Source organism: Flavonifractor sp. An10, assembly GCF_002161215.1.
Lineage (GTDB): Bacteria > Bacillota > Clostridia > Oscillospirales > Oscillospiraceae > Flavonifractor > Flavonifractor avistercoris.
Map to the genome: position 1 here is coordinate 115,189 of NZ_NFMB01000009.1, position 56,981 is coordinate 172,169.

Genomic DNA, 56,981 nt, shown 5'->3' on the forward strand with positions numbered 1-56,981 from the left:
TGGTGGAGGCCCTGAAGAAGGACGGCCACGACTTCACCGTGGGCATCCCCATGGACACCCCCATCAACCAGGCAGAGCGCGTGGTCTCCGCCGGCAAGGGCATCGGCGACAAGAAGAACATGAAGCTCATCGAGAATCTGGCCAAGGCCGCCGGCGCCGCCGTGGGCTCCTCCCGCCCGGTGGCTGAGACCCTGAAGTACGTCCCCCTGAGCCGCTATGTGGGCATGTCCGGCCAGAAGTTCACCGGCAACCTGTACATCGCCTGCGGCATCTCCGGCGCCACCCAGCACCTGAAGGGCATCAAGGACGCCTCCACCATCGTGGCCATCAACAAGAACGGCAACGCCCCCATCTTCAAGAACTGTGACTACGGCATCGTGGGCGACGTCAACGAGATCCTGCCCCTGCTGGCCGCCGCCCTGGACACCGGCGACAAGCTGCCCGCGCCTCCCATGGTCAAGATGAAGCGGCCCCCCGCCCCCAAGCCCGAGCCCATCGGCAAGCGGTACGTCTGCGGCGGCTGCGGCTACGAGTACATCCCCGAGGTAGGCGACGAAGATGCGGAGATCGCCCCCGGCACCCTGTTTGAGAAGCTGCCCGAGGACTGGGTCTGCCCCGAGTGCGCCGAGGGCAAGGATCAGTTCATCGAGGCCTAAAAGAAGTGCGGATGGCGTGCGGAGCAGGCACACAGCGCACCGCGCAGACGAAAAAACAGGCGTACGCCCGAAGGGCGAAGCGGATTTTTCGCGGAGCGGCAGCAGTGTGCCGTCGCGGAGCCGCCGAAGCATGACAAGCAGAAGTGCAGATGGCGTGCGGAGCAGGCACACAGCGCGCCGCGCAGACGAAAAAACAGGCGAACGCCCGAAGGGCGAAGCGGATTTTTTGCGGAGCGGCAAGCAGTGTGCCGTCGCGGAGCCGCCGAAGCATGACAAGCAGAAGTGCGGATGGCGTGCGGAGCAGGCACACAGCGCACCGCGCAGACGAAAAAACAGGCGTACGCCCGAAGGGCGAAGCGGATTTTTCGCGGAGCGGCAGCAGTGTGCCGTCGCGGAGCCGCCGAAGCATGACAAGCAGAAGTGCAGATGGCGTGCGGAGCAGGCACACAGCGCGCCGCGCAGACGAAAAAACAGGCGAACGCCCGAAGGGCGAAGCGGATTTTTTGCGGAGCGGCAAGCAGTGTGCCGTCGCGGAGCCGCCGAAGCATGACAGATAAGGAGGAAGATTATGTATTGCGTGCGCAAGGTAACCGACGATCTGTACTGGGTGGGGGCCAACGACCACCGGCTCCACCTGTTTGAGAACATCCACCCCATCCCCAAGGGGGTCAGCTACAACGCCTACCTGCTGCTGGACGAGCAGTCCGTGCTCTTCGACACCGTGGACTGGTCTGCCTACCGGCAGCTCCAGGAGAACCTGGATCACCTGCTGGGCGACAAGCCCCTGGACTGGCTGGTGGTCAACCACATGGAGCCCGACCACGGCGCCAGCGTGGAGCAGATCCTCCGCCGCTACCCCAAAGTGAAGGTGATCTCCACCGAGAAGTCCTTCATGCTCATGCGGCAGTTCGGCTTCCATCCCGACGAGCACGAGTGCCGCATCGTGGCCGAGGGGGACACCCACTGCTTCGGCAGGCACACCGTGGCCTTCGTGGGCGCCCCCATGGTACACTGGCCCGAGGCCATGGTCACCTTTGACACCACCAACGGCGCCCTCTTCTCCGCCGACGCCTTCGGCTCCTTCATCGCGCTGGACGGCAAGCTCTTCGCCGACGAGGTCAACTTCGACCGGGACTGGATCGACGAGGCCCGCCGCTACCTCACCAACATCGTGGGCAAGTACGGCCCCCACATCCAGCTGCTGCTGGGCAAGGCCGCCGGCATCCTGGATCAGATCAAGTACATCTGTCCCCTCCACGGGCCCGTGTGGCGCAAGGATCTGGGCTACTTCATCGACAAGTACGACAAGTGGAGCCGCTATGAGCCGGAGGAGAAAGGCGTCATGATCGCCTACGCCTCCATGTACGGCAACACCGAGGCCGCCGCCCAGGCCCTGGCCGCCAGGCTGTGCGAGAAGGGCGTCACCAACGTGGCGGTGTACGACGTGTCCAACACCCACGTGTCCTACCTGATCGCCGAGGCGTGGAAGTACAGCCACATCGTGCTGGCCTCCGTCACCTACAACCTGGGCATCTATCCGGTGATGAAGAGCTTCCTGGAGGATATGAAGGCCCTCAACCTCCAGAACCGCACCTTCGCCCTCATCGAGAACGGCTCCTGGGCCTGCAAGTCCGGGGATCTGATGCAGAAGTTCATCGACGAGGAGATGAAGAACATGACGGTGCTCAACGAGCGCCTGAGCATGGCCTCCTCCCTGGGAGACGACAAGGCCGTGGAGCTGGACGCCCTGGCCGACGCCCTGGTGGAGTCCGTCAACGCCTGAGACAGGCCCAGCAAAGCACAAACGTGCCCGCCGCAGAACTGCGGCGGGCACGTTTTCTTGGGCGTTACCGGCGGTAGGTGCGGGTGATCCGGGCCAGGCGGCCGGATACGTCGGGGTTGAGGGCCTCCCGCCGCACCCGCCAGCTCCAGTTCAGGGCGCCGGAGGTGCCGGGGGCATTGACCCGGGCGTCGGCCCCCAGGCCCAGCAGATCCTGCAGAGGGGCGATAGCCAGGCGGCAGGGGGACATCCAGGCCCCGCACACCGCGCCCCAGCCGAAGCCCTCGTCCTCCCGCAGGCGCAGGTAGTCCGAGGCGAAGTCCCGCTCCGCGGGGGAGGCCAGGGAGAACAGCCACTGGACAAAGGTGGGGGTATCGTGGGTGCCGGTGTACATCACCGCGTCCCGGGGGCAGTTGTGGGGGAGATAGGCGCTCTCCCCGTTGGGATCAAAGGCGTAGACCAGTACCTTCATGCCGGGCAGGCCGCTCTCCGCGATGAAGCGGAGGGCGTTTTCGTCCAGATCCCCCAGATCCTCGGCGATCAGCGCCAGCCCGGGGACGGCGCGCAGCACCTCCACCAGCTCCATGCCGGGGCCCTTTTCCCAGTGCCCCTCCCGGGCGTCCTCCGCCCCGTCGGGGATACACCAGTAGGTGTGGAAGCCCCGGAAGTGGTCGATGCGCACCACGTCGTACAGCCGGGCCAGGTGAACCGCCCGGCTGCGCCACCAGGCAAAGCCGGTCTTCCGGTGGTAGTCCCAGTCGTAGAGGGGGTTGCCCCAGTGCTGGCCCTTGTCGGAGAAGGCGTCGGGGGGCACCCCGGCCACCCCGGCGGGGGTCATGTCCTCCTTGAGCTGGAACAGCTCCGGCCGGGCCCACACCTCGGCGCTGTCGGGGGAGACGTAGATGGGCAGATCCCCGATGATGGAGATGCCCTTCCCGTTGGCGTAGGCCTTCACCGCCGTCCACTGGCGGAAGAAGAGCAGCTGGAGGAAGGCGTGGAAATCGCACGCCTCTTTCAGCTCCGCCCGGGCCTTTTCCAGGGCGGACTGCTTCCGCAGCCGGAGCTCGTCGGGCCAGTCGGCCAGCGGCTTTCCGTCGAACCTGTCCCGCAGGGCCAGGAACAGGGCGTAGTCGGGCAGCCAGCTCCGCTCCGCCTCCAGGAACTCCGCCAGCTCCCGGGCATAGCGGGCCCTGCCCCGCGCCCAGGCCTTCCGCAGCAGGGGGATCCGGGTCTCCAGGAGCCAGGGATAGTCCACACGGTCGGGGTTGTCCCGCCGGGCGGAGTCCAGCTCCTCCGCGGTGAGCAGGCCCTCCTCCGCCAGCTCGTCCAGATCCAGGAAGAGGGGGTTGCCGGCGAAGGAGGAGGGGGACATGTAGGGGGAGTTGCCCCCGCCGGGGGGCACCAGGGGGAGAATCTGCCAGAACTTCTGGCCCCCCGCCGCCAGAAAGTCCACAAACTCCCGGGCGGGGGTGCCGAAGGTGCCGACGCCGTAGGGCCCCGGCAGGGAAAATACGGGGAGCAGGACGCCGCTTGCGCGCGCTTGCATACAAAGACCTCCAGTACAGGAAGAATCACGTTCCGCCCCATTATAATCCCTGCCGGCCCCGTCCGCAAGCCTTGAAATTGCGGGGGCCTGTGCTATACTGGAAAAATACAAGAGGAGGGGAGCGCTGTGTGGAGGAGCATGGAGGAGAAGATCCCCGTTGAGGGGGAAAATCTGCGGCTGGTGCGGAGCCTGGCGGAGGAGTATTTCCGCACCCACACCGGGCCGGAGTGCTGGGAGGCGGCCCGGGCCCTCTATGTCTCCCCGCACTTCCAGGTACAGGAGGCGGGGGTGTTCCTGTGCGGCTGGCTGGCCCCGGAGCGGCCGGAGGCCCTGGCCTTCCTGCGGGATACCGTCAGCGCCCACGAGAGCTGGAGGGTGCAGGAGGTGCTGGCCATGGCCTTCGACGCCTGCTGCAGGGGGACGGGGTATGAGGCGGCCCTGCCGGTGATCCGCGCCTGGCTGGCGGACGGACGGGCCAACGTGCGCCGGGCGGCGTCGGAGGGCCTGCGGGTGTGGAGCAGCCGCCCCTACTTCAAGGAGCACCCGGAGGAGGCGGTGCTCCTGCTGGCGGCCCGGCGGGCGGACGAGAGCGCCTATGTGCGGAAGTCCATCGGCAACGCCCTCAGGGACATCAGCAAGGCGCACCCGGAGCTGATCCGGGCGGAGCTGGCAGCCTGGGATACCGGCTCCAAAGAGGTGATGCAGGTCTACAGGTTGGCATCGAAAAAGCTGGAGCCGCGGTGAAAGGTGAATATATAAGGGCGGGTGCGCACACCCGCCCTTTCCTTATCCCGCCGCCAGGATGGCGTCCCGGATGGCGTCAAAGACCGCGTCCTGCTCCTGGCACATGACCAGCAGGACGGTGCCGTCCTCCAGGGTCTCCAGGCGGGCATTGGAGGCAATGTCGTACTGGTCGGCCAGGTACTGAGCAAAGCTCTGCTTCTGCCGGTCGATAAAGTCCTCCAGCCCCTCCCGCACGGCGGCCTCCCGGCCCTGGGCGGGGTAGACGGCGGCGATGCCGTAGGCCCGCACGTTCATGAGGGAGGCGGACAGGGCGAAGGCGTCCACGTCGTCGGGGGTTAGGCCCATGAGATCCAGATAGAGGGGGAGCTGCTCGTCGGCCTTGTCGGACAGGACGGGCAGGGCGTCGTTGGTCTCGGCGTCCCGGGCGTCCTCGATGGCGGTCTCATAGAGCTGGGTGCGCGCCTCGGCGGAGAGGGCGGGCTTGTCCCTGCCGGAGCACCCGGCCAGCAGGGCCAGGGAGAGCGCCAGGGGGAGTATACGGGTCAGATTCATGTGGGTTCCTCCTTTGTATTGAGAGCCTGGACGGCGGCAGGGGGGATCTCCAGGCGCAGGGCGCCCTCCGAGCCGTCCACCAGGACGGTGTCCCCGGCCTGGACGGCCCCGCTGAGCAGCTTTTCGGCGGCCACGTCCTCCAACTGGGCGCGGATGGTGCGCCGCAGGGGGCGGGCGCCGTAGTCCGGGTCGAAGCCCTGGTCGGCCAGCACCGCCAGGGCGGCGTCGGTGAAGCGGAGGGTGACACCCAGGGCGCGCATCCGCTCTCCCACCCGCTCCAGCATCCGCCGGGCGATGGCCTGGATTTCCGGCCGGCCCAGCTGGGTGAACACGATGGTCTCGTCCAGCCGGTTGAGGAACTCCGGCCGGAACACCTTCTTCAGATCCTCCAGGACGGCGGCCCTCAGCTCCTCCAGGGGGCGGGTCTCGCCGTCCTTCCGCTCGGCGGCGGAGAAGCCCAGCCTGGAGCCCCTGGCGGTGATGCGCGCCGCCCCCACGTTGGAGGTGAGCACCACCACGGCGTTTTTGAAATCGGCCTTGCGGCCCTGGGCGTCGGTGACCACCCCGTCCTCCATGATCTGGAGCAGGATGCCCCACACATCCGGGTGGGCCTTCTCAATCTCGTCGAAGAGCACCACGCAGTAGGGCCGCCGGCGCACCTTCTCGGTGAGCTGGCCCCCCTCCTCGTGGCCCACGTAGCCCGGCGGCGAGCCGATGAGCCGGGAGACGGTGTGCTTCTCCATATACTCGGACATGTCGAAGCGGAGCAGGGCCTCCTCACTGCCGAACAGGGCCTCGGCCAGGGCCTTGCACAGCTCCGTCTTGCCCACACCGGTGGGCCCCAGGAAGAGGAAGCAGCCCGTGGGCCGGTCTGGATCCTTCAGGCCCACCCGGCCCCGGCGGACGGCCCGGGCCACCGCCTTCACCGCCTCCTCCTGGCCCACCACCCGCCGGTGGAGGGCGTCCTCCAGGTGGAGCAGCCGCTGGCTCTCCGCCTGGGTGAGGGTGGTGACGGGCACCCCCGTCCAGCCGGACACCACGGCGGCCACGTCCTCGGCGGTGACCGCCCCGGTGTTCTGGCCGGAGCGCCAGGCGGCCTTCTCCCGCTCCAGCTCCCTGCGGAAGTCCTCCTCCGCGTCCCGGAGCATGGCGGCCTTCTCAAAGTCCTGGCCCCGGATGGCCTCCTCCTTCTCCCGGCGGGCCTCCGCCACCTTCTCCTCCAGGGTGCGCAGCTCCGGCGGGGTGCCCAGCCGCTCCATCCGCACCCGGGAGGCGGCCTCGTCGATGAGGTCGATGGCCTTGTCGGGCAGGCGGCGGTCCCCGATGTACCGGGTGGAGAGGGCCACGGCGGCGTCGATGGCCCCGTCGGTGATCTGGAGGCGGTGGTGGGCCTCGTACCGATCCCGCAGGCCCCGGAGGATGGCCCGGGCGGTGTCCTGGTCGGGCTCGGGCACCAGCACGGGCTGGAACCGCCGCTCCAGGGCCGCGTCCTTCTCGATATACTTCCGGTACTCGTCGGTGGTGGTGGCGCCGATGATCTGCAGCTCCCCCCGGCCCAGGGCGGGCTTGATGATGTTGGCCGCGTCGATGGCCCCCTCGGCGGAGCCCGCCCCCACGATGGTGTGGAGCTCGTCGATGAAGAGGATGATGTTGCCCACCCGGCGCACCTCGGCCAGGATGTTCTTCACCCGCTCCTCAAATTCCCCCCGGTACTTGGTGCCCGCCACCATGGCGGAGAGATCCAGGGCCATGAGGCGCTTGGAGCGCAGCTCGTCGGGCACGTCCCCGGCCACCATCCGGCGGGCCAGACCCTCGGCCACGGCGGTCTTGCCCACGCCGGGCTCGCCGATGAGGGCGGGGTTGTTCTTCTGCCGGCGGGAGAGGATCTGGATGACCCGCTTGATCTCCTTCTCCCGGCCCACCACCGGATCCAGCATGCCCCCGGCGGCCAGGCGGGTGAGATCCCGGGCGAACTGCTCCAGCAGCCTGGCGTCGCCGCCGTACTCCCGCTCCCGGGTCTTGCCGTTCCCCCGGAAGGGGGAGGGGGAGGCCTCGCCCCCCATGGCGGCCACCACGTCGGCGTGGAGCCGCCGGGGCTCCGTCCCCATGCCGGTGAGCACCCGCACCGCCACGCCGTCCCCCTCCCGGAGGATGCCCAGCAGCAGGTGCTCGGTGCCCACATAGTGGTGGCCCAGCCGGGCCGCCTCCGCCAGGGAGAGTTCGATGATCTTCTTGCACCGGGGGGTGAGCCCCTGGGACGGGGCGCCGCCCGGGGCGCCCACCCCCACCAAGCCGGCGATGGCGGCTTTCAGGCCTTCGGGCTCCACCCCGGCGGCCTGGAGCACCTTGGCGGCAACCCCCTTGCCCTCCCGGGCCAGGCCCAGCAGCAGGTGCTCGCTGCCCACGTAGCCGTGGCCCAGCTCCGCCGAGCCCTCCTGGGCCAGACGGAGGGCCGCCTGGGCCCGCTCGGTAAATCTGGTCTCGTTCATGTCCCCCTCACCTCGTCTGTTCCTGCTCCACGGAAAGCGTATCCGGTGCTTCTTGACGTGCTTCATCTGCTGTGCCACGCCCCTTCTCCTTTGTTCTGTGCCGGTGTGGGCTGCTCCGAGGCGCCCCGTCCAGCGCCGGGGTCAGGCTCCCGGCGGCCTCCATGTGAAATGGCGAGGATCTGTCCATGGAAAACTGCACCTCCTCCGGTTGATCGGATCCTATTTTTTCCCACCATGAAAAAATATACCCACAGTCGGGGCAATTTAGCATTGCAATTTTCAAAAGTTATGGTACAATGACTGTAGCTTGAGTGTTTGGAGGTGTATCCAATGGCCTATGTTATCAGCGACGCCTGCGTGAGCTGCGGTTCCTGCGAGGGCGCTTGCCCCGTGGGTGCCATCTCCCAGGGCGACAGCCAGTACGTCATCGATGCCGGTTCCTGCATTGACTGCGGTTCCTGCGCCGATACCTGCCCCACGGGCGCTATCTCCCAGGGCTAATCTGGTACGTACTACTTAGCGTAGAAAAGCAGCGGCATGCCTTTGGCTTGCCGCTGTTTTTAACGCGATAAAGAGGATGTGAAGCTGTGGAGGAGAAGAGACTGGGGGCGAGGGGCCTGTTGCTGGTGGGCCTGACCCTGTTCTCCCTGTTTTTCGGGGCGGGCAACCTGATTTTCCCGTCGGGCATCGGGGCCATGGCGGGGGTGCACACCTGGCCTGCCGTGGCGGGACTGGCCGTCAGCGCCGTGGGCCTGCCGGTGCTGGGGGTGGTGGCGGTGTCCCGGGCCGGCGGCATGGACGCCCTGGCCGGCCGGGTGCACCCCGCCTTTGCCCGGGCCTTTACCGTGGCGGTCTATCTGGCCATCGGCCCCTGCCTGGCCATCCCCCGGACGGCCACCACCTCCTTTGAGATGGCGGTGCCCCCCTTTGTAGGGGAGGGGGCCCCGGTGGCCCTGCTGCGCCTGGTTTACTCCCTGGTGTTCTTCGCCGCCGCCCTGGCGCTGGCCCTGCGGCCGGAGAAGCTCACCGACCGGCTGGGCAAGATCCTCTGCCCCGTGCTGGTGGGCCTCATCGTGGTGACCTTTGCCGCCAGCCTGCTCAACCCCCTGGAGGGATACGGCCCGGCCGGCGGCGAGTACCTGACCCACCCGGCCGTCCGGGGCTTCCTGGAGGGCTATCAGACCATGGACACCCTGGCCGCCCTGGCCTTCGGCATTGTCATCGCGGTGAACCTGCGGGCCCGCGGGGTGGAGAAGCCGGGGGCGGTGGTGCGCTCCACCGCCTGGGCCGGGGTGATCGCCGGGGTGCTGCTGCTGGCGGTGTACTGCATGCTGGCCCATGTGGGGGCCCTGTCCGGCGGGGCCATGCCCAACCCCGCCGACGGGGCGGAGGCCCTGACCAACGCGGCGGGCCTGCTGTTCGGCACCGGCGGCCGGGTGCTGCTGGCCGCCATTTTCCTGATCGCCTGCTTCAACGTGTGCGTGGGCCTCATCAGCTCCTGCGGGACTTACTTCCACGGCATCTGCCCCCGGCTGGGCTACCGCACCTGGGCGGTGCTCTTCGCCGTGGTGAGCATGGTGATCTCCAACGCGGGGCTGGCCCAGATCCTGGCGGTGTCGGCGCCGGTGCTGGGCGCCCTCTATCCGGTGGCCATCGTGCTCATCGCCCTGTCCTTCTTCCAGCGCCGGCTGGAGGGGCACCGGTGGGTCTATCCTGTGGCGGTGCTGTTCACGGGGGTGTTCAGCGTGCTGTTCGCCCTGCGGGATGCGGGGCTGCCCCTTGGCTTCCTGGATGGGCTGCCCCTGGCCGCGGTGGGGCTGGGATGGGTGCTCCCGGCCCTGGTCGGCACGGTGCTGGGCCTGCTGTGCTCCGGGCGGAGAAGATGAAGAGAAGATAAGAAAACAAGGCGCGGTTCCTGTGGGAACCGCGCCTTCAGCCTGTCGAAAAACCTCCCGCGAAGGAGAGCCTCGCAGAGTTCCGTCATCCGCAGATGACGGAATAAAATGAAAATCCGTCATTTCCGGCGACACAAGGTGAATTGCCCCGAAGGGGCAAGAGAGGGCCCCCTGGGGGGTGCGCCTCGGAAATGACCCTTCTCATAGCGGAAGGGCTGACTTTTTCGCAGGAAAATGAAGCCCTTCCGCTATGCGGCCTTCTCACAAAAGCGGCCAAGGCCGCTTTTGTGACGCGCCTACAGCGCCGCGCACTGGGCCTCAATATCCGCCTCGGTGGCCTTCATGGCCTGGAGGGTGCGCTCCAGCAGCTCACTGAGCTCCCAGCCCAGCAGCTCTGCCCCCTGCTGGATGGTCTCCCGGGAGCAGCCGGCGGCAAAGCGCTTGTCCTTGAACTTCTTTTTCAAACTGGACAGCTCCATGTCCTGGACGCTCTTGGAGGGCCGCATGAGGGCGGCGGCCCCGATAAGGCCGGTGAGCTCGTCCACGGCGAAGAGCACCTTCTCCATCTGGTGCTCCGGCTGGGCGTCGCCCTCCGTCATGCCCCAGCCGTGGCTCACCACCGCGTGGATGAGGGCGGGATCCAGCCCCCGGGCCTCCATGATCTCCCTCACCTTGACGCAGTGCTCCTCCGGGTACTGCTCAAAATCCAGATCGTGGAGCAGGCCGGCGGCGGCCCAGAAATCCGCCTCTCCGCCATAGCCCAGCTCCTGGGCGAACCAGCGCATTACTGCCTCCACCGTCAGGGCGTGGCGCAGATGAAAGGGCTCCTTGTTGTACTCCTTGAGCAGCTCCAGGGCCTGCTCCCTTGTCAGTTCCATGGTCTGACGCCTCCTTCGTGGGTTTGCTTTATCATAGCACAGCGGAAAAGGGTTTGTAAAGATTTCATACAGGGCTTGCTATCCTTCGGAAATCGTAATATACTGGTGGTATCTTGAAAAAGGGAGGCACCAGCATGAAATACGAGATTCTCGGCGAGCCCCTGCCGGTAGTCGTCTGCCACCTGGAGGGCGGCGAGTCCATGATTACGGAGCGCGGTTCCATGGTTTGGATGAGCCCCAACATGAAGATGGAGACCGGCGCCGGCGGCATCGGCAAGGCCTTCGGACGCATGTTCTCCGGCGACTCCATTTTCCAGAATACGTACACCGCCCAGGGCGGCCCGGGCATGATCGCCTTCGGCTCCAGCTTCCCTGGCTCCATCCGGGCCATTGAGGTGGATCCGGCCCACCCGGTGGTGGTGCAGAAGAGCGGCTTCCTGGCCTCGGAGCAGGGGGTGGAGCTGTCCATCTTCTTCCAGAAGAAGCTGGGCGCCGGTGTGTTCGGCGGCGAGGGCTTCATTATGCAGAAGCTGTCCGGCCACGGCACCGCCTTTGTGGAGCTGGACGGCTCCGCGGTGGAGTATGAGCTCCAGGCCGGGGAGAGCATGGTCATCGACAGCGGCAACCTGGCCATGATGGACGCCACCTGCTCCATGGACATTCAGATGGTGAAGGGCGTCAAGAACGTGCTGTTCGGCGGCGAGGGCCTGTTCAACACGGTGGTCACCGGCCCGGGCAAAATCGTGCTCCAGACCATGGCCATCAGCGGCGTGGCCGCCGCCCTGGCCCCCTTCCTCAACACGGGGAACAAGTAAATTCCATACAGCGGAACCGGGGCGGCACACCGATGTGTGCCGCCCCGGCGGTTTTATTACTTGCCCTCGCCCATGAGCAGGTAGAGCACCGCTTTCTGGGCGTGGAGGCGGTTCTCCGCCTCGTCGAAGATCTCGCCGGCGTGGGCCTCGAACACCTCGGCGGTGATCTCCTCCCCCCGATGGGCGGGCAGGCAGTGCTGCACCATGCAGCCGGGGTGGGCCAGCTTCAGCAGCTCGCCGTTGATCTGGTAGACCCCCTCAAAGACGGCCCGCCGCTGGGCGGCCTCCCCCTCCTGGCCCATGGAGGCCCACACGTCGGTGACCAGCACGTCGGCGTCCGCCGCCGCCTCTTTGGGGTCGCGGCACAGGGTGAAGGTGCTGCCGGTGACGGACCTGGCGAAGTCCAGCACCTGGGGGTCGGGGTCGAAGCCCTCGGGGCAGGCCGCAGACACGTCCATGCCCACCTTCAGGCCGCCCACGATCAGGGAGTTGGCCATGTTGTTGCCGTCGCCGATGTAGCACAGCTTGAGGCCCTCCAGCCGGGACTTGTGCTCCCGGATGGTCATGAGGTCGGCCAGCACCTGGCAGGGGTGGGCGAAGTCGGTCAGGCCGTTGATCACGGGGATGGAGGCGTACTGGGCCAGCTTCTCCACCTCCTCCTGGCCGAACGTGCGGATCATAATGCCGTCGCAGTAGCGGCTGAGCACCCGGGCGGTGTCCTCGATGGGCTCGCCCCGGCCGATCTGGCTCTCCTTGCCGGAGAGGAACAGGGCGTGGCCCCCCAGCTGGAACATGCCGGTCTCGAAGGACACCCGGGTGCGGGTGGAGTTCTTCTCGAAGATCATGGCCAGGGTCTTGCCCGCCAGATACTGGTGGGTCAGGCTGTGCTTCTGGTTGTACTTCATCTGGTCGGCGGTGTCCAGGATCTTCACGATGTCCGCCTTGGACAGATCCAGCAGCTTGAGCAGGTCTTTCTTCATTGCATTCACCTCTTACGACAGCGTCTGTTTCAGGATTTCCAGGCCCCGATCCAGCTCGGCCTGGGTAATGGTCAGGGGGGGCAGCAGGCGGAGGGCATCCCCGGCGGTGAGCACCAGCAGGCCGTTTTGGGCCAGCCGGGCCGCCAGCTCCTTGTTGGTGCGGGGTGGCTTGACCTCGATGCCGATCATCAGCCCCAGGCCCCGGGTGGCCCCCAGGCAGGGCAGGCCCATGGCCTCGATGGCGGCGCGGAGACAGCGGCCCTTCTTCTGCACCCCGGCCAGGGTGTCCTCGTCCAGAATGTCCAGCACCGCCTGGGCCGCCGCGGCGCAGATGGGGTTGCCGCCGAAGGTGGAGCCGTGATCCCCCGGCCCCAGCACGTCCCGGCACTTCTCACTGACCAGGAAGCCGCCCATGGGCAGGCCGCCGGCAATGCCCTTGGCGAAGGACACCGCGTCGGGCAGGATGCCGTACTGCTGGAAGGCGAAGAGGGTGCCGGTGCGGCCGATGCCGGTCTGCACCTCGTCCACCAGCAGGAGCCAGTCCCGCTCGGCGCACAGCACCGCCAGATCGTGGACATATTCCCGCTCCAGGGGGATCACGCCGCCCTCGCCCTGCACCAGCTCCAGCATCACGGCGCACACATCGTGGCCCGCCGCCCCCTGGAGGGCGTCCAGGCTGCCCGCCTCGGCGTACCGGAAGCCGTCGGGGAAGGGGAAGAAGGAGTGGTGCAGTCTGTCCTGCCCCGTGGCGGTCAGGGTGGTTATGGTGCGGCCGTGGAAGGAGTTTTTCAGGGTGAGGATGGTGCCCCGGCCCTTGCCGTACTTGTCAAAGGAGTACTTGCGGGCCAGCTTGATGAGCCCCTCGTTGCCCTCGGCGCCGGAGTTGCCGAAGAAGGCCGCCGCCAGGCCGGAGCGCTCACAGAGGGTCTGGGCCAGCCTGGCGTAGGGCTGGGTGTAGTACAGGTTGGAGATGTGTCCCAGCCTGGCCGCCTGGTCGGCGACAGCCTCCACCCACCTGGGGTTGGCGTGGCCGACGGAGCACACCCCGATGCCGGAGGTGAAGTCGATGTACTCCGTTCCGTCCAGGCTGTACAGCGTGGCCCCCTGGCCGTGGTCGATGTCCACGTCAAAGCGGCCGTAGGTCTGGAGCACATATTGGTGGTCAAGCTGTTTCAGTTCCTCGTGGGTCATGGTAATTGCCTCCTTCGCGGGTAGCCTCCCCGCCCCCGCCTAAAAAGCCTCGCAGAGTTCCGCCGTCCGCAGACGGCGGAAGAAATTGAAAATCCGTCATTTCCGGCGACATGTGCGTCGGAAATGACACTTCTCATGGCGGGATGGGTGACAATTCTGAAAAGAATCGAACCCATCCCGCCATGCAGCTTCTCTCAAACAAGCGGCAAAGCCGCTTGTTTGACTATAGCAGCATGGTGCCGATACCGGCATCGGACAGGAGCTCGATGAGCAGGGAGTGGGGGATGCGCCCGTCCAGGATGACCGCGTTCTTCACCCCGGAGCGCACCGCCTCCACACAGCACTCCACCTTGGGGAGCATGCCCCCCTTGATCACCCCGTCCTTCACCAGACCGGGCACCTGGGACAGGCGCACCTCGGGCAGCAGGGTGCCCTCGTCCGCCGGATCCCGCAGCAGGCCCCGCACGTCGGTGAGGAGCAGCAGCTTCTCCGCGCCGAGGGCCACCGCCAGCTTGGCGGCGGCGGTGTCGGCGTTGATGTTGTAGGCGGCGGGGCCGTCTGTCCCCTGGGCCACGGTGGACACCACGGGGATGTAGCCGTTCTCCAGGCTGTCCACCACCACGCGGGGCTCCACGGCGGTGATCTCCCCCACCAGGCCGTACTTCTCGTCCAGCATCCTGGCCTGGAACAGGCCCGCGTCCATGCCGCACAGGCCCACCGCCCGGCCCCCGGTCTGGTTCAGGATGGCCACCAGGTTCTTGTTCACCTTGCCGCACAGCACCTGCTGCACCACGTCCATGGTCTCCTCATCGGTGTAGCGCAGGCCGTCCACAAACCGGGACTCCTTGCCGATTTTTCGGAGCATCTCAGTGATCTCCGGCCCGCCGCCGTGAACCACCACCACCCGGATGCCCACCAGGTGGAGGAGGATCAGGTCGGAGATCACGGCCCGGCGCAGCTCGTCGGAGATCATGGCGTTGCCGCCGTATTTCACCACCACGGTCTTGCCGTAGTACTTCTGAATGTAGGGCAGGGCCTCGGCCAGTACCTGGGCCCGCTGTGCCACCAGGGAATCGGACATGGGTTTTCGCCTCCATTGGATTGCGGGATATTCGGGCGCGCCATACGCGCCCCGATAGGATGTGCCGCCCGTCTGTATCAGGTGCGGTAATCCCCGTTGATCTTCACATAGTCATAGGTCAAGTCGCAGCCCCAGCAGGTGGCGGAGTCCTCCCCCTCGCTGAGGGTGACGGTGATGACCACCTCGTCCTGGCTCAGGATGCTCTTGGCGCTCTCCTCGTCGAAGTCCACTCCGGCGCCCTGCTTACACACCAGGATCTCCCCCACGGCGGAGGAGAAGGAGATGTCCACATACTCCGGCCGGAAGGGGGCCTTGGAGTAGCCCATAGCGCACAGCACCCGGCCCCAGTTGGCGTCGGAGCCGAACATGGCCGCCTTCACTAGGGGGGAGCCCACCACTGCCTTGGCCAGGCGCTCGGCGCTCTCCTCGCTGCGGGCGCCCTGCACCGTGCAGGTGATCAGCTTGCTGGCCCCCTCGCCGTCGGCGGCGATGGCCCGGGAGAGCTGCTCGCACAGGTGGCGGAGGGTCTTGACAAACACGGTGTAGCCGTCGTCCTTCCACTCGATGAGGGGGTTGCCCGCCATGGAGTTGGCCAGCACCACGCACATATCGTTGGTGGAGGTGTCCCCGTCCACGGTCACCCGGTTGAAGGTGCGGGGGACGATCTCGTGGAGGGCGTCGGAGAGCAGCTCGGGGGTGATGGCGCAGTCGGTGGTGATGAAGCACAGCATGGTGCCCATGTTGGGGTGGATCATGCCGGAGCCCTTGGCGATGGCCCCCAGGGTCACCGTCTTGCCGCCAATGGAGCAGGTGAAGGCCAGCTCCTTTTTCACCGTGTCGGTGGTCATGATGGCGTTGGCCGCGGCGTCGGAGCCGTCCCTGGACAGGGCGGCGGCCGCCTGGGGCAGGCCCTTCCCGATGGCGTCGATGTTCAGCTCCTGGCCGATCACGCCGGTGGAGGCCACCACAAAGTCCTCCGGCTTCAGGCCGGTGGCCCGGGCGGCCAGGACGCACATCTCCTCGGCGTGCTCGTGGCTGTTGGGGGCGCAGGCGTTGGCGTTGCCCGAGTTGGCCACGATGGCCTGGGCCTCCCCGTTTTCCAGGTGATCCATGGTCACATAGATGGGGGCGGCCTTCACCCGGTTCATGGTGTACACCGCCGCCGCGGCGCAGGGCTGCTCCGACACGATGAGGGCCAGATCCTTCTTGTCCGCCAGAACCTCGGGCATGCCGCTGCGGGCGGGCTGATTGCCGTCGCCCTTGCCCTTCTTCACGCCGCAGTGGACGCCGGAGGCCGTGAAGCCCATGGGGGCGGTGACGCCGCCGGAAATCTGTTTCATATCCTTCACTCCTTGCTGAGCCGGAGCGGCGGGACAGGCCCGCCCTACGGCGATTCTGATGTAGGGCGGGGGCTTGCCCCCGCCGTCTGTCTCTTACAGCACCAGGCCCCGTGTCTCTTCAAAGCCCAGCATCAAATTCATGTTCTGCACCGCCGCGCCGGAGGCCCCCTTGCCCAGGTTGTCGAACCGGGCGGTGACGATGGTCTGCCCCTCGTGTCCGCTGACGGTGAGCTCCAGCCGGTCGGTGCCCGCCAGGGCGTTGGCCGCCAGATAGGCGGGCTGGTCGGAGTAGGGGGCCACGCTCACCAGGGGCTGCTTGGCGTAGTAGGCCGCCAGGATCAGGGACAGCTCCCTGGCCGTGGGCTGGCCCCGCAGATAGCGGTTGTGGAGCTGGATGGTGGTGGCCATGCCCCGGTAGTAGTCGTCCACCACCGGGCAGAACACCGGCGGGGCCTCCAGGCCGGAGATCTTCTGCATCTCGGCCAGGTGCTTGTGTTTTAGAGTGGTTCCGTAGATGCGTGGGCTGTAAAGCTCATTTCCTTTATCGCTGGCCTCGTACTCCGCGATCATCTTCTTCCCGCCGCCGGAGTAGCCGGTGAGGGAGAAGCAGGTCAGGGGGTAGTCCCTTGGGAGCACGTTCAGGGCCGCCAGGGGCGCGGCGGCGGCCAGAAAGCCGGTGGCGTGGCACCCCGGATTGGCTATAAACCGCGCTGTCCCAATGGTTTGGGCCGGATCCTTGTAGAGCTCCGGGAAGCCGTACACCCACCCGGGGGCGGTGCGGTGGGCGGTGGAGGCGTCAATCACACGGGTGTGGGAGTTCTCGATCAGGCCCACCGCCTCCACGGCGGCGGCGTCGGGCAGGCAGAGGAACACCAGATCGGCCTCGTTGATCAGCCGCTTTCGCTCTGTCAAGTCTTTCCGCTTGTCGGGATCGATGGAGAGCAGTTCAATATCGTCCCGCTCCGCCAGCCGCTGGTGGATCTCCAGGCCGGTGGTGCCCTCCTGGCCGTCGATGTAGATCTTGGGCTTATTCATGCTCCCGGGCCTCCACAAACACCTTGATGTTGGCGATCTGCTGCTTCACGCTGTCGGCCGCCGGGCCGCCGTAGCACCCCACGGGGCAAGCCCCGTGGGGGCCCCGATTTCTTTCACATGCTCGGCGGAAGTGAATTCCGCCTGCGCCAAGGTTTTGCCTGCGGCAAAACGCTTGTACGCGCCACTCGGCGCGTGCGTCTACGTCGGCCCGCTTATCCATGTGCTCTTTCCTCCACAAACGCTTTGATATTGGCGATCTGTTGCTTCACGCTGTCGGCCGCCGGGCCGCCGTAGACGGTGCGGCCGTTGACGCAGGTTTTCAGCTCCAGGGCCTGGTACACGTCGGCGTCGAACAGGTTGGAGATGGAGCGGAAATCCTTCAGGGGCAGGGTGTCCAGGGTTTCGCCGGACTTGATGCACATGTTCACCAGCCGGCCTACGATCATGTAGGCCTCCCGGAAGGGCATGCCCTTCTTCACCAGGTAGTCGGCGCAGTCGGTGGCGTTGATGAAGCCGCCGGAGGCGGCGCTGCGCATGTTCCTGGGCAGGACGGTGAGGGTGTCCAGCATGGCGGCAAACACGGGCACGCACAGCTCCACCGTGTCGATGGCGTCAAAGACGCACTCCTTGTCCTCCTGCATATCCTTATTATAGGCCAGGGGCAGGCCCTTCATGACGGTGAGCAGGGTGATCAGGGAGCCGTACACCCGGCCGGTCTTGCCCCGCACCAGCTCGGCCACGTCGGGGTTCTTCTTCTGGGGCATGATGGAGGAGCCGGTGGAGTAGGCGTCGTCCAGCTCCACGTATTTGAACTCCCAGGAGCACCAGAGGATGATCTCCTCGGAGAACCGGGACAGGTGCATCATGAGGATGGAGCAGGCGGACAGGAACTCGATGGCGAAGTCCCGGTCGGAGACCGAGTCCATGGAGTTGTCGGTGGGTTTGGCAAAGCCCAGGGCGGCGGCGGTCTGGAACCGATCCACCGGATAGGTGGAGGTGGCCAGGGCGCCCGCCCCCAGGGGGCACTCGTCCATCCGCTCCATACAGTCCTCCAGCCGGGTCACGTCCCGGCGGAGCATGTTGGCGTAGGCCATCATGTAGTGGGCGAAGGTGGTGGGCTGAGCCCGCTGGAGGTGGGTGTAGCCGGGCATGACGGTGTCCAGGTTGGCCTCCGCCTTCCGGATGAGCACCTTCTCCAGCTCCAGCACCATGCCGATGATCTTGGGGATCTCCTGCTTGACGTAGAGGCGGAAGTCCACCGCCACCTGGTCGTTGCGGCTGCGGGCGGTGTGGAGCCGCTTGCCCGTGTCGCCGATGCGCTGGGTGAGCAGGGTCTCGATGTTCATGTGGATGTCCTCGTTCTCCAGGGAGAACTCCACCTTGTCGGCCTCGATGTCGGCCAGAATGGCCTTGAGGCCGTCGATAATCTTCTCCGCCTCGTGCTCCTCAATGATGCCCTGCCTGCCCAGCATGGCCGCGTGGGCGATGGAGCCCGCGATGTCCTCTTTGTACATCCGGGCATCAAAGGCGATGGAGGAGTTGAAGTCGTTGACCAGGGTATCGGTCTCCTTTTGGAACCGTCCGGCCCAGAGTTTCATAATGGTTCCTCTCCTATGATTGATAAGATAGGGTAGGGCGGGGGCTTGCCCCCGCCCTACTGGTCTATTAATTCCAGGGAAGCCGGATGCTCACAGTTTTCCCTGATCCCGGAGAGCGAGAATCGTATCCGGCAGGCCCCACAGGTTGATGAAGCCGGTGGCGTCGTTCTGGTTGTAGTCGCTCTCCTCGAAGGTGACGATTTTCTCGGAGTAGAGGGTGTCGGGAGAGGTGACGGAGGCGGTGATGATGTTGCCCTTGTAGAGCTTGAGCTTCACGGTGCCGGTGACGTGCTTCTGGGTGTCGGCGGCGAAGGCGGTGAGGGCCTCCCGCAGGGGGGTGAACCACTTGCCGTTGTAGACCAGGTCGGCGAAGTCCACCGCCAGCTTGGCCTTCATGTGGGCGGTGTCCTTGTCGATGGTGATCATCTCCAGCACCTCGTGGGCCCGGTAGAGGATGGTGCCGCCGGGGGTCTCGTACACGCCCCGGTCTTTCATGCCGGTCATACGGTTTTCCACGATGTCCAGCAGGCCGATGCCGTTCTTGCCGCCCAGGTCGTTGAGCTTGCGGATGATGTCGCTGGCCTTCATCTTCTCGCCGTCCACCGCCACGGGCCAGCCCTTCTCAAAGTCGATGGTGACGTAGGTGGGCTCGTCGGGGGCCTGGGCGGGGGAGATGCCCATCTCCAGGAAGCCGGGCTTGTCGTACTGGGGCTCGTTGGCCGGATCCTCCAGATCCAGGCCCTCGTGGCTCAGGTGCCATAGGTTCTTGTCCTTGGAGTAGTTGGTCTCCCGGGAGATCTTCAGGGGTACGCTGTGGGCCTCGGCATAGTCGATCTCCTCATCCCGGCCCTTGATGTCCCACTCCCGCCAGGGGGCGATGATCTTCATCCCGGGGGCGAACCGCTTGATGGCAAGTTCAAAGCGGATCTGGTCGTTGCCCTTGCCGGTGCAGCCGTGGCAGATGGCGTCGGCGCCCTCCTTCTTGGCGATCTCCACCAGGCGCTTGGCGATGATGGGCCGGGCGAAGGCGGTGCCCAGCAGGTAGCCCTCGTACTTGGCGCCCATCTGCATGGAGGGGATGATCACGTCATCCACCATCTCGTCGATCAGATCCTCCACATAGAGCTTGGAGGCGCCGGTTTTCAGGGCCTTCTCCTCCAGGCCCTCCAGCTCGTCGGCCTGGCCCACATTGCCGGAGACGGCGATGATCTCGGGGTTGTTGTAGTTCTCCTTCAGCCAGGGAATGATGATGGATGTATCCAGACCGCCGGAGTAGGCGAGGACGACTTTTTTGATCTCAGACATGGCGAAACCCTCCGTTTTCGTTTTGTTGGGAACAGTGTACCATAGCCTGGGATAAAAAGCAAGGGCCAATTCGCATAAATATGCGAATTGGCCCCGCTGTTATTGGGCGATTATCCTGAAAATATGCATAATATTCAAATAATAATGAATATTAACGATTGGCAGCACACACCGCGCCGTCCACCGCCACCGAGACCACCTGCGCCGGATCCACCAGGCGGTTGAAGCACAGGCGCAGTTGGGTGCCGTCCATATTGTACAGGCCGTGCTCGGCGTTGTCCACGTTGCCGGCGTCGTCCTGCACCACGTAGGTGCTGCCGTCGGCGTACTCCAGAGCCACGTACCTGACAGAGTCGCCATCCTCCAGATAGCTGGTGTCCACCAACATTCCGATGGCGGAGAAGCAGGCCGCCGTGCCGCCGGTCTTCGGATTTACGGCGGTGACGGCGGGCAGGCTGTCCGCACCGGGCAGCTCCATCTCAGCCACCAGGCTCACATCCCGCTCACTGTCTCGGTTGCGCCGCAGATCGTGGAACCGGATATGCAGTCCGTCCTCCGCCTTCCAGCCCGACGCAGCTCCCAGGGCGGCGGTTAGGTACAACTTCTCCGGCGTGCTCCGGTTCTGATCCGCGTAGAAGCGGCCGCTCATGGGCGTCCACGTCCCGTCCGCTCCCCCCGCGCAGAAGTTCAGGGAGATGCCGGAGCCATCCGCCCAGGCCTCGCCGTCCTCCGGGGTGATCTGGAGCCCCTCCACGCCGCCGGGCCGTTCCAGGGTGAAGTACACCCGGCCGGTACCGGTGTGCTCGTCCAGCAGATAGCTCTCCACCGTCAGGGTGTAGTCCCCGACCTGCCATACATAGCCGGTACCGGGCAGATATTCCCCTACCAGAGCCTCTGCCTGCGCCGCGTCCACCGGCACCCGTTCCTGGTTGGGCAGGTTCAGGCTCATCCCGCCGGTCTCGTCGTACTCAACCGTGGCCTCCACGGAATCCCGCCCCTGGTTGCCGAACATGGCCTCTACCGCCGCATCAAGGTCGGGGAACTTCTCCTCCCGGACGACGGTATAGCCCGCCGCCGCCCCCACGCACAGGGCCGCCGCCAGACAGGCCGCCAGCACCAGGGTGCGCAGGCCCCGCCGGGGCCGTTTTTTTCCCGCGGAGTGCCCAGCCTGGGCGCAGGCCGCCGCCAGGCGGGCCTCCACCTCCGGCGGCACCTCCACCGGCCGGGCCAGCAGCTCCCGCAGATCCTGTTCTGTCATAGTTTCCTCCTTACTCCGCCTCGTAGGCCAGCCTGAAGCTGGCCCGGGCGCGTTTCAGCCTTGTTTTCACCGTCTCCTCGTTCAGGTTCAGAATACGGGCGATTTCCGGGGTGGTGAACCCCTCGCCGTAGTAGAGTAGCAGCACCGTCCGGTACTTCTCGTCCAGGCTGTCCAGCAGGGCGAGAAACTCCGCGCGCTGGTGGCCTGGCTCCGCTGCGGCGGGCTCGGGCGCGCCTTCCAGGGGGACTAACCGCTGCCGCTGGCGCAGAATGTCCTGGCACTTCCGGATCAGAATCCGCACCAGCCAGGTGCGGAAATACCGGGGCTGGCGCAGTGTGGGCAGTTTCTCCCAGCAGGCCAGCACTGTGTCCCCGATAGCGTCCGCTGCGTCGGCGTCGCTGTGCAAATAGCTCCGGGCAACCTTATACAGGGTCTGCTTCTGGCCCTCCATCAGTTCCGCAAAGGCCTCGCCGTCCCCGGCTTTGGCCCGGGCGATCAAATCTTCCAACGTGATCCCTTCTTTCTGTTGACCGGTCACACCCATTAGACGGCCGGGCGGGAGGATCCGGTTCACAGGGGATAAAAAACTGCGCGCACCGGCTCAGGTGCGCGCAGTTCATGCAGGGCGTCAGTCCACCGGCGGCAGGCGGTGATCCTCCTTGACCTCCGCCTTGTCCCGGTGGACGGTGGAGGCGGCGGTGATGGCGTCCCTGCCGAACCTGTCCCGGATGCCGTCCATGGCCTTCTCCAGCTTCTCCAGCCGATCCCGCCGGGGGGCGGCCCCGGCGGCGAACAGGTTCAGCTGCTCCCCGGCGTCCTGTTCCTCCACCAGGTTCTGGGCGGTGATGGTGAGGGCCCGCACCGGGGCCTTGGGGTTCCAGGAGGCGCGGATGAGCTCCATGGCGGCGTCCGTCAGATCCCGGGACACATAGGTGGGGGCGCTGAGGCGCTTCTGGCGGCAGATGTCCTTGAAGCTGGGATCCCGGATGGTCACCTGGACGGTGGTGCATTTGAGGGCGTGCTTGCGCAGGCGGACGGCCACCTCGTCGGACAGCTCGGTGACGGCGGTGCGCAGCTCCGTCCACCCCTCCAGGTTCCGGGGGAAGGTGAGGCCGTTGCCCACCGACTTGGGCCCCGGCTGCTCCCGGGCGGGGATCACGGGGGAGTGCTCCGCCCCGGAGGCGTAGTCGTGGAGGGTGTACCCCTGCCTGCCCAGCAGCTTTCCCAGGGCCTCCCGGTCATAGGCGGCCAGATCGCCGATGGTTCGGACGCCGTACTGCTCCAGCACCCGGGCCGCCGCCCTGCCCACGAAGAGCAGGTCAGTGACGGGCAGGGGCCACAGCAGCTCCCTGTAGTTTTCCCGGGAAATGACGGTGGTGGCGTCGGGCTTTTTGTAGTCGCTGCCCAGCTTGGCGAAGATCTTGTTGAAGGACACCCCCACCGACACGGTGAGGTTCAGCTCCTCCCGCAGCACCCGGCGGATCTCGTCGGCCAAAGCGCGGGCGTCCCCGCCGAACAGGTGGAGGGTGCCCGTCACGTCCAGCCAGCTCTCGTCGATGGAGAAGGGCTCCACCAAATCGGTGTACCGCTCGTACACGGCGTTGACCTTTTTGGAGTACTCCCGGTACTTCCAGTGGTGGGCGGGCAGGAGGATCAGGCCGGGGCACTTGCGCCGGGCCTGCCACACCGTCTCGGCGGTCTTGACCTGGAACCTCTTGGCCGGCTCGTTCTTGGCCAGGATGACGCCGTGGCGGGAGGAGGGGTCGCCGCACACCGCCACCGGCCTGTCCCGCAGCTCCGGATGATCCAGCAGCTCCACCGAGGCGTAAAAGCTGTTCAGATCGCAGTGCAGAATCACACGCTCCACGTCGCCGCCCCCTCCACATCCTTCGCCCTGCCATGGCCGGCAGGGCTCACTCATTCCGGGGCTCCGATACGCCCCTCCGAATGGCTGTCTCCTATTATTATATCGGAGCGGATATGGGAAGTCAAACGGATGTACTAGCCCGGTCAGAACCAGGGGAGCAGGGTTACGGCGGCGTACCACAGCCAGAGGCTCAGCAGCAGGAGCACAGCCGACGCCCGCAGGGCCACGGCCCGGCGGTAATGGATGGGGGTGAAGGCCCGCCGGGAGCCGGCCAGCAGCTGCCGCCGCAGACTCCGCAGCCACAGGATCTCCGCGATGTGCCAGCCGTAGACGATGCAGCAGCAGAGGGAGTACAGGACGGCATGGGGAAACTCCGCCGGCTTCCGGTTGAAATAGAGCTCAAAAAAGACCAGCAGGGGCAGGAAGATGACCAGGAACACCAGCGTCATCCCCAGCCGCTCCTCCAGATCCCTCATCCCGGCGGCCAGCACCACCGGGTCGGTGTGGAGCTCCTCCGCCTCCGGATCGCCGGACTGAAAGATGCGGTAGAAGCTCTTCACGGTGCACAGATAATGCCAGCCGCAGGACTCGTAGTAGTCCAGCCGCTCCTGGGTGGGGATGGGGCTCTCGGTGTCCAGGGGCTCCGCCCGGCAGCGGACGGCCCTGGGCACCCCCTTTTCGAACCAGGAGAGCAGGGGGCCGGCGTCCACCAGAAACCGTCCCTTTTGGGCCATGCGCTCCAGCCACTGCTCCATGGCGGCCATGTCATAGAGGCTGACCGGCGTGAGATACCACATAAGACGGCCTCCTTTATGCTTCAAATGCGGCCAGCCGGGCCAGCAGCTCCGGGCGGCCGGTCAAGTCCTGCGCTCCGGAGTAGTCCAGATAGATCACCACATTCCCCGCCTGGAGGAACAGCTCCTGGCCGGGCCACCGGTTGTCCTGAACCAGCACCGCCCGGTCAAATCCGGGCAGCTCCGGCTCTGTTACGGTGTAATGCTCCGGGGCATAGCGTAAGTCGCTGTACCGGCTGATCAGATCGTCCAGCAGGGGGGAGGCCAGGCAGGGGAGGGAGAGGCGGTACCAGCGCATGTCCAGACGGGGCTCATAGTCCCCGCGGCCGGTGAGGTGCTGATCCACCTCGTACTGCCCCGGCGCCAAGAGAGACCAATTCCGGCGGACGTAGTTGTGGCTGTCGTAGCCGAAGATCTCCAGCGTGATCGGGGAGGGGACGGCCTCCAGCGCCGGGTCGCCCTCCAGCTCCCGCAGCTCCAGGATGGGGAAGGGCCTCTCCGCCGCGGCCAGCTCGCCCTCCCACTCCACGGAGCGCAGTACCAGAGGGCTGGCGATCAGGGCGGCCAGCAGCACCAGGTCGAACAGGAGCAGCCCGAGATTCCACCGGCCGGTGGACCGCCAGCTGTGCCGCCTGGGGACGATCCCCTCCCGCAGCCTCCTGCGCAGGCGGAAGAAGGAACCCAGGCTCCGGAACTCCACCCCGAGCAGGAGAAAGAGCAGCAGCATGGACAGGGTAGAGATGCCGCTGGCGTTCAGCAGGAGAAGCACCGGCGCGTCAGAGAGCAGATAGGGGAGCAGGAGGGCAGCCAGCTCGCCCACAAAGCAGAGAACCAGCACAGCGGTGAGTATCCGGAGAGACCTGGATATCCGATCCAGGGCGTAGCTGTGTACCACCGGGTCGGTGTGGAGCTCCGGGGCCTCCGGGTCGTCATTGCGGTAGAGGTCGAACCACCGCCCCACATGAAAGACGAACTCCCACCCCAGACTCCGGCAGTAGTTCTGACTCTCCCGGCTCCAGAAGCTGCCCCGGGGCTCCAGCCGGTAGCGCACCGGGGCGGGCTCCCCTCGCTGAAAGGCGGCGAACAGGAAGGGGGTCAGGTGGTGGAGGTACAGGCCCCGCCGGGCCATATCCTCCGCCCAGCCCTCGAAGCGGTCGACGTCCACGAAATCCACCGGGATCAGCTTGTAGACAGTATTCCGCATGGCAGCTCCTCCTGTTCCGCCTGTGCCGCGTCCGCCAGACAGCTGCGCAGGCGGGCGATCTCCTCCTGATAGCGCTCCAGACCCGTGTCGGTGAGGGCGTAGGTGCGCTTGCGGCCCTCCACGGCGGTCTCCCGGATCAGGCCCTCCTCCTCAAACTTTGCCAGGATGGTATAGAGGGTGCCCGGCCCCAGGCGCACCCGGTTTTGGGTGATGGCGGAGACGAAGTCGGCGATCTCCGTGCCGCACCGGGGCTGGTGCAGCAGGGCCATCAGCGCATAGAACATGGACTCGGTCAGGGTCTCCAGAGTTTTGCGGCCCATGATTCCACCTCCAATATCAATTCACGATATCGCCTGTGGATATTATAATATCGAAGACCGATATTGTCAAGAAAAACCTGGCCGGCCGCCCGGCCTGCCTCCGGGGGCGCGGAGAAAATCGGAAATAGGCATACCATTCCGCCGGGAAATGTGGTATGATAAAAAACGACTGATATACTTTTCCCACGGAGGGGGCTGCAACATGAGACGATTCAAGCTGCTGCTGGCGGCAGGGCTGCTGTCGCTGCTGCTGGGCGGCTGCTTTTCCCAGTCGGTGGACGAGCTCTACCGCGCCCCGCGGGCGCCTGACGACTACCTCAAGCTGGACGAGCGGATCAACGAGGTGCTCAATGCCGGCGGCGAGTACGCCGCGCCCCTGACCGGGGAGCTGACCCAGAAGGTGCAGCTCCAGGATCTGGACGGCGACGGCGTACAGGAGGCCATCGCCTTCTTCCGGGTGAGCGCCGACGAGCGGCCCTTGAAGATCTACATCTACCGGCAGGTGGAGGAGGACTATGAGGTGGCCGCCATCATCGAGGGCTCGGGCAACGCCATCAACTCGGTCTCTTACGAGAATCTGGACAACAGCCCCACCAAGGAGATCATCGTGGACTGGGAGACGGCGGGGCAGACCTACTCCCTGGCGGCCTACTCCATCGACCGCTATGAGGTGGTGGAGCTGCTGCGCAAAGAGCACAGCGGCTTCCGGGTGTACGACATCGACGGGGACGGGCAGCAGGAGATCCTGATACTGCGCACCGCCGGCGGGGCGGAGAGCGCCCAGAGTGACGCCATGTACACCATCGGCGCGTCGGAGAACCGGGTGGAGCTGTACAACCTGCGGGACGGCGTGGTGGCGCTGGATTCCTCCGCCCCCCTGAGCCAGAATGTGGAGCAGGTGGTGAGCCTGAACGTGGGCTATCTCCGGGATATGGTGCCCGCCCTGTTTGTCACCTCCACCTATGCGGTCAACGGGCAGATCACCGACATTTTTGCCTGGAAGGACGGCGGGGTGGAAAACGTGACCCTGGAGCGGGACACCGGAGAGAGCGGCGGTACCGTGCGCTGGGAGACCGAGGTAAACAGCACCCAGGTCTCCTGCACGGACATCAACCACGACGGGATCATGGAGCTGCCCTCGGCCTATGCCCTGACCGAGCCGGACAGCACCAGCACCGCCCCCAACTTCTGGGCCATCCGGTGGCAGCAGTACGACGTGAACGGCGGCGCCCACCAGGTGTTCACCACCTACCACAACAACCAGGACGGCTGGTATTTCATCCTGCCCACGGAGTGGAGCGGGAAGCTGACCCTGTCCCGCAGCAACCTGGCCGGCGGCGGGGAGCGGGCGGTGGTTTTCTCCTACTGGGAGGGGGACGAGGCCGTGGAGCCGGAGCCCTTCCTGGTCATTTACAAGCTCACCGGCGACAACCGGGAGGCCCGGGCCAGCATGCCCGGCCGCTTCCGCCTGCTGGAGGGGGAGGACGACGCCATTTATGCCGCCCGGCTGGTGGACAGCGACTGGGACTGCGGCCTGGACGAGGAGGGCGTCAGGGCCAACTTCGCGCTGATCAGCGGGCGCTGAGTACAAAGGAGGTAACGGGATGAAAAAGGTTCTTGTGCTGGAGGATGAGGCGAATATCCGCAGCTTTGTGGTGATCAATCTCAAGCGGGCCGGCTACGAGGCCATCGAGGCCGAGACCGGCGAGGAGGCGCTGGCCCAGCTCAAGCGCAATCCGGATATCAAGGTGGCCCTGCTGGACATCATGCTGCCCGACATGGACGGCTTCGAGGTCTGCCGCCGCATCCGGGCCAGTGACAGCAACATCGGCATCATCATGCTCACCGCCCGCACCCAGGAGATGGACAAGGTCACCGGCCTCATGACCGGCGCCGACGACTATGTGACCAAGCCCTTCTCCCCGGCGGAGCTCACCGCCCGCATCGACGCCCTCTACCGCCGCACCGGCGGGGGTGATCCCATCGACACCGGGGAGATCAGCCAGCCGCCCTTCCTCCTGAACACCCGCAACCGCACCCTGGAGAAGAACGGCCAGCGGGTGAAGCTCACCCAGGTGGAGTACTCCATCATGAAGCTGTTCATGGACAACCCGGGCAAGGCCCTCTCCCGGGAGGAGATTCTGGACTCCGTGTGGGGCAGGGACTACTTCGGGGAGCTGAAAATCGTGGACGTGAACATCCGCCGCCTGCGCATCAAGATCGAGGACGATCCGACGAATCCGTCTTTCATTACCACGGTGTGGGGCTACGGATATAAGTGGGGCTTCTGAGGGGCGGCATCCGCCCTCCGCAGGCCGGGCCGCGGGGGCGCGTCCCGCCCCCGGCGCCCCAAGCGGGCGCATTCAGGCAAACAAGAACCAGACCCAGGTGGTGAAGGGAAGGCATGAAAAAAATCAGAGGTATCCGAAAGCGGTGGATGGTGAACTCCATCAGCGTGGTGCTGTTTATCGTCCTGCTGGCGGTGACAGCCTTCTCCACGGCCATGGGGAGCTATTACTACTCCACCATGAGCGAGTCCCTGCGCCAGAAGGCGGAGAACGCCATCGGCAGCTTTGACTACCGCAGCGGGGACGACTACTACAGCTATGCCCGGACGGTGGTGGCAGGGGATCCCAACAGCGACAACCTGGAGGTGGAGTATCTGGACAGCAGCGGGCGCATCCGCTTCTCCAGCTCGGATCTCACCGCCTTCCGCGTCCCCGGCACGCCGGAGATCGCCCAGGCCATCAGCGAGAAGGAGACCCGCTCCTGGGTGGGTTCCGACCCCAGCACCGGCGAGCACATCATGGCGGCCACCAGCCCCCTGGTGGTCAACGGCGAGGTGGTGGGGGCCATGCGCTACGTCACCTCCCTGCGCAACGTAGACCGGCAGATCATCATCATCGTGGCTATCGCCCTGGGCATCGGCCTGGCGATCCTGTGCATCGTGTACTTCTCCAACCTGTACTTCATCCGCTCCATCGTGGATCCGGTGGCGGGGATTACCGAGACCGCCAAGCGCATCGCCGAGGGCTCCTACGGCGTGCAGATCGAGAAGCGGTACGACGACGAGATCGGCACCCTGGCCGACGCCATCAACGACATGTCCCTGCGCATCAACCAGAGCGAGAAGATGAAGAACGAGTTCATCTCCTCCGTGTCCCACGAGCTTCGCACCCCCCTCACCGCCATCAACGGCTGGGCGGAGACCATCATGAACGGGGAGGTGCGGGACGCCGGGGACGTGAAAAAGGGCATGGGCATCATCGTGTCCGAGGCCCGGCGGCTGACCAACATGGTGGAGGAGCTGCTGGAGTTCTCCCGCATCCAGGACGGCCGCTTCACCCTGTCGGTGGAGCCCATGGACATCAAGGCGGAGCTGGAGGACGCGGTGTACACCTACCGGGAGTTCTTCCGCCGGGAGGGCATCGAACTCAACTACTACGACTGCGAGGAGGAGTTCCCCCTCATCAACGGGGATCCCGAGCGGCTGCGGCAGGTGTTCTGCAACCTGCTGGACAACGCCGCCAAGCACGGCGGCTCCGGCAAGCGCATCGACATCTCCATCGCCCCCGACGGGGATCAGGTGGCCATCACCATCCGGGACTACGGCCCCGGCATCCCGGAGGAGGAGCTGCCCCACGTGAAGTACAAGTTCTACAAGGGCTCCTCCAAGGCCCGGGGCTCCGGCATCGGCCTGGCGGTGTGCGACGAGATCGTCACCCGCCACGAGGGCACCCTGGACATCGGCAACGCCGAGGGCGGCGGGTGTATTGTCACCATCCGCCTGCCCATTCGAACATAAGTTCTAAAAGCAGCCCGCGCCCCTTGCAATCGGGGCGCGGGTTTGGTACAATAGATTACATTCAGATTAGTAAGGAGAACTTACCCCACATGCCAAACGAAAACAACCAATCCTGCGCCACGCCCTACAAGACCATGATCGGCGGCCAGGCCCTCATCGAGGGAATCATGATGCTGGGGCCGGAGAAGAAGGCCGTGGTGGTGCGCAAGCCCGACGGCGAGCTGGAGGAGCAGGTGGAAAACCGGGTGCTCATTAAGGATCGCCACCCCCTGCTGGGCGTGCCCTTCATCCGGGGCGTGTTCAACTTCTGTTCCTCCCTGGCCAACGGCGTCAAGGCACTGATGTTCTCGGCCTCCTTCCTGCCGGAGGACGAGGAGGAGCCGGAGGAGCCCTCCAGATTTGAGCTGTGGCTGGACAGGCGCCTGGGCAGCGAGAAGGCTGCGTCCTTTTTTGTCACCGCCGCGGTTGCTCTGGGCATCATCTTTGCCGTGGTGCTGTTCATCCTCCTGCCCACCGCCATCACCGGCCTGATCGGCCTGGTTGTCCCCCTGCCCATGTGGCTGCGCAACCTGCTGGAGGGCGTGGTCAAGGTGGTGATCTTCGTGGGCTACCTGATACTCTGCTCCCGGATGAAGGACATCCACCGGGTGTTCCAGTACCACGGCGCCGAGCACAAGACCATCTTCTGCTATGAGCATGGCCTGCCCCTGACGGTGGAGAACGTGCGCATCCAGCCCCGGCACCACCCCCGCTGCGGCACCAGCTTCCTGTTTGTGGTCATCGTGGTGAGCATCCTGCTGTCCAGCCTGCTGTTCAGCTTCATCGAGGTGACCAACACCTTTGCCCGCATGGGCCTGCACCTGCTGCTGCTGCCGGTGATCGTCAGCCTGACCTATGAGTTCAACCGCCTGGTGGGCCGGTACGACAACTGGTTCACCCGCATCATGACCGCCCCCGGCCTGTGGCTGCAGAACTGGACTACCTTCGAGCCGGACGACTCCATGATCGAGGTGGGCATCCGGGCCTTTACCCTGGTGCTGCCCGAGGAAAAGGGAAAAGATAAATGGTAATTTGCCTGGGGGAATCGTAGGGCGGGGGCTTGCCCCCGCCGTACACCCGGCTTATCGGGGCGGCCTGTGGCCGCCCCATGGGAGAGATCGGGTGATACCCATATCACCCCGGAGAGAAAGAGAGAAAATTGAGGAGTGGTGCTTACATGGCGACCACGTACAACAACCTCTACCTGGACACGCGGCAGCGTCTGCGGGAGGCGGGGGTGGAGGGCGCCCAGCTGGAGGCCCGGGAGCTGCTGTGCTATGCCGCGGGCAAGAGCCGGGAGCAGTTCTACCGGGACATGGCCCTCTATGCCCCCGACCCGGTGGAGGAGAAGCTGGCCGCCCTGGTGGAACGCCGTCTGGCGGGGGAGCCGGTGGCCTACCTGATCGGAGAGTGGGAGTTTTACGGCCTGACCCTGGATGTGACGCCCGACGTGCTCATCCCCCGGATGGACACCGAGGTGCTGGCCGAGCGGGCCATCCTGCTGGCCCGGGCCGCCGGCGAGGGGGCGCGGGTGCTGGATCTGTGCGCCGGCAGCGGCTGCGTGGGCCTGGCGGTGGCAGCCAATGTGCCCACCTGCCGGGTGGTGCTGGCCGACATCAGCGAGGCGGCCCTGAAAATCTGCAAGGGGAATGTGCGCCGGAATGAGCTCAACGCCCGGGTCACCTGTGTTCAGGCCGACGCCCTGCAGAAGCCGGACGCCGCCCTGTGGGACTTTGACGTGATCGCCTGCAACCCGCCCTATATCCCCACCGGGGATCTGGCCGGGCTGGACGTGTCCGTCCGGGACTACGAGCCCCGCTCCGCCCTGGACGGCGGGGCCGATGGGCTGGACTTCTACCGGGCCATCGCCGCCCAGTGGGGCTCCGCCCTGCGGCTGGGGGGTTCCCTGCTGTTTGAGGTGGGAATCAACCAGGCCATGGACGTGGCCGCCCTGCTGGAGGGCAGCGGATTTGAGGACATCCAGTCCACCCAGGACACCCAGGGGATCCCCCGGGTGGTGGAGGGCGTCGTCAACCGATAAAAGTCCTGCTTATTGGACAGATAAAAGCGTAAGCTATTGGACAGAATACCCGGCGCCCTCCGGCTGCCGGGATACCAAAGGAGAGATTGGATATGGCAACCAAGAAAGCGGCGGTGGAGGCCGCCACCCCCGCGGCGGATAAGAAGCGGGCCCTGGAGACCGCCATGGCCCAGATTGAGCGGGCCTACGGCAAGGGCTCCATCATGCGCCTGGGTGACAACGCCGACATTGTGGTGGAGTCCATCCCCACCGGCTCCCTGTCCCTGGATCTGGCCCTGGGCATCGGGGGCGTGCCCCGGGGACGCATTGTGGAGATCTACGGCCCCGAGTCCTCCGGCAAGACCACCCTGGCCCTGCACATCGTGGCCGAGGCCCAGAAGCGGGGGGGCGAGGCGGCCTTCATCGACGCCGAGCACGCCCTGGATCCCTCCTACGCCCGGGCTCTGGGGGTGGACATCGACTCCATGCTCATCTCCCAGCCCGACACCGGCGAGCAGGGCCTGGAGATCTGCGAGGCCCTGGTGCGCTCCGGCGCCATCGACGTGGTGGTGGTGGACTCGGTGGCGGCCCTGACCCCCCGGGCGGAGATCGAGGGCGACATGGGCGACTCCCACGTGGGCCTGCTGGCCCGGCTCATGAGCCAGGCCCTGCGCAAGCTGGCCGGCTGCATCTCCAAGACCAACTGCGTGGTGATCTTCATCAACCAGCTCCGGGAGAAGGTGGGCGTCATGTACGGCAACCCGGAGGTGACCACCGGCGGCCGGGCCCTGAAGTTCTACGCCTCGGTGCGCATCGACGTGCGGCGCATTGAGGCCCTCAAGAGCGGCTCGGAGATCATCGGCAACCGCACCCGGGCCAAGGTGGTGAAGAACAAGGTCTCTCCCCCCTTCAAGGAGGCGGAGTTTGACATCATGTACGGCGAGGGCATCTCCAAGGTGGGCGAGATCCTGGATCTGGCCACAAAGCTGGATCTGGTGCAGAAGTCGGGCTCCTGGTTCGCCATGGGGGAGACCCGCCTGGGCCAGGGCCGGGATGCGGCCAAGCAGTACCTGCGGGACAACCCGGAGGTGTGCGACCAGCTGGAGGCCGACATCCGCAGGAACTCCTACAAGCTGATGAGCAGCCAGGCCCGGGCCGCCGCCAAGGCGGCCGGCCGCGCGGTGGACGTGTCCGCCGAGGACTTCGAGGATGCGGATCAGTAAGCTCTCCCCATCTGCCCGCGTGGAGGGCCGCTGGCTTTGCCAGCTGGAGGACGGAACCCTGCTGACCATCGGGGAGGGGGAGGTGGTCTCCTTCGGCCTGGGCACCGGCGTGGAGCTGGACGGCGGGACGCTGGAGGCCCTCACGGCCTCCGCCCGGCTCACCCGGGTGAAGGAGAAGGCCCTGGAGCTGCTCTCCGCCCGGCCCCTGTCCCGGAAGGAGCTGGTGGACAAGCTTACCGCCCGCCCCCGGAACCCGGAAAAGGGGCCCCTGTGCGATGCGGAAACCGCCGGGCAGGCGGCCGACTGGCTGGAGGGGCTGGGCTACCTGAACGACAAGGAGTATGCCCGCATGGTGGCGGAGCACTGCGCCGCCAGGGGCTACGGCCCCGCCCGGGCCAGGGAGGAGCTGCGCCGCCGGGGTGTGCCCCGGGAGCACTGGGACACAGCCCTGGAGGGCATGGACGACCCGGCGGAGGCCATAGACGCTTTTCTGCGGAAAAAGCTGCGGGGGGCGGAGCTGTCCGACCCCAGGGTGCGCAAGCGCCTGTCTGACGCCCTGGCCCGCCGGGGCTTCCGGTGGGAGGACATCAGTGCCGGCCTGCGCCGCCTGGGCGCGGAGCCGGAGGAGTAAGGGCCGGCTTCCCGCCGGCCGGGTATTTCACAAGGAATGAACGGAGAAAGGAGCACCGCCATGGAGGCAAGAGAGGCCCTGCTGACCCGCCGGAGCATCCGGCGCTACAAGCCCGATCCCATTTCTGAGACGGATCTGAAGGAGATCCTGGAGGCCGGCCTGGCCGCCCCGTCGGCCATCAACCTGCAGCACTGGTATTTCGTGGCGGTGCAGAACCCTCAGGCCCTGGATGAGATCAAGGCCGTCATGGGGGGCGTGACGGAGAAGTTCCAGCCCGTGCTGGCCGAGCGCTTTTCCCGCAACCCGGAGCAGATCGGCATCACCAACCGCTTCCTGACCACCCTGGGGGGCGCGCCGGTGTGCGTGCTGGTGTTCCTGCTCAAGCCCGACTACCCCGACCGGGACGGGGCCATGCAGTCGGTATCCGCCGCCATCGAGAACCTGCTGCTGGCGGCGTGGGACAAGGGCATCGGCTCCTGCTGGCTGTCGGCCCCCCAGCGCATGGGCTTCGGCCCGGCCCTCCAGGAGCGCTTTGCCCCCGACAAGGGGGAGTTTGTGGCCATGGTCACCCTGGGCTACCCCGACCAGGCCCCCAAGATGCCCCCCAGACGGGACGGGCGCTACACGATTGTATAAGGAGACATTTCATTGAAGGTTGCATTTATCTCCCTGGGCTGCGCCAAGAATCTGGTCAATACCGAGCAGATGATGGCCCTGACCCGGGACGCCGGGTATGAGCTGGTGTCCGACCCGGAGGGGGCGGACGTGGCGGTGCTCAACACCTGCGGCTTCATCGACTCCGCCAAGAGCGAGGCCATCCAGAACATCCTGGAGCTGGCCGCGTTGAAGGACGCGGGCAAGCTGGGCAAGCTGCTGGTGGCCGGCTGCCTGTCCCAGCGGTACCAGGATGAGCTGGAGCAGGAGATGCCCGAGGTGGACGGCGTGCTGGGCACCGGCAGCTACACCGACATCGTCTCCGCCCTGGAGGAGGTGACCGCCGGCGGCCATCCCCGCCGCTTCGGCGACATCGACCACACGGAGGAGGACGGGGCCCGGGTGGTGTCCACGCCGCCCTACACCGCCTACCTGAAGATCGCCGAGGGCTGCGACAACCGCTGCTCCTACTGCATCATCCCCTATCTCCGGGGCCGCTACCGCAGCCGGAGCATGGAGTCCCTGCTCGCCGAGGCCAAGGCACTGGCCGACCGGGGGGTGCAGGAGCTGATTGTCATCGCCCAGGACATCACCCGCTACGGCACCGATCTCTACGGCCGCCGCCGGCTGGGAGACCTGCTCACCGAGCTGTGCAAGCTGCCCTTCCACTGGGTGCGGCTCCACTACCTGTACCCCGACGAGGTGGATGACGACCTCATCGACGTGCTCGCCCGGGAGCACAAGATCCTCCGGTATATCGACATCCCTCTCCAGCATATCAATGACGGGATCCTGAAGGCCATGAACCGCCGCTCCACCAAGGCGGAGATTATCGCCCTGCTGCACAAGCTGCGGCAGCGGCTGCCCGGCCTGGTGCTGCGCACCTCCCTGATCTGCGGCCTGCCCGGCGAGGGGGAGGCGGAGTTCGAGGAGCTGTGCGAATTCCTGCAGGACGCCGGCATCGAGCGGGCGGGCATCTTCCAGTTCTCCCCGGAGGAGGGCACCCCCGCCGCCGTCATGGAACACCAGGTGGAGCCGGAGGTGGCCGCCCGGCGGGTGGAGCTGCTGGTGGAGCTCCAGAGCCGGGTGATGGACGCCTATAACGAGAGCCGCCTGGGGGAGACCCTGGAGGTGCTCTGCGAGGGCTTCGACCCGGACATGGGCTGCTACGCCGGCCGTTCCTATGCCGACTCCCCCGACGTGGACGGCAGGGTGTTCTTCACCGCCGCCGGCCTGGTGCCCGCCGGCACCTTTGTCAACGTCCGCATCACCGGCACCAGCGACGGCGATCTCACCGGCGAGATAGAGGAGTGACACGACTTTGAATACCGCCAACAAGCTGACCATGCTCCGGGTGGTGCTCATCCCGGTGTTTCTGGTGCTGCTCTACCTCCCCATCCCCTTCCACATGGCCTTCGCCCTGGTGATCTTCATCCTGGCCAGCGTCACCGACTTCATCGACGGCTACATCGCCCGCCACTACAACCAGGTCACCGACTTCGGCAAGTTCATGGATCCCCTGGCGGATAAGCTGCTGGTGATGTCCGCCCTGCTGTGGTTTGTGGAGGCGGGCCGCCTGCCCGCCTGGGCCATGCTGGTGGTGGTGGCGCGGGAGTTTGCCGTCACCGCCCTGCGCCTCATCGCCGTGGAGCGGGGGCGGGTGATCGCCGCGGCCTGGTCGGGGAAGATCAAGACCGCCTCCACCATGGTGTGCATCTGCCTGATGCTGCTCTTCGCCCGGCCCTGGCTGGACGTGCTCTGCGCGGCGGTGATCCTGGTCACCACGGTCTACTCCGGCGTGGAGTACTTTGTCAAGAACCGGGACGTGATGGACTGGAGGAACCTGTAATGCTGGACTTCACCCGGCAGCTGCGGGCCGAGGAGCCCCTGATCCACCCCACCAGCCGGGTCAAGAACTGCACCTTCGGCCGGTATGTGGAGATCGGCGACCACTGTGTGCTGGAGGAGACAGCGGTGGGGGACTACACCTACTGCTTCGGCTGTAATGACGTGATCTATACCGCCCTGGGCAGGTTCAACTCCATCGCCACCGGCGTGCGCATCAACCCGGTGCAGCACCCGGCCAAGTTCCGGGCGGCGGCCCACCACTTCACCTACCGCTGCTCCCACTACGGCCTGGGCCCCGATGACGACGGCCTGATCGCCTGGCGGCGGCAGAACCGGGTGACCACCGGGAACGACGTGTGGCTGGGTCACAACGCGGTGATCATGGGGGGCGTCACCATCGGCGACGGCGCGGTGGTGGGGGCCGGGGCGGTGGTGACCCACGACGTGGCCCCCTATGAGATCGTGGGCGGCGTTCCGGCCCGGCACATCGGCTGGCGCTATCCGCCGGAGCTCATTACCGCTCTGGAGCGCATCCGCTGGTGGGACTGGAGCCATGAGACCCTGGGGGAGCGCCTGCGGGACTTTGACGACGTGGAGGCCTTCTGCGCCAAGTACGACCCCGGAGCCCCGGAAAAATGAGACAAAAAACCGCACGGCCGCTTCCGCGGCCGTGCGGTCAGCCTGTCGAAAAAGTCTTTTCGACAGGCTGCTGAACTTTTTGAAACTTAAAAAAGTTTCAAAAAGTTGTTTGATCCAACGCGAAAGGGAACCCTGACGGTTCATCTCCGCGCTAAGGGCCGCCGCTTTGCGGCGGTTGCGCTTCGAAACGCCCTGCGGGGCAGCCTTTCACACTATCCTTCCCTCCGAATCCTTCGGCCGGAGGGTTTATTGACAGTCTCACCGCACGGCCGCTTCCGCGGCCGTGCGGTTTCCTGTATCCGGTCAGATGAGCCCCATGGTGCGCAGGATGTAGAGCCAGAGGGTGAGGGTAAAGATGCTGAACAGGGTGGTGAGCATGACGGTGCTGGAGGTGAGGGTGCCCTCGTGGCCCATGCTGCGGGCCATGACAAAGCTGCTGACGGTGGTGGGGCTGGCCAGCATGGCCAGGGCGGCCACCAGCTTGTCGTCCCGGGCGCCCATGGCCACGGCGGCGGGGAGGAACACGGCGGCCAGCACCACCAACTTGACCGCAGTGGCGGCCACGGCCGGCTTCCAGCGGCCCAGGGCCTTTTTCAGATCGAAGGAGGCGCCCAGGGCCATGAGGCCCAGGGGGGTGGCGGTGGCGGAGATGCTGTTCACCGTCTTCTCCATGATCAGCGGCTCAGGGATGCGCAGCAGAGTCCACACCAGGCCGACCACGATGCCCAGAATGATGGGATTGGTGACAATGCCCTTGCAGGCCTTTTTCAGGGCCGCCCGGTTGACGCCGCTCTGCTGCGGGCTGGAGAGGGAGAGCACCAGCACCGCCGCCACGTTGTACAGGGGCACCGCGCCGATGATCACCAGGCTGGCCGCCCCGGCGTTGCCGTACAGGTTCTCCAGGAAGGCGGCCCCCAGCAGGGCGATGCTGCTGCGGTAGCCCACCTGGACAAACTCCCCCCGGAGGGAGCGGTCTTTCCAGAACAGGCTGACGGCGGCGGTGAGGAGGATGGACAGGAGGGTGGCCAGGAAGCAGTAGAGGACGAAGGGGGCGTCCCACACAGAGAAGAAGTCGGAGTCCACCAGATCCTTGAAGAGCATCACCGGCAGGCCGATCTTGAACACATAGCTGTTGAGCTTGTCCGCGAAGGCCTGGTCGAAAAAACCCATCCGCCGGAAGAGCATGCCCAGCAGCATCATCAGGAAGATGGGCACGGTGGCGTTGAGGCAGTAGATCAGATTGTCCAGCATATTGAGAATCCCCCTGTGCGTTCCGATTCGAGTATGCGCGCAATAGGTATTATAGTCCCATCCGGGCGGGGAAACAAGACAGTTACCGCGGGGTAAGGGGCATGGGACGGGCCGCGGCGCGCATAGAGGTAGAGGGAAGGGGAGGGATGCGCCGTGCTGTGCCGGGTTTCCGAGCTGCGGTACAAGGAGATGATCAACGTCACCGACGGCAGCCGATACGGCTACGTGGGGGACGCGGAGGTGGATCTGGAGACGGGGCAGGTGAGGGCCCTGGTGGTGCCGGGGCGGCTGCGGCTCTTCGGCCTGCTGGGTCGGGAGGAGGACACGGTGGTGCCCTGGGAGGCGGTGCGCCGCATCGGCGCGGACATCATCCTGGTGGAGGGCGGCCCCATGGGGCGCATCGGCCGGGGGCGTCGGCAGAGCGGCGCCCTTTGACCAGTGAGGAACGGCGCCTCCCCGGTTCTCTCAGTCAGGTTGACAGAAAACAAGACTGGTTGACAAAAACAGGGCAGGATGAGGTTGCGGGGATTGGCAGGACGTGGTATACTGCTGATTTAGAGTATCAAACCAGGAGGTACATCCCAATGTGCGGTATTGTCGGATTTGTTGGCCGGGAGGAGGCCGCCCCCATTCTGCTGGACGGCCTGGCCCGGCTGGAATATCGGGGCTATGACTCCGCGGGCATCGCGGTTTACGGGGAGCAGGAGGGCCTGCAGGTGGCCAAGGCCAAGGGCCGGCTTCAGGTGCTGTATGAGCTGGTGGAGGGGGGCAGAACTGTCCATGGCGCCATCGGCCTGGGCCACACCCGCTGGGCCACCCACGGGGAGCCCTCGGACGTGAACTCCCACCCCCAGGTCAGCGAGAGCGGCCGCTTTGCCGTGGTGCACAACGGCATCATCGAAAACTATATGGAGCTGCGGGAGTTTCTGGAGTCGGAGGGGGTCACCTTCGTTTCCCAGACCGACACCGAGGTGGTGGCCCAGCTGCTGGAGTACTACTACGACGGGGACATTCTGGCGACGGTGGGGAAGGTGCTGGGTCTGATTCAGGGGGCCTACGCCCTGGGCATCCTCAGCGCCGACTGTCCCGACCGGCTCATCGCCGCCCGGAAGGACAGCCCCCTGATCCTGGGCTTTGGAGACGGAGCCCACTTCCTGGCCTCCGATGTAACCGCCCTGATCAAGTACACCCGGGACGTGTGCTACCTGGACGACGGGGAGATCGCCGAGCTCACCGCCGACCACCTGTGGGTGTACGACGCCTACCTCCGCCCGGTGGAGAAGGAGCACCACCACGTGGACTGGGAGATCTCCGCCGCCGAGAAGGGCGGGTATGAGCACTTCATGGCCAAGGAGATCATGGAGCAGCCCGAGGCCTTCCGCAAGACCATCTCCCCCCGCATCCTGCAGGGGAAGGTGGCGCTGGACGGCCTGAGCCTGGAGGCGGACTACCTGCGGGAGATGGACAAGCTGTATGTCATCGCCTGCGGCTCCTCCTACCACGTGGGCATGGTGGCCAAGTACACCCTGGAGCGGCTGCTGCGCAAGCCGGTGGAGGTGACCCTGGCCTCCGAGTTCCGCTACTGCGACCCCATCGTCACCGACAAGACCCTGGCCCTGGTGATCAGCCAGTCCGGCGAGACGGTGGACACCCTGGCCGCCATGCGGGAGGCCCGGCGGCTGGGGGCCCGGGTGCTGTCCATCGTCAACGTGGTGGGCTCCACCATCGCCCGGGAGAGCGACGACGTGCTCTACACCTGGGCCGGGCCGGAGATCGCCGTGGCCACCACCAAGGCCTTCTCCACCCAGCTGGCGGTGGTGTACCTCATCGGCCTGTACTGCGCCGACAAGCTGGGCACCCTGCCCCGGGAGGAATACGACGCCATCCTGGCGGAGCTGCAGACCATCCCCGACAAGCTGGAGCAGATTCTGGACAACCGGGCGGACATCCAGTATTTCGCCTCCCTCTACTTCAACCACCCCTCCATCTTCTTCATCGGCCGCAACGTGGACTACGCCATCGGCATGGAGGGCTCCCTGAAGCTGAAGGAGATCTCCTACATCCACTCGGAGGCCTACGCCGCCGGGGAGCTGAAGCACGGCACCATCTCCCTCATCGAGCCGGGCACCCTGGTGGTGGCCCTGGCCAGCTACACCAAGCTCTTTGAAAAGACCATGAGCAACGTGGTGGAGGTGAAGAGCCGGGGGGCCGACGTGCTGGGCCTCACCGTGGCCTCCCGGGCGGCGGACATGGCCAAGACGGTGGATCACGTGATCCCCGTGCCCGATACCCACCCCGTGCTGCTGCCCGTCCTGGATGTGGTGCCCATGCAGCTCTTTGCCTACTACGTGGCCCTCCAGCGGGGGTGTGACATCGATAAGCCCAGAAATCTTGCCAAGTCGGTGACTGTGGAGTGAGGAGAAGCGAATTGAAGAAGCTGTTTACTCTGGTTCTGGCCCTGCTCCTGGCTCTCTCCCTGTCCGCCTGCGGCGGCGGGGGAGAGGACGCGGGGGCGCAGGCCGTGGTGCGCTGCGGCCTGTCCAACGCGTGGGATTCCCTGATGCCCTACAACAGCCCGTCGGGGAGCAACTACTCCCGCATCATCTACGACAAGATTTACGACCGCCTGGCCTACGTCCACGCCGACGGCACCCTGGATCCCCGGGGAGCCGAGTCCTGGGAGAGCGCCGACGGCGGCTATGTCGTCCTGTTCCACCTGGATCAGGGGGCGGCCTTCCACGACGGAACCCCGGTGACGGCGGAGCACTGGGCGGACACCATCGCCCTGCTGACCGACCCGGACTGCCCCACCCTGGGCCGCGCGGCTTTCTCCGTGCTCGCCGGCACCGACGACAACGGCGCGGCGGTGGAGGGGGAGGCCCTGGGGGCGGAGGCGGTGGACGACTACACCCTCAGGCTCACCTTCAAGACCCCCACCACCCCGGAGGACTTCCTGCTAGACAGGAACCGGGAGTACTACGTGCTGCCCACCCACCTGCTGGAGGGGGTGGAGCCGTCACAGCTCATGGATCTGGAGCTGTGGGACAAGCCCATCGGCTCCGGCCCCTGCAAATTCGTCTCCGAGACCCCGGGCAGCCAGCTGGTGCTGGAGGCCAACAAGGACTACCAGCTGGGGGCGCCCGGCTTTGACCAGCTGGTGATCCGGGTCATCGACAAGTCCAACCTGCTCACCTCCCTGATCGCCGGGGATCTGGACTACTACGCTTTCGGCGGCAACGTGTCGGTGGAGGACGCCCAGGTGGCCGAGGAGGCGGGCCTGACGGTGGCGGAGGGCACGGTGCCCAACTACTTCTACGAGCTGATGCTCAACAACGAGACCATCCCCAGCGCGGCCATCCGCCGGGCCATCGACCTGGCTCTGGACAAGGAGGCCCTGTGCCTCCAGTCGGCCCAGAGCCTGGGGGAGCCAGCGGCCTCGGATCTCACCCCCGGCACGGGGTATGACAGCGGCCTGACCTGGAGCCGGGACGTGGAGGGGGCGAAGGCCCTGCTGGAGCAGGGGGGCTATGACGGCCGGACTTACACCCTGGCCTGCACCTCCAACCGCTCCGGCCTGGCCGCCCTCATGCAGCAGGAGCTGGCCGAGGCGGGGGTCGCTGTTGTCATTGAGACGGTGGACTCCGCCACCCTGTTTGCCGGCATGGCGGACGGGAAGTACGACATGGCCATCGCCAGCCACACCCCCGGCGCCCTGCCCCTGTGGTTCACCGCCAGCCGGTTTGCCGAGGGCAACAACATCTTCCATGTGGCGGATCTCACCCCCTACACGGACTATATCTCTGCCATCCAGGGGGAGGCCGACCAGGCCCGGCGGCAGGCCCTGGTGACGGAGTTCCAGGCCTTCCTGGCCCGGGAGCGGCCCTTCATCCCCCTGTGGTTCAGCCGCACCCTCCACGTCCAGTCCCCCACGGTGGACGGCATCGACTACCCCTCCTCCACCTTCTCCAACGAGAACGTGTGGGACTGGGAGTACCGGGGATGAGGGCCGCCGCGCGGGGCCGCCGCGCCCCGCATGCGCTATTTGTCAGAAATCGAAACAGAAGAGAAAACCTCCGTAGGGCCGGCCCATACGGCCCGTGCCTCCCGAGAGAGGCCGGAAGTGCAGGAGGAATCAAGCTATGGGACGCTATATTCGCCGCCGTCTGCTGACGGCAATCCCCGTCTTTCTGGGCATCACCCTGCTGGTCTTCGGGATGCTCCACCTGGCCGCGGGCTCGGTGCTGGATCTGATGGGGGAGGGGAGTGCCTCCAGCGCCGCCGACAAGGCGGCGCTGGAGGCGTCTCTCGGCCTGGACAGGCCCCTGCCCGTCCAGTACCTGGACTGGCTCTCCGGCCTGCTCCGGGGTGATCTGGGGGAGTCCTACCTGACGGGGAAGGACGTGGCCGGGCTGATCGCCCAGCGGGTGGGCCCCTCCCTGCTGCTGACGGGGACGGGGGTGCTGCTGGCTGTCGCCATCGCCCTCCCCCTGGGGATCCTGGCGGCCTGGAAGCCAGGCTCGGCCTGGGATAAGGCCGCATCCGCCCTGTCCCTGCTCAGCTTCGGGGTGCCGGGCTTCTTCCTCTGCCTGGTGGGGATCCTGGTGTTCTCGGTCTTCCTGGGCTGGCTGCCCGCCCAGGGCATGTATGAATACGGGGTGTTCACCGGGATGGGGGATCTGCTCCGCCACCTGGTGCTCCCCGCCGGGGTGGTGTGCCTCAGCGGCGTGGGGGAGCTGGTGAAGCAGACCCGGGCCGCCTGCCTGGAGGGGCTGGGGGAGGACTACATCCTCACCGCCCGGGCCAAGGGCCTGAAAGAGGGGGCGGTGATGGTGCGCCACGCCTTCCGTGGGTCGCTGCTGCCGGTGCTCACCACCATCCTGAGCCACATCCCCCACATCATCGGCGGCTCGGTGGTGGTGGAGCGGGTGTTCGGCTGGCCGGGCATGGGCAGCCTGCTCTTTGACGGCATCGACAGCCGGGACGACGCCGTGGTCATGGGGGTGACGGTGGTGATCGCCCTCACCGTGCTCCTCACCAATCTGCTGCTGGATCTGGTCTACGGGCTGGCCGATCCCCGGGTGCGCTATGAGAAGGGGTAGGGCGGAGGGGCGCAGCCCCCGGGCCAGGCTCCTGCGGGATCGGCGGGCGGTGTTCTGCCTGGCCGTCCTGGCGGCGGAGCTGCTGGCGGTGCTGCTGCTTCCCCCGCTGCTGGGGCTGGATCCCTATACCAGCGATCTGGCGGCGGGCTTCTGGGCGCCCCCCTCCGCCGTCCATCCCCTGGGCACCGACGACGTGGGGCGGGATCTGCTGGCGCGGCTGGTGTGCGGCGGCCGGGTGTCCCTGGCGGTGGGGCTGTGCTCGGCGGCCCTCAGTGTCCTGGTGGGGGTGCCCCTGGGCCTGCTGGCGGGCTACCGCCGGGGGGCGTGGGAGTTCTGGCTCATGCGCCTGGCCGACGTGCTCCAGAGCTTTCCCAGCATTGTGCTGGTGCTCTGCCTGGTGACCCTGGCGGGGCCGTCGGCGGTCAACCTGGTGCTGGTGCTGGGCCTGCTGGGCTGGACGGACATCGCCCGGCTGGTGTACGGCAACACCCTCTCCGTCCGGGAGCAGGAGTACGTTCTGGCGGCCCGGGCCCTGGGGGGACGGACGGGGCGGATCCTCCGGCGCAATGTGCTGCCCAATGTGATCTCGCCGGTGTGGTGCGCCTTCCCTCTGCGGGCGGGCCGGGCTATCCTGTCCGAGTCCAGCCTCAGCTTTCTGGGCGTGGGCATCCGCACCCCCCAGGCCTCCTGGGGCAGCCTGATCCAGTACGCCGTCAGCCTGCCCGTGCTGGCGGGCCGGCCCTGGGTGTGGGTGCCGCCGGCGGCGTGCATGCTGCTCACGGTGTTCTGCCTCCAGGGTGTGGGGGACGGCCTGCGGGACGCCCTGGATCCCCGCGGGCGGGCCGGACAGGATGGAAAGCGGCCATGCCGGGTAAAAAGTAACGGAATCCAAAAATATTAGCCCTATTTTTCGGGATTAAATTCTTTCTAATCTGAAACTTAACAATTTGTTCACAAAATACCGGAGCAAGTCTGTTAAAATAATAACAGACTTACTGAGGAAGGCGACCTTGGCCCAGGAAAGGACCAGAGGCCGCCTTTTTTTGAGGGGGGTGTGGGATATGGATGCGATACAGGCAGAAGAAGGATACAGGCAAGGAACGGGGCGGCTGAACAGCGCCTAAATGAAAAGAGAGGTGAATCCATGCGGAAAAAACTCAAGGAAAAGATTTCGGAATCCCTGACCTCGGTGCTCCCGGTCACGGTGATTGTGCTGATTCTCAGCTTTACATTGACCCCCATGCCCAACGGGACGATGCTCCTGTTTCTGCTGGGGGCGGCCATGCTGATTCTGGGCATGGGCTTTTTCTCCCTGGGAGCGGACATGGCCATGGTGCCCATCGGCGAGCAGATGGGCCGCAGGCTGGGCCCGGGCAGCAGGCTGCCCATGGTCATTGTTGTGTGCTTCCTCATCGGCGTGTTCGTCACCATCGCCGAGCCGGATCTCACCGTGCTGGCCAAGCAGGTGCCCGCCGTGCCCGATCTGGTCATTATTCTCACCGTGGCGGTGGGCGTGGGTGTGTTCCTGGTGGCCTCCATGCTGCGCACCCGGTTCAACATCCCCCTGGCGCCCACCCTGCTGGTGCTCTATATCGGGGTGTTTCTCCTGTCCATCTTTGTGCCCAACGAGTTCCTGGCGGTGGCCTTTGACTCCGGCGGCGTGACCACCGGCCCCATTACGGTGCCCTTCATCATGGCGCTGGGCACCGGCATCGCCAGCATCCAGGGCAGGGAGGAGGACAACTTCGGCATGGTGGCCATGTGCAGCGTGGGCCCCATCCTGGCGGTCATGGTGCTGGGCATCTGCTTCCAGTCCACGGACGTGGCCTACACCCCCTTCCACATCCCCACCGTCCTGGACTCCCAGGACGCGGGGCGGGAGTTCCTCAACGGCCTGCCCGCCTATATGGAGGAGGTGGCCCTGGGCCTGCTGCCCATTGTGGTGTTCTTCGCCCTGTTCCAGATGATCTCCATCCGCCTGAAAAAGCGGGCGGTGATCAAGATCATCGTGGGCATGGTCTATACCTACATCGGCCTGGTGCTGTTCCTCACCGGCGTCAACGTGGGCTTCATGCCCGCGGGCTATTTCCTGGGCGGTGCCCTGGGGTCGCTGCCTGTGTACTGGCTCCTGGTGCCCATCGGCATGGTGGTGGGCTACTTCATCGTGGCGGCGGAGCCGGCGGTTCACGTGCTCAACAAGCAGGTGGAGGAGGTCACCAGCGGCGCCATCCCCCAGAAGGCCATCGGCCTGGCCCTGTCCATCGGCGTGTCGGTCTCCATCGGCCTGGCCATGCTGCGGGTGTGCCTGGGCATCCCCATCTACTTCCTGCTGGTGCCGGGCTATGCCATCGCCCTGATCCTCATGTTTTTTGTCCCCAAGATCTTCACCGGCATCGCCTTTGACTCCGGCGGCGTGGCGTCCGGCCCCATGACGGCCACCTTCCTGCTGCCCCTGACCATGGGCGCCTGCGAGGCCCTGGGACGGGACGTGCTGACCGATGCCTTCGGCGTGGTGTCCATGGTGGCCATGACGCCGCTGATCACCATCCAGCTGCTGGGCCTGTTCTACCAGTGGAAGGTGCGCCGCACCCAGGAGGTCACCCCGGCCGAGGAGCGGGAGATCCAGCTGGTGGACGGCATCATCGACTATGACGAGGAGGTGGAGGCATGACAGATGGAAACAGGCTGCCCCGGCTCAAGCTGATGGTCACCATCATCGACCGGGACAAGGGCGCCCTGGCGGTGAGTCTGTTCCGCGCCCACCATCTGCACTTCGACTATCTCTGCATGGGGCTGGGCACAGCCAGCTCCCGGATTCTGGACTATTTCGGACTGTCCGAGACGGAGAAGGACGTGGTGTTCACCCTGGTGCCGGAGCCCTGCGTGGGGAAGATCCTCCGCCTGACGGCGGAAAAATTCCAGATCCACCGGCCCGGGCAGGGGATCCTGTTCACGGTGCCCCTGTCGGCGGTGAGCGCCCAGGTGCCCCAGGTGCTGTGCAAAAAAGAATATCTGGCCGAAGACGGCGCGGAGGAGGCGGAGAACATGGAGCATACCAAGCAGTACACCCTGGTTCTGGCGGTGGTCAACCACGGCAGCGTGGACGCCGTCATGGACGCGGCCCGGAGCGAGGGAGCCCGGGGCGGCACCGTTCTCTACGCCCGCCGTGTGGGCATGGAGGACATGGAGAACGTGCTGGGCTTTACCTTCCAGCCGGAGAAGGAGGTGGTGGCCATCCTGGCGCCCAAGACGCAGAAAAAGGCGCTGATGGAGGCCATCAACCGCTCCGCGGGCCTGACCACCGAGGCCAGGGGCATCCTCTTTGCCCTCCCCGTGGACGATCTCATCGGGCTCCAGCCCCCCATTGACAACGGGGCGGGACAGGAGTAGGATGTTGTCAGAGGGGCGGGCCCCGTACAGGCGGCCCGCCCGCAGAAGAGAAGCAGGGCCCCCGGCTGCGGCTGGGGAGGCCCTGCCGGGAGAGGGGGAGGGCCCGTCATGACAAAGATCATTGAACTGAAGGAGCGGCGGCAGTTCCGCATTCTGCTCAACCCGGTGCGGCAGGATATTCTCCATCTGCTCCGACGGGCGGCACGGCCCATGACGGCCAGCGCCGTGGCGGAGCGGATGCTCCTCTCACCCAGCGCGGCCCAGGCCCATCTGCAGCGGCTGGTGGAGCTGGGCGCGGTGGAGCAGGTGGCGGTCAGCGGCCGCCCCGCGGCCCTCTACCGGATTGCCGACGCGGAGATCTGCCTGGATCTGGGCCGCAAAGACGGCTTCCAGGGCGAGCGGGAGGCTCTGGCCGCCCAGATGATGGACGGCACCTTCCGGGGCATCCTCCACGCGGCCTACAGCCACGGGGAGAAGGAGCTGGAGGACTGCCGCCAGTTCCAGTTCGGCGCCCTCCACCTGAAGCCGGAGGAGCGGGCTGAGCTTCAGAAGATTGTAGAGGACTATCTCCGGGCCCACGGAGCCCCCCAGGCGGAGGCGGAGCACTGGGAGTATGTCCTGATGGCCTACCGGGCCGATGACGTGAAGCCCTGAGCACCCTGCCGGCCGCCCTCTATACAGTATGAAAATTCCCCCGCCGGGGCCCGCGCAACGCGGCCCCGGCGGGGGAATCTGTTTTCAGGCGGGCATGGGAACCGGCTCAGCCCTCGTCCTTCTCCATCATGATGTCCAGGATGGTGCGGTCGGTGGCCACCATGCCGGGGTTGCTCACCCGGCCCATGTTGCGGATGGCCTGCTCGGGGGTGGAGGCGCAGATGCCGTCGCTGGCGCTGACCACCACGCCGCCCATGGCCAGGTAGGCGCTCATCACCGCGGCGGAGGAGGCGGTGGCCAGCTTGAGGGCGCAGCCGATCTTGCCGCCGTCGCAGATCATGCCGGTCAGGTTGCCGCTCATGTTGATGATGGCGGCCCCCATCTGGGCGTCGTCGCCACCCAGCAGCCACACCATGGCGGCGGAGGCGGCGGCCGCCGCGGACACGCCGCAGCCGCAGGTGGCGCTGAGCTTGCCGGTGAAGATCTTGATGTACACGTTGAGCAGGTGGGAGAAGGCCAGGGCCTTCTCGGTGGCCTCCTTGCTGGCCCCCACGTGCTTGGCCATCTCCACCACGGGGATGATGGCGGTGATGCCGTGGTTGCCGCTGCCGGCGCTGCTCATGACCGCGTAGGGACAGCCGGACATACGGCCCTCGGCGCTGGAGGCCACCCGAACCATGATGTTGCTCATCAGACTGGAGCCCATCACGTCGGTGGTCAGCTGGTTCTTGAGGGTGTCGGCGATGCCGATGCCCAGGCGGTTCTCCAGGCCGTAGTCGGAGAGGTTCTCGTTCATCTCGGCGCCGTCCATCATGAAGGAGAGCTCCTCCTCGGTGGCGGAGTCCACCAGCTCCCGGATCTGGGCCACGGTCATGTCCTTGAGCTTCTCGTGGAGGGCGTCCTCGCCGTCCACGGTGTACTCCTTCTCAAAGAGCACCTGGTTGTTGGCGCTGGTGTAGACGATGTTGGCGTGGGTGTTGCGGATGGTGCTGATGCCGATGCCCCGGGTGGTGATGATCTCGGCGTGGGCGTAGAGCTGGGTCTCCTCCTCGGCGATGGTGACGCTGACCTGCTTCTCCTCCACCAGGCGGGTGGCCTCCTTGCTGACGATGCTGTTGATCTCCTCCAGCAGCTGCAGGCCCTTCTCCGGGTTGCCCAGGCAGGCGCCCAGGGCGGCGGCGTACTTCAGGCCCACCCGGTTGAAGCCGGGGATGCCCACGCTCATGCCGTTCTTATAGATGCCGGGGTTGACCTCCATCTTGATGGACACCACCTGGCCGCCGATGGCGTGGTAGGCGTCGGCGGCGCACAGGGCCACGCACACGGGCTCGGTGCAGCCCAGGGCGGGGACAACCTCCTGGCGCAGCAGGGTGAGCATTTCTTCCTTGGTCAGTTGCTTCATTGCGATTCTCTCCTTTTCAGTCGCCCCGGCCGGGCGGCTTTGTTTTCTGCATTGACAGATATGCAACCGGCGTGCCAACTCATTGCGGCGGGAAAAAGAGGGGAAAAACGGGGAAAATCGGCCCCTGGGACTTGACAAAGGGGCGGGCAGCGGCCAAAATAGGTGTTAAATCGGTTAAACTGGTCAAAGAAATTGGCCAGATAAGGAGGGCCTTCCCTTGAAAAAGAATGTGGCGGTCATCTCCCTGGACGCCTATGCCGGGCAGTTCTATGCCCAGCAGGTGCAGGAGCTCTTCGGCGACCGGATTGCCGTGTGCTCCTACAGTGTGCGGGACGGCTCGGTGGAGCACATGCCCCGCAAGTACGATCTCTATATGGTCACCACCGACGCCTTCGACTCCCTGGGAGACATGCACCGCTATGTGCCCATCGACGGGGAGATGATGGAGATTCACGTCACCCTTCGCTGGGACGTGGTGCACAGGCTCCAGGCCCTGCCCGCCGGCAAAAAGGTTCTGTTCGTCAACCTGAGCGATAAGATGTGCCGGGAGGCGGTGACCCGCCTCAACCAGCTGGGGGTGAACCAGCTGGACTTCGATCTCTACCATCCCGGCGCGCCGGAGCCGGATATGAGCCAGTATGACTTTGTGATCACCCCCCAGGAGACCCGCTATGTCCCCGCCGGGGCCAGGGAGATCATCGACATCGGCCAGCGGGTGTGCGACAGCTCCACCATGATCGAGGCGGCCCTCCGCCTGGGCTTCGAGGAGCTGCTGGAGACCCCGGAGTTTGAGCAGTACCAGCGGGATGTGGCCGCCAATACCTACAGCTTCGACCGGGTGTTTGCCCGGGGCCTGCGGCTGGAGAGCCAGTTTGAGATCCTCATGGAGATCCTGGACGAGGGCATCGTGGGGGTCAACGAGCGGGGAGAGGTGTTTGCCAGCAACCACAAGCTGGAGGAGATCACCGGCATCCCCGGTGCCCGGGCGCTCCAGCGCCCGGCGGCGGAGGTGTACCCCTTCGTCCCCTTTGCCAGATGCCTGGCCGAGCGGGCCCCCCAGCCCGCCCAGGTGGTGAGCGCCAACGGCGTCAACATGAACGTGGCGGTGGCGCCGGTGCTCCGGGGGGGCGCCTGCATCGGTGCCTTCGCCACGGTGCAGCGGTTCAGCGACGCGGAGAACCGGCAGAACGAGCTGCGCAGCCAGCTGCTCCACAAGGGCTACCGGGCCAAGTACACCTTTGACGACGTGGTGGGCCAGTCACCGGCCATCCGGCGGTGCATCACCATATTAAAGAAGATGTCCCTCACCCAGCTCCCCGTCCTCCTCATCGGGGAGACGGGCACCGGCAAGGAGCTCTTTGCCCACGCGGTTCACAACGCCTCTCCCCGGGCAGACGGGCCCTTTGTAGCCATCAACTGCGCCGCCATGCCGGAAAACCTGCTGGAGAGCGAACTGTTCGGCTACGAGGAGGGAGCCTTCACCGGCGCCCGGAAGGGGGGCAAGCCCGGCCTGTTCGAGTTCGCCCACAAGGGCACCCTGTTTCTGGACGAGGTGGAGGGCATGAGCACCGCCCTCCAGTGCAAGCTGCTGCGGGTGCTCCAGGAGCGGGAGATCATGCGGGTGGGGGGCAACCGCATCGTCTCGGTGGACGTGCGCATCGTGGCAGCCACCAACGAAAACCTGGACAAGATGGTGGAGGAGGGCACCTTCCGGCGGGATCTCTACTACCGTCTCAACACCCTGCCCGTGCTGATCCCGCCCCTGCGGGAGCGGGAGGGGGATCTGCTGCTGCTCATCGACCACTTCCGAAAGGGCATCGGCGCCTCCTTCACCCTGTCGCCCGAGCTGGAGCGGCTGCTGCTCACCCACCAGTGGCGGGGGAATATCCGGGAGCTGCGCAACGTGGTGGAGTATTTCAGCTATACCGGCAGCCCCGTGGTGGGGCCGGAGGAGCTGCCGCCCACCTTTCACTATCTGCCCGCCGGCCTGCCGGAGGCCGGCGGGGCCGGGGCGCAGCCCCCGCGGCTGGCGGACTGCCCCCAGGAGGACGAGCGGTTTGTGCTCTCCCGGCTCTACCAGGCCGACCGGGAGGGGCGCAGCCTGGGCCGGGACGCCATCCTGGCCGATGCCAAGGCGGCGGGGCTGCCCTGCTCCCAGCAGGAGGTGCGGCGCATCCTCTCCGCCCTGGATCAGGCGGGCCTGGCCCGGGTGAGCCGGGGGAGAGGGGGCACACGGCTCACCCCAGCCGGCCGGGCCCTGTGCCGCCGGCTGGAAACGGAGGAGAAGCTCTGAATTGGTTTGACCAATTTAACCTTTTTAACCGATTTAACCTGTTTCCCCGGCTTGCGTCAGGGGCGCCGCCGGACACTGGTAAGAGTGTCCGGCGGCGCTTTTATCTGTTTTATACAAAGGCAGAGAATAGAAATTGTATAAATCGGATAATGTTGCGGAAGCTGGCATAGTTCGGCACGCCGTTTGCTCAAAACAGGGGCAAGCGTACAGCCTGAAATAAAAACCCAATCCAGAGAAGGAAAGGCAGGTAAGCAGCGATGAAGTATGATTTTGATGTGGTGGTTGACCGCAGCAAAAACTGCGCGGCCAAGTACGATGAGCGGAAGAAGAAATTCGGCACCGATGACGTCATCCCCCTGTGGATCGCCGACATGGACTTCAAGACCGCCCAGCCCATCATTGACGCCCTGGGCAAGCGGGCCCAGGAGGGCATCTGGGGCTACACCAGCCGCCCGGACTCCTATTTTGAGGCCATCCGGGGCTGGCAGAAGCGCCGCAACGGCTGGGACATCGACCAGAGCCTGATGAGCTTCAGCCTGGGCGTGGTGCAGACCATCAGCGCCATGGTGAAGCTGTTCACCCCCGAGGGGGGCAGCGTGCTCATCCAGACCCCGGTGTACTCCGAGTTCTACGACATGACCGAGGCGTGGAACCGCAGGGTGCTGGAGAACCAGTTTATTGAGAAGGACGGCAAGTGGGAGATGGACTGGGCCGACTTTGAGGCCAAGCTGGAGGAGGCCGACCTGTTCCTGCTGTGCAACCCCCACAACCCCCTGGGCATCGTCTGGACGCCCGAGGAGCTGCGCCGCATGGTGGAGCTGTGCATGAAGCACCATGTGGTTCTGTTCTCCGACGAGATCCACTCCGACCTGATCTTCCACGGCAAGAAGCATACCCCCACCGCCACCGTGTCTCCCGAGGCCGCCCAGTACGTGGTCACCGGCATCTCCGGCACCAAGACCTTCAACCTGGCGGGCCTGCAGGCCTCCACCGCGGTGTTCCCCAATGCCCATATGAAGCAGGTCTTTGACCACTACTGGCAGTGCATGGACATCCACCGCAACAACGCCTTCTCCCTCACCGCCATGCAGGCCGCCTTCAACGAGGGCGAGGAGTGGCTGGAGCAGCTGCTGGCCTATCTGTCCGACAACTTCGACTTCGTGGTCAACTACTGCAGGGAGCACATCCCCCAGATCAAGACCTACGCCCCCGACGCCACCTACCTGATGTGGCTGGACTGCCGGGAGCTGGGCCTGGACAACGAGGCGCTGCGCCGCTTCATGATCGAGAAGGCCAAGCTGGGCCTCAACGAGGGCTATACCTTCGGCCGCAGCCTGAGCGGCTACATGCGGCTCAACGCTGCCTGCCCCCGCAGCGTGCTGGAGCAGGCCATGAAGCAGCTGGAGGCGGCGGTCAAGTCCCTGTAAGGGGCCGCCTCGGCACAAGGAATCTTGGAAAAGAGAGGAGCATCTCCTGTGGCAACCATTCAAAAGAAGAGCTTCTGGCAGCAGTACGGAAGCCTGATCCTGATCCTGGGCGGCATCATCATCGGCGCCCTCATCGGGGCCTTTGCCCCCGCCGTGGGCACCACCATCAAGCCCATCGGCGACATCTTCCTGAACCTGCTGTTCACCATCGTGGTTCCCCTGGTGTTTGTGTCCATCGCCTCCGCCGTTGGCAGCATGGCAAACATGAAGCGCCTGGGCAAGATCCTGGGCTCCACCATCGGCACCTTCATCTTCACCGGCCTGATCGCCGCGGCCTGTGTGCTCGTCTGGGTGAACCTGTTCAGCCCCTCCGCCGGCACCTCCATCCAGCTGACGGCCGGTGAGGCCGGCGAGGCCCAGAGCGCCGGCGAGCTGCTGGTCAGCACCCTGACCGTGTCCGATTTCTCCGATCTGTGGGATAAGTCCAACATGCTGCCCCTGATCATCTTTGCCATCATCTTCGGCTTCTGCGTGTCCGCCTGCGGCGGCGACGAGAGCCCCATGGGCAAGCTGCTCATGAACCTGAACGACATCATCATGAAGTTCGTGGGCGTCATCATGTTCATCGCCCCCATCGGCCTGGGCGCCTACTTCGCCAACCTGGTGGCTACCTACGGCCCGGAGATCGTGGGCGACTACGGCCGCTCCATGCTGGTCTACTACCCCCTGTGCCTGCTTTACGGCGTTATTTTCTTCCCCCTGTACGCCTTCCTGGCCGGCGGCAAGCTGGGCGTGAAGAGAATGATCAAGAACATCTTCCCGCCTGCCATCACCGCCTTCGCCACCCAGTCCTCCGCCGCCACCATCCCCGTGAACAAGGAGGCCTGTGACAACATCGGCGTGCCCAAGGACGTCAGCGATCTGGTGCTGCCCATGGGCTGCACCATGCACATGGACGGCTCCGTCCTCAGCTCCATCGTGAAGATCGCCTTCCTCTACGGCATCTTCGGCATGGACTTCACCGGCGCGGGCACCTACGCCATGGCCATCGTGGTGGCCATCCTGTCCGCCTTCGTGCTCTCCGGCGCCCCCGGCGGCGGCCTGGTGGGCGAGATGCTCATCGTCAGCATGTTCAACTTCCCCGCCGAGGCTTTCCCCATCATTGCCACCCTGGGCTTCATCTTTGACCCCGCCGCCACCTGCCTGAACTCCTCCGGCGACACCATTGCCTCCATGATGGTCACCCGCCTGGTGGAGGGCAAGGACTGGCTGGTCAAGGCTGTGGCCGCCAAAAAGGGGCAGAGCCAGGAGTAATCCGCTCCTGACGCGCCCGGCATCAATCCCGTAAGGAGGTATTGTACCATGAAAGTCACTGTAATCGGCAGCCATCTGTGCCCCGATACCCTGTATGCCCTGAATCGCCTGGTGGAGGCCAAGGCGGACATCGACTTCAAGAACCTGTCCGCCAGCCTGTCCGACCTCAAGGCCTATCTGGCCCTGCGGGAGAGCAGCCCCGTGTTTGACGGCCCCAAGGCCAGGGGCTCCCTGGGCATCCCCTGCTTTGTCCTGGAGGACGGCACCGTCACCCTGGAGCTGGAGAAGGTTCTGGGCTGATTCAATCAGATACAGATATAGAAATAAGCAGCGCCCGCCGGGATTCCGGCGGGCGCTGTGCTGTCGATAAACCTTCCAGCCGAAGGATTCGGAGGGAAGGATAGTGTGAAAGGGAACCGTCAGGGTTCCCTTTCGCGTTGGATCAAACAACTTTTTGAAACTTAAAAAAGTTTCAAAAAGTTCGTCAGCCTGTCGAAAAGATTTTTTCGACAGGCTGAGCGCCCGCCGGGATTCCGGCGGGCGCTGCTCTGTGCTCGGGCTTATTGGGAAACGGCGGCGGGGGAGAGGAGCAGGGCCTCCAGTTCCGCCGGGCTGCCCACAATCTGCCGGGCGCCGTGGGCCGACAGGAACCCGGCGTCCCGGAAGCCCCAGCTCACCGAGATGCAGGGCAGGCCGGCGTTTTGGGCGGTGGCGATGTCCACGTCGGAGTCGCCCACGTACACCGCCCCCGCCGGCTCCGCCCCCAGCTCCGCCAGGGCGCGGAACACCGTATCCGGGGCAGGCTTGCGGGCCACCCCCTGGGACTCGCCGATAGCCACGGGGAGCCGGTCGCCAAAATAGTTCTGGCACAGCCCCTTTACCGCCCCGTCGAACTTGTTGGACACCACGGCGGTGCGGATGCCCGCGGCCTGGAGGTGCTCCAGCAGTGCCGGAACGCCGGGATAGGGGGCGGTCTTGTTCTCCATGTTCAGCAGGTAGTGGGCCCGGAAGTCGGCCAGACAGGCGGCCTCCTCCTCCGCCGGGGTGCCCTCGGGCACCGCCAGGTGGATCAGCCGCCCCACCCCGTTGCCCACAAAGGTGCGCACCTCCTCCAGGGTGCGGGCGGGCATGCGGTGGACGGACAGGGCGTAGTTGGTGCTGTCGGCCAGATCCTGGAGGGTGTCCAGCAGGGTGCCGTCCAGGTCGAAAATCACGGTCTGATAGGGATACATGTCATTGGTGCCTCCTGTGGGATAGTTCCGTTGGACGGGCTATATGATACCACAGAAGGGGGAGGAGCGGAAGAGGGAAGCGAGCAAAAATCCCAGCAGGCCGCAGCCGGGGAAAGTCCACAGCCAGGTTCGGACAATCCGCCCCGCCACCGCCTGGTTCACCCCGCCGCCCGCCCCGGCCCCCAGGATGGCGGCGGTCTTGGCATGGGTGGTGCTCACCGGCAGGCCCGCCAGCGTGCAGAAGAGCAGGCAGAGACCGCCCCCCAGATCGGCGGCCAGCCCCTCCGCCGGCCCCAGGCGCACCATGTCCCGGCCTACCGTGTCCACAATCCTGCGGCCCCCCAGGGCGGTACCCAGTGCCATGACGGCGGCGCAGAGGAGGGTGAGCCCCGGCTCCGGCGCAAAGCCCGCCGTATGCCCCCCGGCCAGGGAGGCGGCCAGGAGAAAGACCCCCAAAAACTTCTGCCCGTCCTGGGCCCCGTGGAGGAAGGCCATAACCGCCGCCCCGGCGATCTGCCCCCGGCGGCACAGGGCGGGGGAAGGGCGCAGGCGCCCCGCCAGGCGGCGGCATACCGCCCCGGCCAGCCACCCCAGCAGCAGGGAGCCCGCCAGCCCCAGCAGGATCCTTCCCCAGGGCCCGGGCCGCAGGTTGGAGAGTCCTCCGGGCAGGGCCAGGGCCGCGCCGGACAGCCCCGCCGCCAGGGCGTGGCTCTCGCTGGTGGGCACGCCGAACCGCCACGCTGCCGCCGCCCACACCACAATGGCGCACAGGGCCGCGCACAGGGCGGGGAGGGCATCCGCCGGCGACGAACTGAAGTCCGCCATATCATACAGCGTTTCCGCCACCGAGGCGTTTACCGCCGTCATCACCAGGGCACCCAGCAGGTTGCACGCCGCCGCCAGCAGGGCCGCCCGGCGGAAGGACAGAGCGCCGGCACCCACCGCCGCAGCGATGGCGTTGGGCGCATCCGTCCAGCCGTTGACCAGCACCACCGCCAGCACCAGGGCGCAGGTGAGGGACAGTACGGGATTTTGGCTGGCCTGAAAAAGCAGAGCGGAGAGAGACAAGCAAACACCCCCTGTCCCCATTCTACGGGGACAGGGGGTGCGGTATGAGTCGCCCGCCGCCGTTAATACAGCCCGATGGTGCGCAGAATCCGGATCACCTGCCCGGCCCGGACAGACCAGGCGGCCTGCCGGGCGTGTTCCCGTCGACGCTCCCTGGCCCAGCTGCCGGTCTCCTCCAGGGCCCGGCGGCACAGCCGGGCGAACTCCTCGTCCGTGTGGGCGGTGTAGACCACGTCGGGAAAGGGCTCCACCTGGTCGGGGGGCAGGAGGGTGACAATGGGGAGGCCGGTAGCCAGATACTCATAGAGACGGGGGGAGAGGATGTCGTTTTTCAGGTTGTCCAGCCGGAGAAAGTCCAGGCACACGTCGAACCGGGCCAGGTAGTCGGGCACCTCCACCGGCCGCCGGGCGCCCAGGAAGCGCACGTTGGGCAGCCGCTCCAGCGCGTCGGCGGCAGGGTTGTCCCTCCGCCGGCCCAGAAAGAGGAAGGAGGCGTCCGGCATGGCCCGGGCGGCGCGGAGGGCGGGGGAGAGATCCAGATCCGGCCAGATGGTGCCCACATAGCCCAGCACCGGCCCGGTGAGGCCCCGCAGCTCCGGCGGGCAGTCGGCGGGCGTGCGGGTGAACATGGGGAAGTTGACCCCGTTGGGCAGCAGGGCGATGTTGTCGTTGCAGGGGGAGAGGTGATCCGCCAGCCCCGGGGAGGCGGCGAACACCACGTCGGCGGCCAGAGCCAGGTCGCTCTCCCACCGGGGGGGCAGGTCGAACCAGTCCCGGTCACAGTCATACACCACCCCCCGGTGGGGCAGCAGCTCCAGCAGGTGGATCTGCTCCGGATCGGTGCACCACAGCAGGGGCTCCTTGAACCGGTGCCGCTCCATCTGCCGGAGGATGGGCCGGGCCAGCCACCGCCACCGCTGCCGGTGGAGCAGGGCGTGGCGGGGCTCCACCTCGGGCAGGGGAGGGAGGGTGAACACCGTCAGGCCGGGGCGCATCTGCCGCCCCGGCTGCCGCCAGCGGCGGCCCGGCGGCTCGAAGAAGAGCACCTGGGCATCCTTCAGGCGGATCATCAGCTGCTGGGTGCGGGTGGGCACCGTCCGCCACGGCTCGGCGGACAGGCAGACAATCTGCTGCATCCCCTCACCTCTCCAGCAGGGCCCGGGCGGTCTCGCTGTTGCGCTGCTCCACCTGGCGCAGGCGGTTGACGCCGCCGGACAGGAATGCCTCGTCCCCGATGCGCCCGCAGGCCGCGTCGATGTGGGCCCGCAGGGCCTCCACGGTGACGGCGTCCAGGTCGGTGTAGAGATCCTGCCCGATATAGGACAGGAAGGAGCTGATCTTCTGGTCGTACACCACACCCACCAGGGGCACCCCCTGGCCGGCGGCGAACACCAGGGCGTGCAGGCGCATGGACACCACCACCTGCATCCGGGCAAACAGGCCGATGGTGTGGTCGGAGCTGCCGGTCTCCGGCAGGATATAGTGGGGGGCCTTCATGTGCTGGGCGGCCAGCTTGGCGGCCCCCACGTCCAGCCGCCGCTCGATGGGCAGGAACACGGGGGTAAGGCCGTACTTCTCGTAGGCGTAATCCGCCGCCGCGCCAAACAGGGAGGCCTTCTCCTCAAAGCCGGGCCAGGGCCGCAGGGCGAAGCCGATGTACCGGC

52 protein-coding genes (2 of these 52 only partly in view) are annotated in these 56,981 nt (G+C 66.0%); 29 read left to right on the forward strand and 23 right to left on the reverse strand.

Annotated features, from left to right (window positions below):
• Positions 1-656: the 3' end of an acyl-CoA dehydrogenase family protein gene (locus B5E42_RS15720; RefSeq protein ID WP_087241364.1), read on the forward strand. 1,258 nt of this gene lie to the left of the window's left edge; 656 of the gene's 1,914 nt are visible here — the last part of the coding sequence; its start codon lies beyond the left edge, outside the window; it ends in the stop codon at positions 654-656.
• A 568-nt stretch (positions 657-1,224) separates the two neighbouring features.
• Complete coding sequence (locus B5E42_RS15725; RefSeq protein ID WP_087241366.1) at positions 1,225-2,439, forward strand: FprA family A-type flavoprotein; 1,215 nt, start codon at positions 1,225-1,227, stop codon at positions 2,437-2,439.
• 64 nt (positions 2,440-2,503) lie between these two features.
• On the opposite strand, the gene malQ is transcribed toward B5E42_RS15725, so the two are convergent.
• The gene (gene malQ, locus B5E42_RS15730) at positions 2,504-3,982 is read right to left on the reverse strand and encodes a 4-alpha-glucanotransferase (protein ID WP_087241368.1); all 1,479 of its coding nucleotides are present in this window, start codon (positions 3,980-3,982) and stop codon (positions 2,504-2,506) included.
• A gap of 126 nt (positions 3,983-4,108) precedes the next feature.
• On the opposite strand from malQ, the gene B5E42_RS15735 reads away from it, so the two are divergent.
• Positions 4,109-4,726 (forward strand): DNA alkylation repair protein, encoded by a 618-nt coding sequence (locus B5E42_RS15735; RefSeq protein ID WP_242967185.1) that lies wholly within the window; start codon positions 4,109-4,111, stop codon positions 4,724-4,726.
• 42 nt (positions 4,727-4,768) lie between these two features.
• Here the strand turns inward: B5E42_RS15735 and B5E42_RS15740 are convergent, their stop codons facing one another.
• Complete coding sequence (locus B5E42_RS15740; protein ID WP_087241372.1) at positions 4,769-5,278, reverse strand: DUF4358 domain-containing protein; 510 nt, start codon at positions 5,276-5,278, stop codon at positions 4,769-4,771.
• Positions 5,275-7,767 carry an ATP-dependent Clp protease ATP-binding subunit gene (locus B5E42_RS15745; protein WP_087241374.1) on the reverse strand — a complete coding sequence of 831 codons (2,493 nt, stop codon included), beginning with the start codon at positions 7,765-7,767 and terminating at the stop codon, positions 5,275-5,277. Before B5E42_RS15745 ends, B5E42_RS15740 begins: the two co-directional genes overlap by 4 nt.
• A 330-nt stretch (positions 7,768-8,097) precedes the next feature.
• Between B5E42_RS15745 and B5E42_RS15755 the strand changes: the two genes are divergently transcribed.
• Positions 8,098-8,268 carry a 4Fe-4S binding protein gene (locus tag B5E42_RS15755; RefSeq protein ID WP_087241378.1) on the forward strand — a complete coding sequence of 57 codons (171 nt, stop codon included), beginning with the start codon at positions 8,098-8,100 and terminating at the stop codon, positions 8,266-8,268.
• An 86-nt stretch (positions 8,269-8,354) separates the two neighbouring features.
• On the forward strand, positions 8,355-9,653 hold the full coding sequence (brnQ, locus tag B5E42_RS15760) for a branched-chain amino acid transport system II carrier protein (protein WP_087241380.1): 1,299 nt from the start codon (positions 8,355-8,357) through the stop codon (positions 9,651-9,653).
• Positions 9,654-9,958: 305 nt separating this feature from the next.
• Here brnQ and B5E42_RS15765 read toward each other — a convergent pair whose 3' ends face one another.
• Positions 9,959-10,540: a hydrolase gene (locus tag B5E42_RS15765; protein ID WP_087241382.1), complete on the reverse strand. Its 582-nt coding sequence runs from the start codon at positions 10,538-10,540 to the stop codon at positions 9,959-9,961.
• 134 nt (positions 10,541-10,674) lie between these two features.
• Here B5E42_RS15765 and B5E42_RS15770 point away from each other — a divergent pair, with 134 nt between their 5' ends.
• Positions 10,675-11,355: a TIGR00266 family protein gene (locus tag B5E42_RS15770; protein ID WP_087241384.1), complete on the forward strand. Its 681-nt coding sequence runs from the start codon at positions 10,675-10,677 to the stop codon at positions 11,353-11,355.
• 56 nt (positions 11,356-11,411) lie between these two features.
• Here B5E42_RS15770 and argF read toward each other — a convergent pair whose 3' ends face one another.
• From argF to B5E42_RS15835, 13 genes are all read right to left on the reverse strand, one after another.
• Positions 11,412-12,335: an ornithine carbamoyltransferase gene (argF, locus tag B5E42_RS15775; RefSeq protein ID WP_087241386.1), complete on the reverse strand. Its 924-nt coding sequence runs from the start codon at positions 12,333-12,335 to the stop codon at positions 11,412-11,414.
• 12 nt (positions 12,336-12,347) lie between these two features.
• Complete coding sequence (locus tag B5E42_RS15780) at positions 12,348-13,526, reverse strand: aspartate aminotransferase family protein (RefSeq protein WP_087241388.1); 1,179 nt, start codon at positions 13,524-13,526, stop codon at positions 12,348-12,350.
• Positions 13,527-13,749: 223 nt separating this feature from the next.
• Entirely contained in the window at positions 13,750-14,607 is an 858-nt protein-coding gene (argB, locus tag B5E42_RS15785; RefSeq protein WP_087241390.1) for an acetylglutamate kinase, read from the reverse strand.
• A 77-nt stretch (positions 14,608-14,684) separates the two neighbouring features.
• Positions 14,685-15,947: a bifunctional glutamate N-acetyltransferase/amino-acid acetyltransferase ArgJ gene (gene argJ, locus B5E42_RS15790; RefSeq protein ID WP_087241392.1), complete on the reverse strand. Its 1,263-nt coding sequence runs from the start codon at positions 15,945-15,947 to the stop codon at positions 14,685-14,687.
• 93 nt (positions 15,948-16,040) lie between these two features.
• A complete protein-coding gene (gene argC / locus B5E42_RS15795; protein WP_087241394.1) occupies positions 16,041-16,982 on the reverse strand; it encodes an N-acetyl-gamma-glutamyl-phosphate reductase in 942 nt (313 codons plus the stop codon).
• 212 nt (positions 16,983-17,194) lie between these two features.
• Positions 17,195-18,580: an argininosuccinate lyase gene (gene argH, locus B5E42_RS15800; protein WP_087241396.1), complete on the reverse strand. Its 1,386-nt coding sequence runs from the start codon at positions 18,578-18,580 to the stop codon at positions 17,195-17,197.
• Between the two features lie 90 nt (positions 18,581-18,670).
• Positions 18,671-19,885: an argininosuccinate synthase gene (locus B5E42_RS15805; protein ID WP_087241398.1), complete on the reverse strand. Its 1,215-nt coding sequence runs from the start codon at positions 19,883-19,885 to the stop codon at positions 18,671-18,673.
• Positions 19,886-20,036: 151 nt separating this feature from the next.
• Positions 20,037-21,143: a hypothetical protein gene (locus tag B5E42_RS19005; protein WP_141242560.1), complete on the reverse strand. Its 1,107-nt coding sequence runs from the start codon at positions 21,141-21,143 to the stop codon at positions 20,037-20,039.
• Between the two features lie 10 nt (positions 21,144-21,153).
• The gene (locus tag B5E42_RS15815) at positions 21,154-21,651 is read right to left on the reverse strand and encodes a sigma-70 family RNA polymerase sigma factor (protein ID WP_087241400.1); all 498 of its coding nucleotides are present in this window, start codon (positions 21,649-21,651) and stop codon (positions 21,154-21,156) included.
• A gap of 120 nt (positions 21,652-21,771) precedes the next feature.
• Positions 21,772-23,010: a DNA polymerase IV gene (gene dinB / locus B5E42_RS15820; protein WP_087241402.1), complete on the reverse strand. Its 1,239-nt coding sequence runs from the start codon at positions 23,008-23,010 to the stop codon at positions 21,772-21,774.
• A gap of 143 nt (positions 23,011-23,153) precedes the next feature.
• Positions 23,154-23,807 (reverse strand): DUF2812 domain-containing protein, encoded by a 654-nt coding sequence (locus tag B5E42_RS15825; RefSeq protein ID WP_087241404.1) that lies wholly within the window; start codon positions 23,805-23,807, stop codon positions 23,154-23,156.
• Between the two features lie 13 nt (positions 23,808-23,820).
• Positions 23,821-25,008: a DUF2812 domain-containing protein gene (locus tag B5E42_RS15830; RefSeq protein ID WP_087241406.1), complete on the reverse strand. Its 1,188-nt coding sequence runs from the start codon at positions 25,006-25,008 to the stop codon at positions 23,821-23,823.
• Positions 24,984-25,328, reverse strand: a complete 345-nt coding sequence (locus tag B5E42_RS15835; protein WP_087241408.1) for a PadR family transcriptional regulator — start codon at positions 25,326-25,328, stop codon at positions 24,984-24,986. The genes B5E42_RS15830 and B5E42_RS15835 overlap by 25 nt, the downstream gene beginning before the upstream one ends.
• A 202-nt stretch (positions 25,329-25,530) precedes the next feature.
• Between B5E42_RS15835 and B5E42_RS15840 the strand changes: the two genes are divergently transcribed.
• From B5E42_RS15840 to B5E42_RS15890, 11 genes are all read left to right on the forward strand, one after another.
• Positions 25,531-26,913: a hypothetical protein gene (locus tag B5E42_RS15840; RefSeq protein WP_087241410.1), complete on the forward strand. Its 1,383-nt coding sequence runs from the start codon at positions 25,531-25,533 to the stop codon at positions 26,911-26,913.
• 19 nt (positions 26,914-26,932) lie between these two features.
• On the forward strand, positions 26,933-27,619 hold the full coding sequence (locus B5E42_RS15845) for a response regulator transcription factor (RefSeq protein WP_087241412.1): 687 nt from the start codon (positions 26,933-26,935) through the stop codon (positions 27,617-27,619).
• Positions 27,620-27,732: 113 nt separating this feature from the next.
• Complete coding sequence (locus B5E42_RS15850; RefSeq protein ID WP_087241414.1) at positions 27,733-29,133, forward strand: sensor histidine kinase; 1,401 nt, start codon at positions 27,733-27,735, stop codon at positions 29,131-29,133.
• A gap of 89 nt (positions 29,134-29,222) precedes the next feature.
• Positions 29,223-30,203, forward strand: a complete 981-nt coding sequence (locus tag B5E42_RS15855) for a DUF1385 domain-containing protein (protein ID WP_087241416.1) — start codon at positions 29,223-29,225, stop codon at positions 30,201-30,203.
• Positions 30,204-30,349: 146 nt separating this feature from the next.
• Complete coding sequence (gene prmC, locus B5E42_RS15860; RefSeq protein ID WP_087241418.1) at positions 30,350-31,213, forward strand: peptide chain release factor N(5)-glutamine methyltransferase; 864 nt, start codon at positions 30,350-30,352, stop codon at positions 31,211-31,213.
• A 92-nt stretch (positions 31,214-31,305) separates the two neighbouring features.
• Positions 31,306-32,415 carry a recombinase RecA gene (recA, locus tag B5E42_RS15865; protein WP_087241420.1) on the forward strand — a complete coding sequence of 370 codons (1,110 nt, stop codon included), beginning with the start codon at positions 31,306-31,308 and terminating at the stop codon, positions 32,413-32,415.
• Positions 32,402-33,046 (forward strand): RecX family transcriptional regulator, encoded by a 645-nt coding sequence (locus B5E42_RS15870; protein WP_087241422.1) that lies wholly within the window; start codon positions 32,402-32,404, stop codon positions 33,044-33,046. Before recA ends, B5E42_RS15870 begins: the two co-directional genes overlap by 14 nt.
• Before the next feature lie 60 nt (positions 33,047-33,106).
• A complete protein-coding gene (locus B5E42_RS15875; protein WP_087241424.1) occupies positions 33,107-33,682 on the forward strand; it encodes a nitroreductase family protein in 576 nt (191 codons plus the stop codon).
• 12 nt (positions 33,683-33,694) lie between these two features.
• Positions 33,695-35,014, forward strand: a complete 1,320-nt coding sequence (gene rimO / locus B5E42_RS15880; protein WP_087241426.1) for a 30S ribosomal protein S12 methylthiotransferase RimO — start codon at positions 33,695-33,697, stop codon at positions 35,012-35,014.
• A gap of 7 nt (positions 35,015-35,021) precedes the next feature.
• Complete coding sequence (gene pgsA / locus B5E42_RS15885; protein ID WP_087241428.1) at positions 35,022-35,549, forward strand: CDP-diacylglycerol--glycerol-3-phosphate 3-phosphatidyltransferase; 528 nt, start codon at positions 35,022-35,024, stop codon at positions 35,547-35,549.
• Positions 35,549-36,187 carry a DapH/DapD/GlmU-related protein gene (locus B5E42_RS15890; RefSeq protein WP_087241430.1) on the forward strand — a complete coding sequence of 213 codons (639 nt, stop codon included), beginning with the start codon at positions 35,549-35,551 and terminating at the stop codon, positions 36,185-36,187. The genes pgsA and B5E42_RS15890 overlap by 1 nt, the downstream gene beginning before the upstream one ends.
• A 303-nt stretch (positions 36,188-36,490) precedes the next feature.
• Here B5E42_RS15890 and B5E42_RS15895 read toward each other — a convergent pair whose 3' ends face one another.
• The gene (locus tag B5E42_RS15895) at positions 36,491-37,438 is read right to left on the reverse strand and encodes an AEC family transporter (protein WP_087241432.1); all 948 of its coding nucleotides are present in this window, start codon (positions 37,436-37,438) and stop codon (positions 36,491-36,493) included.
• A 153-nt stretch (positions 37,439-37,591) separates the two neighbouring features.
• Here B5E42_RS15895 and B5E42_RS15900 point away from each other — a divergent pair, with 153 nt between their 5' ends.
• From B5E42_RS15900 to B5E42_RS15935, 8 genes are all read left to right on the forward strand, one after another.
• Positions 37,592-37,873: a YlmC/YmxH family sporulation protein gene (locus B5E42_RS15900; protein ID WP_087241434.1), complete on the forward strand. Its 282-nt coding sequence runs from the start codon at positions 37,592-37,594 to the stop codon at positions 37,871-37,873.
• A gap of 149 nt (positions 37,874-38,022) precedes the next feature.
• Entirely contained in the window at positions 38,023-39,855 is a 1,833-nt protein-coding gene (gene glmS / locus B5E42_RS15905) for a glutamine--fructose-6-phosphate transaminase (isomerizing) (RefSeq protein WP_087241436.1), read from the forward strand.
• Positions 39,856-39,866: 11 nt separating this feature from the next.
• Positions 39,867-41,441 (forward strand): ABC transporter substrate-binding protein, encoded by a 1,575-nt coding sequence (locus B5E42_RS15910; RefSeq protein ID WP_087241438.1) that lies wholly within the window; start codon positions 39,867-39,869, stop codon positions 41,439-41,441.
• Between the two features lie 136 nt (positions 41,442-41,577).
• Entirely contained in the window at positions 41,578-42,537 is a 960-nt protein-coding gene (locus B5E42_RS15915; RefSeq protein WP_087241440.1) for an ABC transporter permease, read from the forward strand.
• Positions 42,524-43,438: an ABC transporter permease gene (locus tag B5E42_RS15920; protein ID WP_087241442.1), complete on the forward strand. Its 915-nt coding sequence runs from the start codon at positions 42,524-42,526 to the stop codon at positions 43,436-43,438. The genes B5E42_RS15915 and B5E42_RS15920 overlap by 14 nt, the downstream gene beginning before the upstream one ends.
• A gap of 243 nt (positions 43,439-43,681) precedes the next feature.
• Positions 43,682-45,208 carry a DUF1538 domain-containing protein gene (locus B5E42_RS15925; RefSeq protein WP_087241444.1) on the forward strand — a complete coding sequence of 509 codons (1,527 nt, stop codon included), beginning with the start codon at positions 43,682-43,684 and terminating at the stop codon, positions 45,206-45,208.
• A complete protein-coding gene (locus B5E42_RS15930; protein ID WP_087241446.1) occupies positions 45,205-45,927 on the forward strand; it encodes a hypothetical protein in 723 nt (240 codons plus the stop codon). The genes B5E42_RS15925 and B5E42_RS15930 overlap by 4 nt, the downstream gene beginning before the upstream one ends.
• Before the next feature lie 108 nt (positions 45,928-46,035).
• A complete protein-coding gene (locus tag B5E42_RS15935) occupies positions 46,036-46,581 on the forward strand; it encodes a winged helix-turn-helix domain-containing protein (protein ID WP_087241448.1) in 546 nt (181 codons plus the stop codon).
• Positions 46,582-46,687: 106 nt separating this feature from the next.
• Here B5E42_RS15935 and B5E42_RS15940 read toward each other — a convergent pair whose 3' ends face one another.
• Entirely contained in the window at positions 46,688-47,983 is a 1,296-nt protein-coding gene (locus B5E42_RS15940) for an L-serine ammonia-lyase, iron-sulfur-dependent, subunit alpha (protein WP_087241450.1), read from the reverse strand.
• A 217-nt stretch (positions 47,984-48,200) separates the two neighbouring features.
• On the opposite strand from B5E42_RS15940, the gene B5E42_RS15945 reads away from it, so the two are divergent.
• The 4 genes from B5E42_RS15945 (at position 48,201) to B5E42_RS15960 (ending at position 53,317) form a co-directional block, all read left to right on the forward strand.
• Positions 48,201-50,276 (forward strand): sigma 54-interacting transcriptional regulator, encoded by a 2,076-nt coding sequence (locus B5E42_RS15945; RefSeq protein WP_087241452.1) that lies wholly within the window; start codon positions 48,201-48,203, stop codon positions 50,274-50,276.
• Positions 50,277-50,533: 257 nt separating this feature from the next.
• Positions 50,534-51,703: a PatB family C-S lyase gene (locus tag B5E42_RS15950; RefSeq protein WP_087241454.1), complete on the forward strand. Its 1,170-nt coding sequence runs from the start codon at positions 50,534-50,536 to the stop codon at positions 51,701-51,703.
• 48 nt (positions 51,704-51,751) lie between these two features.
• Complete coding sequence (locus tag B5E42_RS15955; protein ID WP_087241456.1) at positions 51,752-53,017, forward strand: dicarboxylate/amino acid:cation symporter; 1,266 nt, start codon at positions 51,752-51,754, stop codon at positions 53,015-53,017.
• A gap of 48 nt (positions 53,018-53,065) precedes the next feature.
• Complete coding sequence (locus B5E42_RS15960; RefSeq protein WP_087241458.1) at positions 53,066-53,317, forward strand: glutaredoxin; 252 nt, start codon at positions 53,066-53,068, stop codon at positions 53,315-53,317.
• A 260-nt stretch (positions 53,318-53,577) separates the two neighbouring features.
• Here B5E42_RS15960 and B5E42_RS15965 read toward each other — a convergent pair whose 3' ends face one another.
• The 4 genes from B5E42_RS15965 to csaB all read right to left on the reverse strand — a co-directional run.
• Entirely contained in the window at positions 53,578-54,249 is a 672-nt protein-coding gene (locus tag B5E42_RS15965) for an HAD-IA family hydrolase (protein ID WP_087241459.1), read from the reverse strand.
• A gap of 39 nt (positions 54,250-54,288) precedes the next feature.
• Positions 54,289-55,317, reverse strand: a complete 1,029-nt coding sequence (locus tag B5E42_RS15970; protein WP_343214204.1) for an inorganic phosphate transporter — start codon at positions 55,315-55,317, stop codon at positions 54,289-54,291.
• A 62-nt stretch (positions 55,318-55,379) separates the two neighbouring features.
• The gene (locus B5E42_RS15975) at positions 55,380-56,453 is read right to left on the reverse strand and encodes a hypothetical protein (protein WP_087241463.1); all 1,074 of its coding nucleotides are present in this window, start codon (positions 56,451-56,453) and stop codon (positions 55,380-55,382) included.
• A gap of 4 nt (positions 56,454-56,457) precedes the next feature.
• A protein-coding gene (csaB, locus tag B5E42_RS15980) for a polysaccharide pyruvyl transferase CsaB (RefSeq protein ID WP_087241465.1) crosses the window boundary here: on the reverse strand, positions 56,458-56,981 show its 3' portion. The gene runs 1,708 nt beyond the window's last position; 524 of the gene's 2,232 nt are visible here — the last part of the coding sequence; its start codon lies off the right edge, out of view; its stop codon occupies positions 56,458-56,460.

Excerpts from the sequence above, each read along its gene's own strand:
- B5E42_RS15725 (WP_087241366.1), top strand. The coding sequence starts at position 1,225 with ATGTATTGCGTGCGCAAGGTAACCGACGATCTGTACTGGGTGGGGGCC.
- malQ (WP_087241368.1), bottom strand. The coding sequence starts at position 3,982 with ATGCAAGCGCGCGCAAGCGGCGTCCTGCTCCCCGTATTTTCCCTGCCG.
- B5E42_RS15740 (WP_087241372.1), bottom strand. The coding sequence starts at position 5,278 with ATGAATCTGACCCGTATACTCCCCCTGGCGCTCTCCCTGGCCCTGCTG.
- B5E42_RS15745 (WP_087241374.1), bottom strand. The coding sequence starts at position 7,767 with ATGAACGAGACCAGATTTACCGAGCGGGCCCAGGCGGCCCTCCGTCTG.
- B5E42_RS15755 (WP_087241378.1), top strand. The coding sequence starts at position 8,098 with ATGGCCTATGTTATCAGCGACGCCTGCGTGAGCTGCGGTTCCTGCGAG.
- B5E42_RS15765 (WP_087241382.1), bottom strand. The coding sequence starts at position 10,540 with ATGGAACTGACAAGGGAGCAGGCCCTGGAGCTGCTCAAGGAGTACAAC.
- B5E42_RS15770 (WP_087241384.1), top strand. The coding sequence starts at position 10,675 with ATGAAATACGAGATTCTCGGCGAGCCCCTGCCGGTAGTCGTCTGCCAC.
- argF (WP_087241386.1), bottom strand. The coding sequence starts at position 12,335 with ATGAAGAAAGACCTGCTCAAGCTGCTGGATCTGTCCAAGGCGGACATC.
- B5E42_RS15780 (WP_087241388.1), bottom strand. The coding sequence starts at position 13,526 with ATGACCCACGAGGAACTGAAACAGCTTGACCACCAATATGTGCTCCAG.
- argB (WP_087241390.1), bottom strand. The coding sequence starts at position 14,607 with ATGTCCGATTCCCTGGTGGCACAGCGGGCCCAGGTACTGGCCGAGGCC.
- argJ (WP_087241392.1), bottom strand. The coding sequence starts at position 15,947 with ATGAAACAGATTTCCGGCGGCGTCACCGCCCCCATGGGCTTCACGGCC.
- argC (WP_087241394.1), bottom strand. The coding sequence starts at position 16,982 with ATGAATAAGCCCAAGATCTACATCGACGGCCAGGAGGGCACCACCGGC.
- argH (WP_087241396.1), bottom strand. The coding sequence starts at position 18,580 with ATGAAACTCTGGGCCGGACGGTTCCAAAAGGAGACCGATACCCTGGTC.
- B5E42_RS15805 (WP_087241398.1), bottom strand. The coding sequence starts at position 19,885 with ATGTCTGAGATCAAAAAAGTCGTCCTCGCCTACTCCGGCGGTCTGGAT.
- B5E42_RS19005 (WP_141242560.1), bottom strand. The coding sequence starts at position 21,143 with ATGACAGAACAGGATCTGCGGGAGCTGCTGGCCCGGCCGGTGGAGGTG.
- B5E42_RS15825 (WP_087241404.1), bottom strand. The coding sequence starts at position 23,807 with ATGTGGTATCTCACGCCGGTCAGCCTCTATGACATGGCCGCCATGGAG.
- B5E42_RS15830 (WP_087241406.1), bottom strand. The coding sequence starts at position 25,008 with ATGCGGAATACTGTCTACAAGCTGATCCCGGTGGATTTCGTGGACGTC.
- B5E42_RS15835 (WP_087241408.1), bottom strand. The coding sequence starts at position 25,328 with ATGGGCCGCAAAACTCTGGAGACCCTGACCGAGTCCATGTTCTATGCG.
- B5E42_RS15840 (WP_087241410.1), top strand. The coding sequence starts at position 25,531 with ATGAGACGATTCAAGCTGCTGCTGGCGGCAGGGCTGCTGTCGCTGCTG.
- B5E42_RS15845 (WP_087241412.1), top strand. The coding sequence starts at position 26,933 with ATGAAAAAGGTTCTTGTGCTGGAGGATGAGGCGAATATCCGCAGCTTT.
- B5E42_RS15850 (WP_087241414.1), top strand. The coding sequence starts at position 27,733 with ATGAAAAAAATCAGAGGTATCCGAAAGCGGTGGATGGTGAACTCCATC.
- B5E42_RS15855 (WP_087241416.1), top strand. The coding sequence starts at position 29,223 with ATGCCAAACGAAAACAACCAATCCTGCGCCACGCCCTACAAGACCATG.
- prmC (WP_087241418.1), top strand. The coding sequence starts at position 30,350 with ATGGCGACCACGTACAACAACCTCTACCTGGACACGCGGCAGCGTCTG.
- recA (WP_087241420.1), top strand. The coding sequence starts at position 31,306 with ATGGCAACCAAGAAAGCGGCGGTGGAGGCCGCCACCCCCGCGGCGGAT.
- B5E42_RS15870 (WP_087241422.1), top strand. The coding sequence starts at position 32,402 with ATGCGGATCAGTAAGCTCTCCCCATCTGCCCGCGTGGAGGGCCGCTGG.
- B5E42_RS15875 (WP_087241424.1), top strand. The coding sequence starts at position 33,107 with ATGGAGGCAAGAGAGGCCCTGCTGACCCGCCGGAGCATCCGGCGCTAC.
- B5E42_RS15890 (WP_087241430.1), top strand. The coding sequence starts at position 35,549 with ATGCTGGACTTCACCCGGCAGCTGCGGGCCGAGGAGCCCCTGATCCAC.
- B5E42_RS15895 (WP_087241432.1), bottom strand. The coding sequence starts at position 37,438 with ATGCTGGACAATCTGATCTACTGCCTCAACGCCACCGTGCCCATCTTC.
- glmS (WP_087241436.1), top strand. The coding sequence starts at position 38,023 with ATGTGCGGTATTGTCGGATTTGTTGGCCGGGAGGAGGCCGCCCCCATT.
- B5E42_RS15915 (WP_087241440.1), top strand. The coding sequence starts at position 41,578 with ATGGGACGCTATATTCGCCGCCGTCTGCTGACGGCAATCCCCGTCTTT.
- B5E42_RS15920 (WP_087241442.1), top strand. The coding sequence starts at position 42,524 with ATGAGAAGGGGTAGGGCGGAGGGGCGCAGCCCCCGGGCCAGGCTCCTG.
- B5E42_RS15925 (WP_087241444.1), top strand. The coding sequence starts at position 43,682 with ATGCGGAAAAAACTCAAGGAAAAGATTTCGGAATCCCTGACCTCGGTG.
- B5E42_RS15930 (WP_087241446.1), top strand. The coding sequence starts at position 45,205 with ATGACAGATGGAAACAGGCTGCCCCGGCTCAAGCTGATGGTCACCATC.
- B5E42_RS15935 (WP_087241448.1), top strand. The coding sequence starts at position 46,036 with ATGACAAAGATCATTGAACTGAAGGAGCGGCGGCAGTTCCGCATTCTG.
- B5E42_RS15940 (WP_087241450.1), bottom strand. The coding sequence starts at position 47,983 with ATGAAGCAACTGACCAAGGAAGAAATGCTCACCCTGCTGCGCCAGGAG.
- B5E42_RS15950 (WP_087241454.1), top strand. The coding sequence starts at position 50,534 with ATGAAGTATGATTTTGATGTGGTGGTTGACCGCAGCAAAAACTGCGCG.
- B5E42_RS15960 (WP_087241458.1), top strand. The coding sequence starts at position 53,066 with ATGAAAGTCACTGTAATCGGCAGCCATCTGTGCCCCGATACCCTGTAT.
- B5E42_RS15965 (WP_087241459.1), bottom strand. The coding sequence starts at position 54,249 with ATGTATCCCTATCAGACCGTGATTTTCGACCTGGACGGCACCCTGCTG.
- B5E42_RS15975 (WP_087241463.1), bottom strand. The coding sequence starts at position 56,453 with ATGCAGCAGATTGTCTGCCTGTCCGCCGAGCCGTGGCGGACGGTGCCC.